A 57671-nucleotide genomic window follows, 5' to 3' on the forward strand; every position below is an offset into this window, starting at 1 on the left:
GTTTTTAATACTGTAAATAATGTAGTCGTAATGTTGACCGGATTTTTTCCAACCGTCTTTTTTTAATCCAGATGTTTCAAAATCTTCCAGAGTCATTCTTAAAAATATGTCATTTTCGTTGGCATCATATGTAAGTTTTACTTCTTTACCCTGATAGGTAAAGCCTAGATCAAAATTTCCTTTTATAATTAAAGGCATATGGGATTCATTCACAGGCTCATCTGTATATTCCAGAGAAGTCAACACTTGGTTTTGGCTAATAGCTTCAAAAAAATGATATAGATTCTTTGCTTCATTGCTCCAATCATTTGAAAGATATGCATTCCATTGCTTTAGATAGTCGTTTAACACATCTTCATATGCATTTTTTTCTTCCAAGCATTTGGTTAGCCATTCTCTTATGTGTTTGGAATAAGAGATAATTTTAATATCGTTGAACTGTAGTTTTCCAAGCCCCTCTTTGGAAGGATTGCTTCCATATGGACTTAAATAATAAAGCTCGAATTTGAAATTTTGCTTTGTAGCCCAGTCGCTATACCTTTCAAGCTGTTTGGGTTGATCGTTGGCATTGATTTTATTTTCAATCAAAAGTGCATTAGTACCATCGGTAAGAAAAATATCAATTCTTCCTTTTGATTCTTTTGTATCAGCTTGTTCTTCAAAAGTGATTGTTACATCTGACTTAAAGCCAATTTCGAAATTAATAATATTTAAAAAATCTGAGAGATTCTTTTTGTTTTTTAATAGCTCAACTATAAATTGGCTATGTCCATTTTCTTCTACCATTTTATGTCTATATAGTTCCATTTTTGCTCCTACCAGTTGATTATATCATAGGAAGTATAAGTTACTTTGTAGACATTATTTGTCTTTGTTTGTGTTTATGATATCAGAACCAATTAATACGGAGATTATATGTTAGACATGAAATTGCATAAACATCTTAAAGATATCAATACAAAATTGACAGCAATCGAAAAGCGAATCGTTCGAGTTGCCACACGACTTGATAATAATCTTCAAAAAGAACTTGCCAAAGGTGTAGATGGAATGGTGGATTATGAGCTTGATTGTGTAATAGGTTTTTTTAGAAAGGATTCAGATGGAGATCCATTTTGCGAACTTTATGAAAAGTTAAAAGGTATATCTGGAGAAGATAAAGAAAGTCATGGCTACTTTTTAGCTGATGAAATAAATCATAATGAATTTACTTCATGGAAAAATCATCCTATGAAAGGCGAATTTCATTGTTGGCTTTTTCATAGTTTGTATGATCACATTCACTCATGGGAAGATATTGCCTCAATCGATACCGTATGGATCGATATTAGACCGCGATATCAGTATGCTATAGATTTTAATTTTTAGAGTTATTCAAACTCATCAAACTTCGGTTCAAGGGCATTGAAACGCTCACGAAGAAGCTTCTGATAGCGCGGAGCGTGATCGAAAAGTTTGCGCAGTGCCCATGTTCCGTGTGTTTCGCTCAGTGAAGAATCGACGACGATGAACGAGAGATAGATGGTATTTTCGTTGATCGAAAACTGCAGTCGTTCCAAATTACTGTTTTCTTTCAATAAAAAATTATAGAGTTCTGCAATATTTTCCTGTGGAATACGGCAGAGTGCCGAATCGGCAATGACGATTCCGTTATCGTAATAGTTGATGTCGATGCGCGTTTTTTCAAGCTCGAAACGCCAGCTTCGCTGACTTCTGCGTGATAGGGTAACATTGATATGAAGCGCTCCTAAGATCTTTTCGATGAGTGCAACGACACCGGAGGGTTTGTACCCCTCGCGTCTGCGTTTCGCAACATCGAGCTTTGTTCCGCATTTGGGGCAATAGTCATTTTGAATGGTTGGTTCAAGGATGAGATTTTTACACGATACGCATCGGATAACGTCCTCGGTATTGAGTGCTTTGAATTGATCGAGTGCTTCTTTGAGCGTGTATGCGGGGAGTGCAAATCCCAAATTGTTCGAGTTTTGGATGATAAAGGTATTAACCCCGATAACTTCTGCTGCATCATTGAGGAGTGGTCCTCCGCTGTTCCCGGGATTGATAGCGGCATCGAATTGGATGTATTCCACTTCCCCTTGCAAACGAGATGCTTTGGAGACGATCCCCTCTGTCGTCGAATAATTGAGCCCATAAGGATGACCGATCGCGATAACACTGTCGCCGTCGATCACCGGAGATTGTGAGAGAATCAGCGGATTTTTGTGCTCGATCGGCAGAGGTGAGCGGATAAATGCCAGATCAAATGCCGGATCATCATAGATTACCGTTCCGATTGATTTTGGAAGTGTTTTCGTACTGATCAAAGCCTCTTTGAGCCCGCTTACGACATGTGAGTTGGTGATGATGAGTCCATCGATCAAAAAACCGCTTCCGCTTCCGTAAGGATTCGTGATTTGGACAATACTTTCGATCGTTTGTTCAACCATTTTTTGAGTGGCGGTGTTCATTTAGAGTTCCGTATAATCGAGATTTTTGAGTTGAAGATAAAAACTTTGGCTGAAATGATCCAAATCGCTGTAGTTGATATGCTCTGAAAAATCGTTCAATCCTTTATATCTGGCAGTATAGGGTTCGATCGATTCTCGGATACGCTGCGCAATCAATGTTTCATTAAATATCTTGGTCGTTCGATCATACAGCGGTGCCTCTCCGACTGCTTGGAAAAAATCGGAAGCGTAGATTTCCACGTGCAGATGCAATAGATTACGCAGCGAAGGGTGCAGACCGTAGTTGTAGAGAATATACAAAGAGATATAGCGGTAGATAACGCTGATAACGTAGTTGGAGCGGTTATTTTTATACCAGCGCACTTTGCTGAGCGATTCATCAATAAATGCGGCAATCTCATCGTGCATCGCTTGCTCAAACGGTGAAAAGGTATAGGCTGAATCGTAAAATTGGGTGGAGAAATAGTCGATATGCATCACGCTGAGTTCACTTAGATATTGTTCCAAATCGGCATTTTTATCTTCAGTTAGTTTCTCGTCATCCATAAAATAGCCGTTGATTTTTTCACTGATATTTTTCGCCATTTTTTTGTGCGGAAGCAAAAGATAATCGATTTGCAACAGCAAGGAGAGGTAACTAAAAGAGGTCATTCCTGTATTATCGTTGGACAAAAGACCGATAAGGCTTTGTTTTGTCTCTTGGATCCATTGATTCATAAAACGGTAACGAAGTGCAATTTGATCCTGAGAGATAGGGAGAAGATGGGAGGTTTCAAGGAGAGAAGATTCATCAAATTCTCCGGCAATAAATTCTTTTTCAAAATCGGCATTCAGTGCAATTTCACGAAGAGGATAAAAAATCTTTTGTGGTGTGATGGTTGCGTTATCCAAACGGATGGAGAGCTGTATAATGCCGTTGGTTTCGCTAAAGCGGCAATAGGTGAGTTGGAAATCTCGCTCTAAAAAATGGCGTTTGATAGCGACGTGAAGTTTGTCGCTTAATGCAATATCGGCATGGGCTTCAAGAGAAGATTTTGTCACTTTTCCTTGAATACGTGCCGAACCTTGTATCAGAGAAAAAGATATTTCTTCAGTTAATCGTTCTATACTTAAATGGGGGGCAGAAAAACTGCTTTCATGATGGATCAGAGAGGATAAAAAATACTCATACCCGTTTAAAATTTCTCCATTGACGAATGCTGCCGATGAGAGATCGAAAAGTTCTTTTTCATCGGGATTTGGAAGGGCATGAATTCCTCGTCCGTATCGCGGTGCGCGATGCATGGATGGGGTGATAAACCATCCTCTGATCGTATCCATAAGAGTCACGTTGTTTTTCCTTGTACCTTAATGGCGCTTAGTGTAGTCAAAGCAACCTTAAAGCGACGATAAAGTATAATACGCGTAATTTACAGGGCACATCAAAGATGCTTTATAGGGAGTTGTATGGGCTATAAGCGCGTTTTGGTAAAATTCTCAGGTGAGGCATTAGCCGGTGAAAACGGTCACGGCATCGATACAAAAATTCTAAAATTTATTGCAGGTGAGATCAAAACTCTCGTTGATGCGGGGATTGAAGTGGGTATCGTTATCGGCGGCGGAAACATCATCCGCGGTGTTACAGCGGCGGCGGACGGCATTATTCGCCGAACCTCAGGCGATTACATGGGAATGCTCGCCACTGTGATCAATGCGATTGCAATGCAAGAAGCATGTGAGCACGAGGGGATGCATGTTCGTGTTCAAAGTGCGATCAAAATGGAACAAATCGCTGAAGCGTTTATCGTTCGACGTGCAACCCGTCATTTAGAGCGCGGGCGTGTTGTGATATTTGCCGCAGGGACGGGGAACCCGTTTTTCACGACCGATACGGCAGCAACGCTTCGTGCTATTGAAATCGGAGCAGAAGTAATCATCAAAGCAACAAAAGTTGACGGTGTTTACACAAAAGATCCTAAAAAATTCTCGGATGCTGTAAAACTCGCAACATTGGGTTATGAAGAGGCGTTGCAAGACAATATCAAAGTGATGGATGATACATCGATTGCATTGGCCAAAGAGAACAAATTACCGATTATCGTATGCGATATGTTTACTCCGGGTAATCTTCTCGAAATCATTCAGGGCAATCTAGACCGTTGCTCTATTGTAAAATAAATCTCAACTGAAGGAAAAACATGAGACTTGAACAACTAACCGCAAAAGCACTTGAAACGGCGAATATCGACCGTTACCAATTGGCAATCGCCGTAGCGAAACGCTCAGAAGAGCTTCTTAATGGAGCAACAACAAAGTTAAATGTGGACGTGAAAAAAGCTAAAACAGCTGATATCGCTTTGATGGAGATCGCTGAGGGACATATCAGCATCAAAGGTTTCGTAGAACGAACCTGATTTAACGACGAAGTAGCATCATTGAACAACACTCTGGATATCGAATCAATCACCCGAATCAATGATGTCGAGGGGGCCATAGGTCACCTCTATAAACACATCTCTTCTTCACCTGCCGTTCAAAATGCTCTCGCACTAGCGCAACATGCCCATGATAACCAATTCCGCAAAAGTGGTGAGCCCTATATTATCCATCCGGTTTTAGTCGCTTCCATTGTTGCAAATATCACCGGCGATGAAGCTATGGTAATTGCCGCACTGCTTCACGACGTGGTAGAAGATACTCACATCGGGATTGATCAGATTGAACAAGATTACGGTAGTGACGTTGCCCACTTGGTAGAGGGATTGACAAAAATCGATACGATTCGAGATGCACAGCTTATCCCATCGAATTCTGATGAAAAGTTGGTTGTTTCGGCCTTATCGTTTCGTAAAATGTTGGTCGCATCGATCGAGGATGTGCGGGTATTGGTAGTCAAATTGTGTGATCGTCTTCATAACATGTTGACGCTGAGTGCCCTGACTCCAGCCAAACAGCATCGTATTGCCGAAGAGACGTTGGTTGTTTATGCACCGATCGCAAGCCGTTTGGGGATCTCTTTCTTGAAAAATCTTTTGGAAGATTTGAGTTTTCAGTATCTTTTCAATGAAGAGAAACAAGCGATTGACATGTACATGGAAGAGAATTTTCGTTCTATCAATGCACGCTTGAGTGACTTTTGTGAAAAATTGACCAAAATGATGTTGGAAAACGGATTCAATGAGGAAGATTTTGAAATCTTAAGCCGTGTCAAACATCACTACTCGATTTATCTCAAAATGCAGCGCAAAGGAATCAGTATCGATGAGATTCTTGATCTTTTAGCGGTCCGTATTTTGGTGAAAAAACCGATTGATTGCTATCGTGTTTTGGGGCTGGTACATCTCAATTTTCAGCCCCTTTCTTCTCGCTTTAAAGATTATATTGCGATTCCAAAAGAGAACGGATATCAGACATTACACACCTCTGTTTTTGATTCCACGGCGATTTTTGAGGTGCAGATTCGTACCTATGAGATGCACAAAACAGCCGAACTCGGTGTCGCGGCGCATTGGAAATACAAAAGCGGCGGAAACAATCCGATCAGTCTTGACTGGTTACACAACCTCCAATACCAAAATGAGTCGGTTGAAGCGTTTTACGAGCTTATTAAAAATGATCTCTTTAGTGATGATATCAGTGTTTTTTCACCTAAAGGAAAATCGTTTACCTTGCCTCGCGGTGCGGTAGCACTTGATTTCGCGTACGCAGTCCATACGGAAATCGGTGACACGGCTGAGGGGTGTTTGATTAACAAAGAAAAAGCCTCTTTGTTGAGCGAGCTGCATAACGGCGATATCGTTAAAATTACAACGGGACCGAAGAAAATCAACCGCTGCAGCTGGATCGATGCGGTGAAAACTTCGCGTGCCAAAACGAGTATGCGAACCAACTGCAACCAAAGAATCCGTACAATCGATACGGAGACGGGAATCAATATTTTAAGTCTCATTTTCAATACTGATCCGGTTCGCGTTGATGAGTTATTTGTACAAACACATCTTGAAGATCAGCGTCATCGTGTCCCGAATGAACTCGATTTGTTAAAAGAGACTGTCAACCGCTTTAGCCAGGAGTTAGGGGAAAATAAACGATTCGGTGCATTTCTCTCCCGAAATCGCTATCGTCTCAAACCATATTTATTTGCATCGTTGGAAGTCTATTCGAACACTAATGTGAGTGATGCGGTTTTTGATTATTGTTGTCACCCAAAAACCGGAGATGAGATCGTTGCGTTTATGCAAGAGGGGAAAGCGCATATTCACCATAAAATGTGCAAACATGCATCGGTGCTGATTGAAAAAAGAACCCCTATGGTGTTTGTCCGATGGAAAGCACAGCACTATTTTCGTTATCATCTCATTATAAGCATGCAAAGTGCGCAAGGTTCACTCGCCGATCTCCTCACCTATATGGCTAAAATGGGAGCCGATATCAACTCTATCGAATTGGGAAAAGAGAAATCCGAACACACCCAATATTGTGAGATGGAGTTTCAAACCCTTGAAGCGGATATTAACCGTCTGCGCTCCAAATTGGAGAAAAAAGGGAAAATCATACAATTTTTTCGTACCGACGACGCGTACCGAAACCAAGGATAAATCATGATTCAAACCGCATTACGAGAAATTCGCAGAGGAACTGCCGAGATAATCGACGAAGCACGTATCGAAACGTTGCTCAAAAACTATTTTGAAAAAGGGGAAAACTATACGGTCAAAGCGGGATTTGATCCAACTGCCCCTGATTTGCATTTGGGACATACCGTATTGCTTCAAAAACTAGCTATTTTTCAAAAGTTCGGGGCACATATCCAATTTTTGATCGGAGATTTTACCGCTCAAATCGGCGATCCGACAGGTAAAAGCGAAACGCGTAAAAAATTGCTTCCCGCACAAGTACTTGAAAATGCCCAAAGCTACAAAGAACAGGTGTTTAAAATCCTTGATCCTGAAAAAACGACGGTTGTTTTTAACTCTGAGTGGATCAACCCGTTGGGTGCAGCAGGGATGTTGGAACTCACCACAACCTATAATGTCGCGCGTATGTTGGAACGTGATGATTTCGACAAACGTTATAAAGCGGGGATTTCGATTTCGATCAGCGAGTTTTTGTATCCGTTGCTCCAAGGTTACGACAGCGTGCATCTCAAAAGCGATATCGAGATCGGCGGTACGGATCAGAAATTCAATCTGTTGATGGGACGCCATTTGCAACGCGTATACGAGATCGGAAAAGAGCAGGCTGTTTTGATGATGCCGATTCTCGAAGGTCTTGACGGTGTTCAGAAGATGTCTAAATCATTAGGGAACTATATCGGTGTTGTCGAAGCGCCGAATGATATGTACGGTAAAGTGCTCAGTATCAGTGATACGTTGATGTGGCGTTATTATGAGCTATTGAGTGCAAAAAGTTTGGATGAAATTGCTGAACTAAAAGCGGGGGTTGAAAACGGAACACTCCATCCGAAAAAGGTAAAAGAAGCTCTTGCTCTCGAGATTACAGCTCGATTTCACTCTGCTGAGGCAGCCGAAGGTGCACATAAAGAGTTTGAGCGTGTCCATGCACAGAGCGAAATTCCGAGCGAAATGGAAGAATTTACTCTCCAAGGACCTATTTGGATAGCAAAAGCACTCGTCGATTGTGCCTTAAGCCCATCTACTTCTCAAGCCCGTCGGGAGATTAAGCAAGGCTCTGTTAAAATCGATCAAAACAAACTAAGCGACGAGCAATTCCAACTTGAAACGGGTGAGTATATTCTTCAAGTCGGAAAACGAAAATTTGCGCGATTAAAGGTGATTTCATGAGCTTCAAACCACTTCAGATCGGTAAATATACGATTAAAACCCCGGTTGTACAAGGGGGAATGGGTGTCGGTATCAGTTGGGATAAATTAGCAGGAACAGTCTCATTGGAAGGTGGTCTTGGGGTAATCAGTGCCGTTGGAACAGGGTATTATGAAGATAAGGTTCACGCTGATAAACTGGTAGCAAACCGTCCTCTCGATGCAGAAAATTTTTACTCCAAAAAGGGATTGACAGCAATCGTTAAAAATGCCCGCAAAATCTGTGGAGATGCACCGCTTGCATGTAATATTTTGTATGCGATCAATGATTACGGGCGTGTGGTTAGCGATGCGTGTGAAGCAGGAATTGATATTATTATTACCGGTGCGGGACTACCGACAAATATGCCGGAATTTACAGCGGATTATCCTGATGTAGCATTGGTACCGATCGTATCATCGCCAAAAGCACTCTCTATCATTTGTAAACGATGGCAAAAGCGCTATAACCGTCTTCCTGACGCGGTTGTTTTGGAAGGGCCTTTGAGCGGCGGTCATCAAGGATTTACTTATGAGCAGTGCGCAATGGACGAATACCAACTGGAAAACCTTGTAGCCCCAGTTGTGGAAGAAGCCGCACTGTGGGGAGATATTCCAGTGATTGCTGCTGGAGGTATCTGGGACAAAAACGATATCGATGCAATGATGGCATTGGGTGCTCGCGGTGTTCAAATGGGAACCCGTTTTATCGGAACCCATGAATGTGATGCACACGATAATTTTAAACAAGTCCTTATCAATTCCAAAGAAGAGGATATCACTTTGATGAAATCGCCTGTCGGCTATCCGGCACGCGGTGTACGTACAAATTTGCGTAATTTGATCGATAGCCGAACAGGTCCGGCTATCAAATGTATTTCCAATTGTGTCGCTCCTTGTAATCGTGGGGTAGAAGCAAAAGAGGTCGGTTTTTGTATTGCTGATCGCCTTAGCGATGCGTATGCGGGTGATTTGGAATTAGGACTTTATTTTTCTGGTAGTAACGGTTATAAAATCGACAAAATTATTTCCGTCAAAGAGTTGATGGAAAAATTGACTCAAGGGGAGTAATGTCCGCGTGCTGATTCGTCTTTTTGTACTTATTTTCTTTAGTATGACGGCTTTGATGGGACTCACACTGGGAGAGCGGATCGAATCAGCAAAAAAAGCGTTGGACAGCAGTGACGAAATTGAACAATTTCGGGGATATAACGAATATAAAACACTTTACCTCAGAGCCATGCTTGATAAAAATGCCACTTTGGCGGCAGATTCTTTGGAAGGGATCGTCCACGCAGGTGAGAAACTTGGGATCGACGTCAAAAAATATCAAGCGGATCTGGCAAAATCAAAAGCCGCTTCTCCGAAAATTGATTCTTCACTTAAAGCGGCATTCGCTGCAGTCAAAACAGAACCATCGCTCCCCTCCGTTATTTACGACAAAACATTTAAACCTGCACTTGTAGCAAATAAGATTACAACACCAGAGGCTGAAAAAATAATCAAACTTGAGCCTGTTGTTGCTCGTAACGATGAAATCACATTGACGATGCGTCATAAGCTTTTGAATATTCAATGGAAAGATAACGGATTAGAACTCACATTCGATTCACCAATTCAGGCAACTGAAGTACGTATGTCGAAAATTATCGAAGCGGATAAACGCCGCTTCCGCTATATCATTGATGTTGATTCGTCTACACTCTCAAAAAGCCAAACCTTGGAGCATCAAAAAATCAATCGCATTCAACTTGCGCAGTACAATGCGAAAACATTGCGTTTGGTTATTGAACACGATCAGGCGATCTCGATTAAACCGATCCCTAGAGCTTCATCGCTTTATATTGATCTTTCATTGGAACCTCCAAAAACGACTCCTCCTCTTGCCTCTACATCGATCGTAAAACAGCCTGAGATTCAACAACCTCCACTAATCGCGGCACTTCCCCCTTTGGTAACCGTAACGCCGCGTGATCGCAGTAAAAAAGTGATCGTTATCGATCCGGGGCATGGTGGAAAAGACAGTGGTGCGATCGGAAACGGTTTTATGGAAAAAGATATCGTTTTACAGATTGGCAGCCAATTGGCTGAAAAACTTCGTGCGCAAGGGTATACCGTCTATATGACACGCAATAACGATACTTTTATCGAGCTCAAAGATCGAACCAAATTTGCCAATGACAAAGAGGCCGATCTTTTTATTTCGGTTCATGCAAACTCTATCCCAAAAACATCCGATCCTCTCGGTGCTCAGGGGTTAGAGACCTACTTTCTCTCTCCGACGCGCAGTGAACGATCGATGCGTGTTGCTGCAGTTGAGAACTCTGAAGACATGGGTGCAATGGGAGAATACGGAAAACTCAGCTTTTTGAGCTTTTTGAACAAAGAAAAAATCATTGCTTCCAATAAACTAGGGATCGATTTGCAAAAGGGAATTTTAGGCAGTTTACGCAAGCAATTTGGCGGAGTACATGATAACGGTGTCAAAGAGGCACCGTTTTGGGTCCTTGTTGGGGCTCAAATGCCAGCTGTCCTCGTTGAAGTAGGCTATATCAGTCATCCGGAAGAAGCTGTCCGTATCGCTGATGAGAAGTATCAGCGATGGATGGTCGAGGGTCTTGTTGATGGGGTAGGGCGATATTTCGCTAACAACTCTTAGCGCTTGCTTTTTTCATAAAAGTAGTTGGTCGCTTCGACAAAGCCATCAACGCTTCCGCAGTCAAATCGTTTCCCTTTGAATTTATAGGCTAGCACCATTCCATTTTGTGCTTGTGACATCAGGGCATCGGTGATCTGAATCTCTCCCCCTTTACCTGCAGGAGTATTTTCGATGACACCGAAAATATCGGGAGTGAGGATATATCGTCCGATAATCGCAAGATTGCTTGGTGCATCTTTCGGATCGGGTTTTTCGACCATATTAGAGATCATATAGACCCCTTCTTCAATTTCTCTTCCTTCAATGATTCCGTATTTATTGGTGTGCGCCGGATCAATCTCTTCGATGGCGACGATAGAACATTTATATTTATTAAACAGTTCTACCATTTGTGTGAGAACCCCTTTCTCACTATGTCCATCACACAGATCATCCGCAAGAATTACGGCAAACGGCTCATTTCCGATCAATGTTTCTCCGGTGAGGATTGCATGACCGAGCCCTTTCATCTCGATTTGACGTGTATAGGAGAAGGTGCAAACATCGATGATATCTCGGATATCGGCAAGCATTTTTTCTTTGTCGCTCCCTTTGATCTGATGTTCAAGTTCATAGCTAACATCAAAATGATCTTCCAAGGCTCTTTTCCCTCGTCCGGTGACAATTGCCATCGTATTCATTCCCGCTTCGATCGCTTCTTCGACACCGTATTGGATAAGAGGCTTGGTGAGTACCGGTAGCATCTCTTTTGGCATCGCTTTGGTTGCAGGGAGAAAACGGGTGCCGTATCCGGCTGCGGGGAAAAGACATTTTTTGATCATCGAAACTCCTTGATTAGTGGTGTTATTTTATCACAATAGAACATTTTTCTGTATACGCTATAGGTGTATTTCAGTGTGTTTCATTGAGACGTAGAGAGAGGCTGTTTTCGCGAATGAATTGACGTGCATCGTCTCTGATGGGACGAGAAGTTGAATATATACGTACGATGGAACGGTTTTTGAATATTGGGTTGTGATCGACTTAGAGGGTACAGGATGCAATGAATATCATAAGATCGGTTGTTTTCACCTCTTTGAGGGTCGTTTCACACCGAATTAGGAGCAACTCTTTTTCTTTTATCCCGATGAGATCGATCCCTTCCGTCTTTGATAGTTCACTGATGGAGTATCCCTGCGATTTGAAATATTCCGCGATCTGATGGATATGATTTTTGTCGATGCTATTATCGATGGTTCCTCTTGTTTCTTTTGCAGAGAATATTTGTGTGTTTAGGATCGTTTGCATCTCTTGGATTAACAGCTCTTTTTGTTGAAGTTCTTTTTCGGCAACTTCGTGCTGTTTTCGGGAAATGATTTTGACGGTTAACAAGAAGATGATGATCAGTAAAAAGAGGGTAAGAAAATTGATCATAGTATTCTCCGGTGAGATTCATATTTTTTATGAGGCAATGCAGCGAACACATGAAGGCAATATACCTCCAGTGTTTTATGAAGAGTTTTTGAAAACTAGCTTATTATAATTGTACGAATGTAGAGCCTTTGACCCCACATACCGGACATTTTTCAGGGGGTGTCCCTAACTCTATATAGCCACATGTTGGACAAAGATAGATATTTACTTCATCCAAATCTTTTCCCTCTTGTACTGCTTCCAGTGCTTTTTTGTAAAGTTCCGCATGTACTTTTTCTGCTTCAAGCGCATAACCAAACATTTTTTTAGCTTTATGCCCCTCTTTTACCGCTTGCTCATACATAGGCGGATACATATCTTCAAATTCATAAGTCTCACCACCGATAGCGGCTTTCAAATTCTCTAAAGTAGACCCAACTTTATCCATTGCTTTTAAATGACCTTCTGCATGGATACGTTCTGCTTCAGCCGTTGTACGAAAGAGTTTGGCAATATTCGTTAAACCATCTTTTTCAGCTTGTTTTGCAAATGCACTGTACTTTTGATATGCTTGACTTTCGCCGCCAAAAGCTGTTTCTAAATTTTCTTGTGTAGTCATCTTAATCCCTCCAGTTTCTATGATACTGAGGCTATTATAAGATATAAATTCTAAAGAAGAACAACTAAAATAACATGATTTGTTTTTGAAGAATGACTAAATTTTAAACAATGGGCACAGTTACAGCACGAACATAAATGAATTTCTGGAAAGTACGTAAATTAGGGAATTTGAATCAGTGTGGCGGACAGAGAGGGATTCGAACCCTCGGTACCGTTGCCAGTACGTCTCCTTAGCAGGGAGGTGGTTTCAGCCAACTCACCCATCTGTCCATTAGTAAGAGGGCGTAATTATACGTACCTCTATATAACAAGCACCTTAAATAGATGCTTGTTTTGATTAAATTGCGGGAGAGTTTTGAGGATTTGAGATTACTTGATCCAAAAGAGCTTGTAATTGCAATGCAAGCGCTTCATTTGTTGCTTTTGCTTCGGCAATTTTTTCTTTGAGTTTTACGACTAATTCGATTTTATCCATAAATTTCATGTAGACTCCTTGCGCATATTTGCAAAAATAAAGCAAGGAATATTCCAATTTATAATAGAGTGAGTATTTTTTCAACCACTTCGGCAGGATTTTCTGCTTTATAGATAGGGCGACCGACAACAATAAAGTCTACTTTCTCACTGTGTGCCGTTTCGATGGTTGCAACCCGCTCCTGATCTCCCGCATCTTCTCCAAAAGGGCGTATACCCGGAGTAAGGGTCACAAATGTATCGGACGTAAGCGATTTGATGGAAGCGCTCTCATATGCACTGCAGACGACCCCATCCAATCCCGCTTCATGGGCATCTTGTGCAAATTGGTCGGCTTTGGTTGCGATGGTTTTTCCATATACATGGCTAAATTCACCTTCTTCAAATGAGGTGAGGGCGGTGACAGCAAGAACGATTGGACGATTTTCATACGGTTCAAGACGTTTCATCACTTCACGCATTGCTTTGCGTCCTGCGGATGCGTGAACGTTGAACATATCAACTCCTAGCCCCATGATCGATTCTGCGGCATCTGCCATCGTGTTGGGAATATCGTAGAGTTTGAGATCTAAGAAGATTTTGAAATCGGGATTGATGGATTTGATAGCATCGATAAAAGGTTTACCGTCACGAATATAGGATCGAAGTCCTACTTTTAACCAGACCGGATACTCTTTGATTTTTTCAATGAGGGCTAAATTTTCTTGTTGCGATGGAAGATCGAGAGCGACGCAAAGTTGCATAGGTAACCTTTGAAATATGATACTAAAAGTATAACGAAGCTTAAATTTATTGCGCATTATTTTTATATTAATAAAAGATTGTTAAAAACACTCTACAATAGAGATAATTTTAACCCAAAGGATTGACGATGAAAAAGAGTTTATTAGCAACAGTTTTTGCCGGTCTATTACTCGGCTCCGGTTATTTGTCAGCCGCGGTCTATAAAGTAGACCCTTCTCATTCGACGGTCGGATTTAAAGTGAAACACATGATGATCAGTACCGTAACGGGGAAATTTAATAATTTTAACGGAACATATGATCTCGAAAAAGGTCAGTTTAAATCGCTTAGCGGTGTTATTAAAGCTGATTCTATCGATACGGGGATCACGAAACGTGATGATCATCTGCGTAGTGCCGATTTTTTTGATGTTACGAAATTCAGTGATATTACATTTACTATGACAAGTGCTGCAAAATCCAAAATGACCGGAAATCTCACCATTCATGGTATAACTAAAAAAGTGGTACTGGATGTAGACATGGGTGGAGTTGTGCAAGATCCTTGGGGTAATCAGCGTTCAGGGTTTGTCCTGAACGGCAAAATTAATCGTAAAGATTTCGGTTTGAATTGGAATAAAGCGATCGAAGCAGGCGGCGTTGTTGTTGGTGATGAAGTCAAATTGGTTGTTGAAATTGAAGGGATCGCGGAATAAACTTCCAGCGTTTAAAAAGTTTTAATAAACCCGTCCCGTTTGGGGCGGAATCCACTGAGATCATTGATCGAGAGTCCCCGCTGTTTTCCCCATACCAAAAGTGTCTGGCATTTATGAATTTTTGCATAATCTTCCAAATAGCTGATCATTTCTTTGCTTTTATGTTCATATCCCTCATAGACTGCAAAATCATCAATGATTAAATGACGACCCAGCTCCAAGTTTTCACGGATACTGACACCGGCATAAATTTGAAGCTCACCGCGTTCATAGGCACCAATGGGACGATAATCACGTGGGTATTGCGAAGTGATAAAAGCATCAAACTGATCAGAAGTGAGTTCAAGTCGGAGTGTTGTGAGGAGGGCAAACCCCTCAACGAGTTCTGATGGCGAGAGTTCTCGGATTTGCAATTAGTTTCCTAGTGCGCCAAGTTGCGCATCGATTTTAGCAATTTTATCTTCGGCATCAGTAAGTCCTTCACGGTTTTGGGTAATGACCGCTTCTGGAGCATTGGCGACAAAACGCTCGTTTGAGAGCATACCACGAAGTTTATCTGCTTCTTTTTGGAGCTTTTCACGTTGTTTTGTGAGACGATCAATGATAGGGGTGAGATCGATCGCATCGGTCGGGAGATACACTTCGACAATCTCTCCAATGTCACTTATTGCATTATCGATTTTTCCCTCTGTAAAACGGAGTGTTTCCACTTTTGCCAATCGGGTAACAAACGGTGCCATCATTTCGTGGTTACCTGAGCATTTGAGATAGGCAAGATCGATTTTTTGGTTTCCGAGATCAACGAGCGTTTTAGCGCGTCTGATGGTGATGATGGCATCCATAATCATCGCAAATTCCGCTTCAATCGCTTCGTCAGTTGCCGTATTATCAGGGTATGCCATAACCATGATGGAATCTCCCTCTTCGAGAGTTGTTCCCGATAACTCATGATAAAGGAACTCGGTGATAAACGGCATAAACGGATGGAGCAGTTTCATCGACTCTTTAAAGATGCTCCCTAGTTCATGAACGCTCTCTTTGGATGCTTTGCCAAGCTCGATACCCCAGTCACAGAACTCATTCCACAAGAAACGGTAAAGTACCGTTGCCGCGTCGTTAAAGCGGTACTCATCCAAAAATGCTCTCGTCTCTGCCGTAGCTCGGTGGAAACGGCTTAACATATAGCGACCCAGTGGAGTGGTGATCTCTTGATCGCCCAAATCTTTGAATGTCGGAACATTCATTTGGAGAAATTTGGACGCATTGAAGAGTTTGTTGGTAAAGTTACGGCTTTGTTCGAGTCGATCACCGCTGAGGCGGATATCGCGTCCCTGTACGGCTAAAACAGCTAATGTGAAACGCAGTGCATCGGCACTGTATTTTTCGACCATATCGAGCGGATCGATGACGTTCCCTTTCGATTTCGACATTTTTTGACCGTGTTCATCTCGTACCAATGCGTGCAGATAGATATGGTTAAACGGCAACTCTCCCGTAAAACTCTCCCCCATCATCATCATACGGGCTACCCAGAAGAAGAGGATATCAAAACCGGTGATGAGAAGGGTATTTGGGTAAAAACGAGCCATATCTTCGCTTTGGAAGAGTTGATCTTGCGCAGTGTCGCCATTCCCCCATCCAAGAGTTGAGAACGGCCAGAGGGCAGAACTGAACCATGTATCGAGTACGTCAGGATCTTGGGTGAATTTTTTGCTCGCACAATGAGGGCACGAAGTTGGATTTTCTTCTAAACTTGCCCATTCATGGTTACAGTCGTCACAATAAAATACCGGAATACGGTGCCCCCACCAGAGTTGACGGGAGATACACCAGTCGCGCAGATCATTCATCCATGCGTTGTAGCTGTTGATCCAGTGTTGCGGAAAAAATTGGGTCAATCCGGCATTCGTTTTATCGATTGAACCGCGCGCTACTTCACTGCGGACGAACCATTGTTTTGAAATGTAGGGTTCTACGATATTTTTACAGCGGTAACAATGTCCGACTTGATGAGTATGTTCTTCGATTTTTTCGATAAATCCGCTCTCTTCAAGACGTTTGACGATCACGGCGCGTGCTTCGAGACGCTCTAATCCTTCAAACTCTCCGGCATAATGATTCAAAATCCCTTTTTCATCGAATACGGTGATGAATTCCAGATCATGACGTTTACCGACTTCGTAGTCGTTCGTATCATGAGCGGGAGTGACTTTAACGACTCCCGTTCCGAATTCACGGTCTACATGGCTATCGGCGATGATTTTGATGTTGCGGTTGATCAATGGAAGAGTCACGCTTTTTCCGATGAGGTGAATATAACGTTCATCATCAGGGTGTACCATAATCGCAGTATCGCCAAAATAGGTTTCCGGACGGGTTGTAGCAACGACAATATGACCGCTTCCGTCACTGAACGGGTAGCGTATGTGGTAAAAGTTCCCTTTGTGCTCTTCGTGTTCTACTTCGATATCGCTGAGTGCACCGTCATGCGTACACCAGTTGACCATGTAGTTTCCGCGAACGATGAGGTTTTTGTTGTAGAGGTGAACAAATGCTTCTTTGACCGAGGATTTTAGCCCTTCATCCATTGTAAAACGTTCACGGCTCCATGCAGGAGAAACACCGAGTTTACGGAGTTGTCCTACCATAATCCCACCGCTTTCTTCTTTCCATGCCCATACACGTTCCAAAAACGCTTCGCGACCGAGTTCCTCTTTGGTTTTCCCCTCCGCCAACAGTTGTTTTTCCACGACGTTTTGGGTTGCAATTCCTGCGTGATCGGTTCCCGGTTGCCAAAGGGTCATGTAGCCGTCCATACGTTTGTAGCGGACGATGATGTCTTGGAGGGTAAACGTGAGGGAATGTCCGATATGAAGCCGTCCGGTAACATTCGGCGGAGGCATCATGATGGCAAAGTGTTTGTTCGGTTTTGCGATTGTTTTGTTACCGTCGATTTCGAAATAGCCCCGATTTTCCCAGATAGGATAGTAACTCTCTTCAATATTCTTTGGATCGTAGTGGGTAGCTGACATAAGAAGGCCTTGGATTAATAAAAATATCGCGAATTATACCAAATTCAATCGATTTTCAGAGGAACGCTAATTGCTTTAGTGTAACCATTAATTATCAAAGGGTAACAATGCAGTACGAAGTAAAATCAACGATATTAGGATTTGATCAAGTAACCAAAGTAGAATTGAGTGAAATCGATGAAATGTTTGCTACGCTGAGAAGTTGTGATGAGAGTAATATCAGTTTTACCTTGGTAAATCCGTATATGCTTCGTGAATACTCTTTTGATCTTCCGACAGCTATCCGCGTTTTACTCGATATTAATGAAGATTCAAAGGTAGTGGTATATAATATCGCCGTTATTCAAGACCCGCTCGATGAATCATGCATCAACTTTTTAGCCCCGCTTATTTTTAATCAAGACAACGCGACTATGGCACAAGCGGTTTTAGATATGAAAAATCATCCAGGATTCGGTTTGGCCGAGCCAATAAAAAAATTTAAAGCATAATTTAGCCTCTTTATACCGGAGGCTTCAAGGAGCCTCTTGCCACTCTCCCGTCTCAACGATCAGCAATACACTGCTGCAACCGCCCCCTATGGACACAATCTAATCATCGCTTCGGCAGGCACAGGGAAAACGTCGACGATTGTAGGACGTATTGCCTATCTCATCTCTCAAAACGTGAAACCCGAAGAGATTTTATTATTGACTTTTACCAACAAAGCGGCGCAAGAGATGGTGGAGAGGGTAGCGGCATTTTTCGGTCGAGAGATAGCCTCAAAAATCGATGCAGGAACGTTTCATGCGATCAGCTATCGATGGCTCAAGCGCAAAGAGGGGAAGGTGGTTCTCAAACAGCCTCGAGAACTCAAAACCCTTTTTCGCAGTGTCTATGAAAAGCGGACGTTCAGTCATATCGACTGTGCGACAGCAGCCTATGGTGCCAATTATCTCTATGATGTTTATTCGTTTTACCAAAATACCGAATTAAGCACCAATTTTGAAGAGTGGATTTTAGAGCGTCAGGATGAACACGCTGTCTATGCCGCGATTTATGCCGATATTATCGATGAATTCGAAGCACTGAAAAAAGAGTATGGATTTGTCAATTTTAATGATTTACTCTTGCATATGCGAGATTTAGCTAAACAAAGTGATCTTGGGTATAAAGAGGTATTGATTGACGAATATCAAGATACTAATGCCCTTCAAGGGACACTCATTAATGCGATGCGTCCCCCCTCACTTTTTTGCGTTGGAGATTATGATCAGAGTATCTATGCGTTTAATGGAGCCGATATCTCGATTATCGGCTCGTTCACGACTAATTTTCCCGATGCCAAAGTTTATACCCTCAACAAAAACTACCGTTCAACCGTCCCTATTCTTTCACTTGCGAATACCGTAATTGCTTATAATGAGCGCATCTACCCCAAAGCACTCGAAGTGACCCGGACGGGAAATGCCCATAGTCCGACTTTGCTGGTGTACGATGAACTTTTTGATCAGTATCACGGGATCGCCCAAAAAATCGGCGACTCTTCCACCAACCGTGAAGAGATTGCCGTTATTTTCCGCAACAATGCCTCGGCTGATGGGATCGAAGCTTCCCTTAGAGAATTAGGGATTGCGTGTCGTCGTCGGGGCGGAACAAGCTTTTTTGATTCTAAGGAGGTGAAAGCACTCCTTGATATCTACACGCTTCTCGTGAATGAATCCGATATGATGGCATTTATCCATCTCTTTGACTATGCAAAAGGGATCGGAAGTGCCGTAGCAAAAGAGCTGTTTGTCGCATTGCAAAAGCTGGGAAAGGGATCATTTTTGCGGGGATTGTATTCTCCAGACTCTGAGATCAGCAATCCGTTTGAAAAACGACGACTCAACCATCAATTAGGTTTATTTGATGATTTTGCGGAGATGGGCAGTGCCGGGCGCTTTGCTAAGCTTGGATTTGATCCCAACTTTATGGGAAATCCGATTTTGAAACACGCAAAACTCTCGAAAGACTCCGCATCTTTTTTGCATGATCTCTTTATTTTGTTCCGTCAATTGAGAGACATTAAAGAGCCCAAAGCCGCCGTGCAAAAAATAGCACTATCGGCTTTGTATGGACATGTGATAGAGATGCTCTCCACTCGTCGGGCGATGAATGAAAACGGTGCAATCGATGAAAGGGCAAAAACAGAATCACAAGAGCGAATACGACGTAAATGTACTCTATTGTTTGAACTCTCCCGCCCTTACAAAGATCATGAACGATTTTTAAATGCAATGGTATTGGGATCTCAGGATTTGACACAAGGAGAGGGGGTACATCTACTGAGTATTCATGCCTCTAAAGGCCTTGAGTACAAAGAGGTCTATGTGATCGATTTGATGGATGGACGGTTTCCAAACCGCAAGCTGATGAGCCGCAGCGGAAGTATCGAAGAGGAGAGACGATTGTTTTATGTGGCGGTAACACGGGCAAAAGACAGACTCTTTTTGAGTTATGCCAAATACGACAAGATCAAAAAAACCAACTTTGTCCCTTCCCAATTTTTATTTGAGGCAGGATTGATCCCCAAAGATGAAATGTATGCGGCTTTGGTAGCCAAAGGTTCAAACGAAGAGGTTTGACTTTTCTTTATTATGTCGGACGGCCATTCACTGCCGCTCCCATATTCCACATTGGCAGGAAAATACCCAATGCCAATAAAACGACCATACAGGCAATAATCAAAAGCATAATTGGTTCGATCGCTTCAGAGAGACCGTCAATAATCGCATCAAAACGCATTTTATAGTATTCCATTACTTTTTGCATCATAGCATCGAGTTGACCGCTCGATTCACCTGCAGAGATCATTTGGATAATCATATTTTCAAACAACCCCGTCTCTTGAAGACCGTTATGGAGTGTTCCCCCCTTTTCAACGGTTTGGCGGACAGTTAAAAGCTTCTCTTGCAAAGGAAGCGAATCGATCATCGCGATAGCGGTTTCTAAAGCCTCTGCGATAGGGATTCCTGCGCGAACGAGCTCTGAGAATACGAGGGTAAAGCGACTCAGTGTTGCATACATAATGATATTTTTAATCAAATAGGTTTTTAATAAAAATTGGTGCCATTTGTAACGAAAATTCTTGTGATGATCGAGCATGTAGCGAAATACAATGACAAAAATAAAAACAGCAGCCAGTACATAAAGTCCATAGGTATTAAAAAGATGCTCTAAAAAAAGCAAAATTTTTGTTGGAATTGGAAGTTCAGCGTGTAGTTGTTCGAAAATTGCTTTAAATTGAGGAACAACGTATGAGATAAGTACGGTAAAAGCGATAGCCATCGCAATCATGACATTGCGCGGGTAAGCCATTGCTTTTTTAAACTTGATAATATTACGACGTATTTCTTCAAGCATATCGGCAAGTTTATACAGTGCCTCGGCCATGTTACCCGTTTTTTCTCCTAACTCAATCATGGCTAAAGAAAGATTACCCAGCTCATAATGAAATTTATGGGCAGAATTAGAAAGGCTGTGTCCGGCGTTGATATCTTCAGCCATGGTTCCCAAAACAGTTTGCAACACTTTATCGGTGGTTGCTTCGGCAATTTCTTTGAGGGAATCGTGTATAGAGATACCGGCATTGGTCATAACCGCAAGTTGTCTAATCGCAGCAATGAGAGAGTCTTGTTTGAGTTTTCGTTTGCGTACATTCGAAAAGAGTGTTTCTTTAAATCGTCGGAGCTGATCTTCAAGAGGAGGGGTAGATTCGGTAATCTTGAGTACCATCCCCGAGTATTTTATTTTTGCTAAATAATGGGCCTCTTTTTTGCTCTCTGCATAAAAGCCTTGGTCGTATTTTTTCCCTTTTGTAAGGATTGTCGCGATAAAGTATTTCATCCTTTTGCCACCCTTAATATTTCATCCAATGTTGTTATCCCCTGAACGGCTTTTGCCATTCCGTTTTCAAACATTCCTACAAACCCTTCAGCCTTTGCCTGTTTTAAAAGATCATCTTTGGATGCACTTCGTGCAATCATACTGGAAAGTTCTTCCGTAATCGGCAAAACTTCACAAATCATTTCACGCCCCATATATCCCGTGCCATTACACTCTTTACACCCTGATCCTTCATAAAAAACTGTATGAGGAGGGATCATGGCACTGTATTCTTGAAGGAGCGATTGCGGAATATCGATCTCTTTTTTACAATGTGTACAAATTTTTCGAATAAGACGCTGCGCTTGTACTGCAACCAAAGCACCGCTGATGAGGTAAGGCTCAATCCCCATATCAGACATACGCGGAATTGCGCTGATCGCATCGTTGGTGTGAAGGGTCGAGATTACAAGGTGCCCGGTCAAGGCCGCTTTGATAGCAATTTCGAGGGTTTCATGGTCACGAATCTCCCCAATCATGATTTTATCGGGGTCTTGACGAAGAATGGATCGAAGAGCGTCGGCAAAAGAGAGCCCAACTTTGGGATTGACCTGTACTTGCTGAATGAGATTCATCCGGTATTCTACAGGGTCCTCTACTGTAATGACTTTATCTTCAACATTACGCAATTCATTCAGTGCACCGTAAAGGGTAGTCGTTTTTCCGCTTCCTGTAGGTCCCGTGACTAAAATGATGCCAAATGGAGATTGTAGACCTTTGATCAATTTTTGGTAACTTTCTGAGTCCATCCCGGAATCTTCGAGTTTTACCAGAGCTTTGGTTTTGTCCAAGATACGCATAACGATCGATTCACCGTAGATGATCGGAAGCGTTGAGAGACGAAAATCAAATTCTGCATCCATTACGATAGCCGAGAAACGACCGTCTTGAGGTTTACGCCGTTCTGCAATATCGAGATTGGCCAACAGTTTAATTCGTGATGCGAGAGGAGGATAAATATCTCGATCAAAAATGAAGATTTCAGCCAGCTTCCCATCAACTCGTCCCCGTACCACACAGTTTCGTTCTGTCGGCTCGATATGAATATCACTGGCACGTCCTTTGATACACGCTTTGAGGATAACATCAATGAGTTGCAAAATAGATGAAGCTTCTTGTTGCTCTTCTAGTGTACCGATATTGCGAAGTTCGTTACGGATGTTTGTTACGAGTTCTTTAACACTGTCTTTGAGTTCCATTTTAAAAAGATACGCTTGTATCTGTTTTTCGGTAGCAACGGCTATTTTGAGTGATTTTCGCGGAAAAAGGCGTTGGATGGACTCTTGTGCTTCAAGATTCAGCGGATCGGCAAATACTACGACAACGTACATGTCGTCTTGCGAAATAGGGAGCGCATTATAGCGTTTGAGTTGAGCTGTTGGGATTTTTTCGATAAGACGGTAATCCATATCGATGGAGTCCAAATCCATAAACGGAACTTCCATCACTTCCGCTAAATGGATTAAAATGGAAGCCTCATCCAAAAAGTGGTAGTTTTTGATAATAGAGAGTTCGTATCTTCCCAGGCGAATTTGTTCTACAACAAATCGTTTGATAAAATTGAGAGAAACCGCTCCTACTTTTGTGAGCATCTCTAAAACGGTATCGTCTTGTACGCCTCTGGACGTTAATCGGTCAATTTGTTGTTGAGTTATATGGCGCTTTTCCAATAAATCATGTGTAATGCGATCCATATAGTTTACCTTTTAATAGACATGATGCGTTGTTAATATTTTATCATAGTATTCATCGATAGCGATGCTTTTTCTTCCAGCAGTTTCTGTCGTATAAAGTTTATAACTAAGTCGGGTATCGGAAAGGTCTGAATACTCTTTTATGGATTGATTGGGCTGAGGATTTTTGAGATAGAGGTCAAAAATCTTAGAGATAAGATGCGTGCTTGTTGGAAATTTAAGGCTATGGATCGGTTTATTGTCAAACAACGCTTCCATGAGCAAACTTTTTTGCATTAAAAGAACTGAAAAATAAGCCGAGTTCGCACGAGATTCTTTGGTTTGATTTAAAAGGGTGATAGGACCGCTCAATCGATCGATTTTATCTGCTTTAAGACAAGAAAACGCATACAACGAAATGTACGCCTCATCATTTTGATGATACGGAAAACCCTGCTGACCCAGATTACACGCTTGCATGTAGTTGCCTTGCTGGTAAAGATCAAATAAGCGGCGACCTGCATCGGCAGATACTGTGTGTAGCAATACGATAGATAAGAAAACTAAAAATTTCATTTAAATGTACCCCGCTCGATGGAATCAAGCAGTGCACGGGCTGAATCAGAATTGGATTCTCCAATATAGAGTTGCAATGTTTTTTTAGCTTGTTCTACTTTTCCGAGTTTCATAAGAGATTTTGAAAAGATGATCCAACTTTCATCGATTTTATTGTTTATTCCATTGGTTTTCAATGCAAAGTTATAAGCATCTGCATAGTTGCCGTGGTCATAGTAATATCGAGCGATAAACAGCCCTAGATTAGGATTGGAAGTCTCTTTAAAACGACGCTCGACACTTTCTATATCAATTTTAGATTCATTGTTATGATTGAGAATGACTTGCTTATCACTCGGAGTAACAATAGTAGATGGAGTAGGGGCTTTTGGTGGAGGTTTTATTGTGGACGAATCGGGAACACTCAAAACTTTTGTTACCGGAACGCTTTGCGGGATCGATTTTGATACTGCTGGTGGGGTACTTGGTATTGCAGGCTCAGGAACAGCTGTTTCAAAGGTTTTCACAAACTCCATTGAGGGTTCAAGAACGGTTGATTCTTCTTTATTGCTATCTGCAAGGGTAGAAGTTTGATTAGCAGTATGGATCGAGAGTGAAGGGGCTTTTTTAATTTCAGAAACTTTTTCTGCATCGAGCCATATTATAGGGAGGCTGATAAGCATTATGATAATTAAGAATACTCCTGCAATATAGGGAAAATACGCTTTTATTTTGTATTTTATCCAGCGCCGTTCTAGACTGCGAACATCAAGCATGAATCAATCCTGTATGGATGGCCGCCATTTCAATCCATTTTGATTTGAGTGCATTGTATTTTATGGCAGCTGGGTTGTTCTCTTCGTACCAGTAATAGAGGGTGAAAAGGGAAAAGAGTAGTTTATTGGTATCTCGATAATTCCCTTTTGTTAAGGAGGTGATTAATTTCATATTTTTATCGTTAAACATATTGGCTACGTCAAAACAGTTTGCTTTGAGAAGTTTTTTTTGAACATAGACTTTTAGCTCTTCGGCTGTTGCGTTTTGCAGTTCGATACTCTCCCAAATCCGGGTTTGAAAATGTTCTTTGGCAATGATATCTTCTTTATCCGTTTTATGAAGTGTAATAACAAATTTAATCGCGCGAGCATCAGAGATGAGACGAATTTTTTCCATTAACGATGCACTGTACAGTTGAGCTTCATCCAATAAGACGATTGGTACTTCAGGATATGCAACCGCTTCGGCTATTTCTAAAAATCGAATCAGCGTCATGATCTCTCTTGGAGAATGTCCGAATATGCGTTGTGCTAATACCCGAAGAAAATCATCCTCATCGACAATCGGGATGTCGAACATCAAAACCTTTTGTTGTTTCGAGAGATCGTGATGAAGTTTATGTAACAGCATACTCTTACCGGTTCCGGGTTTGCCGTAGAGTAGAATCATTTTGAGCGGTTTTTGTACCGAGTTTTTTAACGATTGATACATATGAGAGACACTGTCAATCTGGACGTAATCGCGAGGGTTGACTACATCCAAAAAGAGATCACGGGGTTTAGAGAAAAGAGAATTCTCCATTCGCTATTTGCTATCCTCTTTCATTTCAGCTATTTCTTCTTGCTGTTGTTTCGCAAGTTCTGCTTTTTCAAGAGACTCTTTTTCCATAGCTGTGCCGATATGGGTATAACCCAAATCGGCGATTTTCAAATTAGAACCGTCTCGTTTAACGATATGCGGTTCGATGACAAGCACCATCTCTTCGGTTTTTTTGGTAACACCTTCTCGTTTGAAAAGCATTCCAAGACCGGGGATATCACCTAAAAGAGGGACTTTATTGGAAGAAACATCATTTTTGGTATTGATAAGCCCTCCCATAATAACGGTACTACCGTCTTTCACGGTTATTACAGATGAAATTTGACGACGACTCAAATCCGGCGGCATAGAGCGTGTAGAATTATCGGTTGATAGTTGGCTGGCTACATCGGATATGGATGGATTGATACGTAAAGTAATACTTCCGTCATTGGCAATTTCAGGAGTGATGTCAAGCAATACGCCTGAAAATACAGAACTGACTACTTCAGAAGTGGCTTGCTGTCCTGTTGTTCCGCCTGCGAGAGTGGAAGTGCTTGTCGTTTTATAAAAAAGCTCTGTTCCGGAGGTGATAAGTGCCGGTTGGTTATTAAGAGTTAAAATTTTTGGGTTGGAAATAGAATAGACATCTCCTTGAGTTTTGAGAAATTTTACGACTTCACTGATACTGGCTTTCGCCCCCAATTGAAAAATACTCATATCTTTATTGGCAACTCCTGTAACAGCAGTAATCGGTGAAATGATTTTACTGGTGCTACCGCTTCCACTGCTACTGCTTGTCCCTGTAAACGTATTAACATTATGTGTATTGTACTGGTTATATCCGATATCAATATTTTGTAATGCATAGATTTGTGACCAGTCAATACCAGTAGTACTGCCATCTGAGAAAACGACACTGTACATTTTTACATCGATCAATACTTGCGTTTGCATTTTTTTCTGTAGATCATTGATGTATTTATCAAGCCGTTGGATTTGTTTTCCTGTGGCTGTAACGGTTATAAGTCCTGCTGCTTTATTGATATAAATATTGTGAGGATCTTCACCGTTTTGTCCACTCACATTATTATCGTTTGCAGACAAAGAGGTTTGTTTCTGTCGGTAACTATCTTCTGGACGACTTAAAATATTTTTGATTTCACGATCGAGTTCATTCCAAAACTTGACTTCATCTTTGGATGAAATATTTGTCCCTGATTCGGAAGAAGAGCCTGAACTAGACCCTGATGACATTTGTTGACTACCACTTGCTGAACCTTGCCCAGCGATATTCCCCGTATTTGAACTGAGGCGAATATTGGTACTGCCTGTCCCTTTGCGTTCACCAATAATATAATCAAGCTGATAGGTTTTAGTTGTGAGATATGAGACTTTCAGAACATTGTTTTGTAGCGTATATTGAAGGTTGTTCTCTTTTATAATCAAATCTAACACTTCATTAATGGTTAAATTTTTTAGAAAAGTTTTGTTCATCGGTTTTTTCAATATTTCTTCTGCCTGCTCATCCGTGACAATGACACTCATCCCGCATTCATCACTGATTTGGTCAACAAACTCTCCTACGCTTGTCCCTTTAACTGAAGAGATATTGAAAAGCTCATACGTACAATCTGCTTGTAAAGAAGGAGTTAAGAGGGCAGCCGTGGCAATGGATAACATAAACGCTCGTGCATGGTGTTTAACTACAGATGTCATGATACTTTCCTATTGAGTGATGATTTTAATATTGTTATTTTGTTTTGTTAAAAACAAAATTAGTTTTTGATCTTTTTTCCCGATTAGTAGAACAGAATTGGGCTTGATCTCTGCAAGTGAATACATTCGAACGGTGTCTCCGGTTTTATACCACTTTCCATTAATGAGTACCGATTTATTCATAATGGCAAGAAGACGTAAAGGTTCTTCCACAATTTTTGGTACAGATGGTAGCTTGTTTCCTAACTTTGGAGGCGGAAGGAGTCCTAATGGACTTTTTTGTAGCGGCGCGGGCACTTTCATTTTCATTGGATCTTTCAATGAATTAATGAACCCGTCTGCTACGCCAACGCGAGTCGGGAGAATTGCTAAGATTTGTTCATCAACCCAGGCTAATTCTTTATCATTTTTTGGTCCATTTGTAACGACGGTTACTGTTGGAGAAGCAATGACAGGGGCATCCCCGTAGAGAATAACGGTTGAAATCAAGGTTAACAGGAGGTGTTTTTTCATTGTCGTACAATCCCCCATACTGAGATATTTAGATCGCCTTTGAGTTTTTCATTTGCAGTGATATTAAAATCGTGCAAATCAACAACTAACTGACTTTGTTCGAGTGCATTGATGAATTTTAATGTGTTTTTATACGGTGCTTCAGAACTGATAGCAATATCGAGAACATGACCAAATGAACTGTTGTCTGTTTGTAATGTATTTCTGAATTTGGCCAATTTGACTTTATTATCACGGGCATAACGCGATATTGAGTCTAAGTAAGCGCCCCATACTTTTTCGTCATAATACAACGATGAAATTTGTTCGAGTTGCTCTTTAATATAAGTGTTGTACTGGATATAAAGAGCATGCTGATGTTCTAAGTCAACGGTTTGCTGCTCTAATTGAGTAATTTTTTCTGGTGGATTCGCAGCTAAGTATTGCTTGTCTATATTTAAATCTGTCTCAACCCGAACAGCTTTTTCATGGGACACTTTGAAACTTGCTTCCGCACTTTCCCAAAGCATTAAATACGAAAATGCAAATAAAGATGCAAACATGATAATGAAAAGCATCATTTTGTCGCGATCACTTTTATGTGATAGCGATTGATCTAGAGTGTAAAGGTAGTCTTCAATTTGTACTTTCATTTGATTACCGCCTTAAGTTCACTAAGGTAAGATTTTTGCTCTTCATCATAGGAAATGAGTTCGAGATTAAAGGTATATTGATTGCGTTTGGCATCTGTCAAGTGTTTGAGTAATGCCGTAATATCTTGTGTGCTTGAGGATGTTAGACCAAAAGTAAATACTTTAGTATTATTCAGATCTTCGGTATAACCAATGGTTTTGAGTTGTACACGATACTGATTGAAACTCCGTGTGAAATCAGCCAAAATCTTGGCTTTCATCGGATAATCTACTTTTTTCTCATGAACTTTCACCAGAGTGTCTTGTTTTTGTTTATATGCCGATTTTTGTTCGTCCAAACGTGTCTGTGCTGCATTTTTATTGGCGAGTTTTAGATTAACTGTTTGTTCGCGGGTTGTTTTTTCAATGTGCGTTTGCTCATACTCTTTGGTTAAAACGGCATGATGGAATTCTTCAACATAAGAAAGTCCCCAATATACACCCGGATAGAGCAAAGCTGCAGCCAATGATGCTGCTGTGACAAGAATCAGCTTCCCGCTGTCACGTTTTGCGAATGGAGGCGGGCGATGGAAAATAGTAAAATTGCATTCGTAGCGTTCATTCGCTTCGAGTCTTCCGTAAAGGTGCATCAGCTGATGTATCTGATCTACTCTTTGCCCATTGGTATTAAAACCAAAATCAAAATCAAAGGAAGCCGTTTTGATTCCCAGATAGGTTTGTGCATATTCATCGAGCCCAAGAACTTTTCCGGCTCCTGTTCCTATGAAGATTTCATCAAATTTTTTGATATCGTACGCTCTTTTTGCATACGTCATAACATCGCTGATATGAAGGAAAATTTCACCAAATAGTTTAATGAGATTTTTTTGATATTCAGGATTCGAAGTGTTCAATCCTTCATCCGCGATCATTGTTTCAAACGAATTAAGATCGATTTGTTCGCCTAAAAGTTCACAAAAGCGTTCATGCATTTGTTTGAGAGAAAATTTAAGCGATTTGGCGTAGATAAACTCTTGTTCGTTATAGATACAGAAAAAAGCGTCATTTTCTTGAAAATAGATGTAACAATGAACATCGGTTGATTCGACAAGACCTTTGACATAGAGGGATTTAAGTAGTAAAGGAACAGGGACGATTTGATCAATATATTTGAGTTTTTCGACCGAAGGGGAAAAATCTTGTTCCAAGTTGAGCGGATCAACTACGAAAACATGAAAAAATCGATCCCCTTCGCTACTTCTGTTAATGGCTTCAATATATTTGATATGGTACTCGATAGCCATATCCAATGCGAGTTCTTCATACACTTTGTTTTCAAGTGCATCGTAAACATCGTCTTCGGGGATATTTTTACTAATACCGATGAGTGTCGATATGAACCCTTTGGTATTTAAAAAAGATACGGCATATTGTTCTTTTGAAAATGCAGGAGAAGATGTCTTGGAAATAGTATTGAACGTTCCAACATAATAATCACCTTTATAAGGGTTTGCTGATACGATCGTTGAATAAGTTTGCTGTTTGGCTTTATTCATCCTCTATCCTATTTAAAATGTACCAAAATCATTCCGCAAAAGCGATTTTGTTGGTAAAACTCGATCCTATAACTCTTATTAGAGGTATCAACCGCGTATTTTGAGTCTAGATCTTTCAATTCTATTTGGACGTTACTTTCATCTTTTAGTCCATTTTGGGTAAAACCGATAATGTTTACTCTTGTCTCTTTCTCTGCATTGAGTACTTTAAAATCGGCACTTACCCAAAAATCTGTAGCCAATTGGATTTTTTCCAATTTTCCATCTACCGATACAGTAACCGTTTCCGAACAAAATTCTTTTACATGATAACTCGGGATAAAAGTACTTATCTTTTTGTTACCGATATAAATATCATATTGCCCGTTATTCTTTTGAATATTCCCCAAGGGATGGGCAAATTTGAACTCGTTCTTATCCGATTGTAGCGGAATGAAACTTAAACTGTTTTTTAAATTTTGTAGATTTAAATAAAAATCGTTGTTAATAGTTAAGGTTCCATAATCGTTGAGTAATTTTTGGATGGTTTCTATATTTAATTCAAATGGACGTTCATATTTAATGCCCATTAAGTTCATGTAGCATTCAATGGCACGCAATTGATAGAAAACTTTTTCATGCAAGGTTGGAAGATGTTTGCTTGTTTCTATGGCAAATGCCGGTTTGTTATGTGAAATCGCAAAAAAGGTTAATGAGTGCTGCATAGCCTCATCGTCTGAACGTGTATTCGTATTACGTACATCAAAGAAATGGTGGTCTTCGATTAATGCGTGATTGAGCTCATAGTTGACTTTCGAAGCAATTTCTTTTAAATTTCCGTAAGGATGCTCAGAATCAAGTGAGCCTTGATCGATAACACAGGTTTGTCCCCAAGCATTTGGATTAAAGATGGTATTAAGGTGTTCCTTTCGATAAAAACCATGACCGTCATGAAGGTTTAAGATTAATCCTACTTGTTTTTGCGTAATAATTTTCTGTATCTCACGCACACTCTCAAGATCGGGATCATTTGGATCAATATTGGCAAATTTGCGATTCATATCACCGTTTATACCGCGATTATTTTGTTGAATGCTGGGCCGATTCAAATCAGGTATAATCCAAAGATTCCCTTCATTAATAGTGTAATAACGGGCTAAAATAGCCGCAGAAAAGTACCCTCCCGGTTCATTTCCATGTATTCCACCAATGACAAGCAATGTTGGTGATTTGAGTGGATCGGTCTCTTTTTTAATAAAATTAAAAGGGAGAGCATAAAGAGAAGTCATGAATAATAACGAAAGAAGTACGGAAAAATACATGAATTATTCTTCCGTTAGGATCGAGATCGATTGATTCGGATTGAGCCGAACTAAAAGCGATTTTTCTCCTTCAAACTTATGGCTATCACTAATATAGAGTTGATTGAATGTTACCCAAAAAAGGTTTCGTTTTTCACCCGGATAAGGGATGATATTGAGGTGATCCAAAAGAATGGATTTATCCTCGTTTTTGCTAAAAATCCGTTCTTTATAGGCTTTGAACTGCGCCAAATTCATCCCGTCAGCTCGTTTGAACGAAGGGTCATAGGAAGCTAGATAGGTATCAAGATCATTATAGGTCCACGCATATTTCCATTGATGTAAACCGGCGATAATTGCGGAATATGAGGATGGACTTACCCCTTGTTTCAATGAAGAATCAATGATTAAAAGGGTGTTGGCTGGATTAATGGTTTGATCAAGCTGTATCAAATCGTTGTTGTTGATGGCGATACACCCTTTTGTGAAAGGGTCGCGTGTTCCGCTCAAAGGGACACCATGAACCCATATTCCAGTACCGTTTTTTCCGCGGATACGGTCATAAAGATTCGGATACGACGTTACGAATGCCATCGGTCCGTAAAACGGGTCAACTTGCCGTTTTCTTTCAACGAGAGTATAAATGCCGATAGGGGTTTTAAGATCACCTGCAGCAAGTTTATCTCCTGCATTTTTTCCGGTAAAAGCGTTGAACCGTTTTTTGAGTGAAAAATGTTTTTGGGCATCAGGCATATAGAGCTCCAAAATTCCCTTGTCTTTGCTGCATGCCAATAATGAGCATGTGCGTTCAAAATAACCGAAGCGAAGGTCTTTATTAAAAAGTGTCCCCGCCCAATACGATGGGATATTCATTTGAGAATCAAATAGTTTTTTTCCGCCGCTTTTGTAAAACATAAGACTCTCAGCAGAGAAAAGAGATGTTGCCAATAAAGAAATTAAGAGAGGTTTTACCATTCGTACCCTAAGTCTGTTAGAAATTTTTTATCACTTGTCCACCCTTTTTTAACAGAAACAAAGAGTTCAAGGTAGACGGGTTTTGAAGCTAAGCGTTCGATTTTTTCGCGAGCATTTTGTCCGATTCGTTTGATAGCAGCTCCCCCTTTTCCGATAATGATCCCTTTTTGAGAATCTTTTTCGACGATGATGGTCGCGCGAATATGCTCAATAGGCTCATCTTCATCAATTTTATCAATAATTACGTCCGATTCATAAGGGATTTCATCGCTGATATTATCAAAGATTGCTTCGCGGATGAACTCTTTGTATATCGTTCGGATCATCTCGGTCGTGATATCTTCCGGATCATAAAGATAAGGTGATTCCTCTAGGTGTTTTACGATGGTATCCAGTAGATCTTTTTTCCCGACATTTTTGTTTACCGACATAGGTATGAGAGCTAAAAAATGGTCGCTGAAACGGTTGTATTCTCCAATTTTTTTTAGGAGATCAGCTTGTGAAATTTGATCAATTTTACTTAAAACAATGATATGTTTGCGTTTATCGGAATTGAGTTCCAAAAATTTTTCATAGTGGATCGTTTTGTCGGATGCCGGCGCGAGATAAACGACGAGATCACAATCACCGATAGCTTTGAGTGCTTCTTCTAACATATATTGGTTAAGCAGTTTTTCTGCTTGGTGAAGTCCCGGAGTATCGACAAAAATGATTTGATCGTCATTATGCATGACGATCGCATTGGAGCGCTTACGTGTAGCGTTCGCTTTTTGGCTTACAAGGGCGATTTTTTCACCCAAAATCCAGTTCATTAAGGTACTTTTACCTGCATTTGGACGTCCGACAAGAGCGACGAAGCCAGCTTTATTCATTTTTATCCCTTTAAAGAATATATCGTGCGAGGTCTTCATCCTCTACGAGCGGTTCTAAGATTGTATTGACCATGGTTTCTGTAATGTTGATAGTGCAGTTATGATACGAATGCGCATTAAAACTGATATCTTCCAATACTTTTTCTACTACCGTATGCAGTCTGCGTGCACCGATATTTTCTGTTTTTTCATTCGCTCTTTGTGCAAATCGAGCCATAGCCAAAATAGCAGCATTATCAAAGGTCAAAGAGACATCCTCAGTTGCAAGAAGTGCTTTGTATTGTTCCAATAATGAGTTTTTCGGTTTTGTAAGAATGAGACATAGGGCCTCTTCATTAAGCGGTTCAAGTTCAACCCGTAGAGGAAATCGACCTTGCAGTTCAGGAATGAGGTCGCTTGGTTTGCTTACATGAAATGCACCTGCCGCAATGAAAAGGATATGGTCTGTTTTGATAGAGCCGAATTTAGTCGATACGATACTTCCCTCTACAATCGGGAGCAAATCACGTTGTACACCCTCTTTGCTCGGGTCATTTCGTCCGTCACTACGAGAACTTACAGCAATTTTATCAATTTCATCGAGGAAAATAATCCCTCCGTCTTCGGCTCGTCTAAGGGCTTCTTGCTTGATTTGATCATAATTGAGAAGTTTCTCGGCGGCTTCTTGGCGTAAAATTGTTTTTGCTTCAGCGATGCGAAGCTCTTTTTTGCTTTCTTCTTTTCCAATAACAGAAAACATTTTGGAGAAAGATTCTTGGACACGGGCGATTTCAGGAGGCATATTTGTATCGTTAAACTCGATACCTCGTGAAGAAATTTCTATTTCAACCAGGTGCTCATCCATTGTACCGTTAAGAATTTTCTCTTTTAGTTCACTTTTCGCAGACTCATACTCAATTTTTTCATTATCGGTTGCGAAACGGGACGGTTCGCGAAGGAATTTTTGACTTAATGTTTCTGTCATGTAATGTTCAATTGCTTCTTTGTTGTGTTCATGATGTTCCGCTTTCACCATCGATAATGATGTCATGACCAAATCACGAACCATCGATTCGACATCGCGTCCGACAAAACCAACTTCAGTGTATTTACTGGCTTCAACTTTGATAAAAGGGAGCTGCATCATTTTGGCAAGTCTGCGGGCAATTTCTGTTTTACCGACTCCGGTTGAACCTATCATTAGAATGTTTTTCGGCATGATCTCATCTTGTAACGCTGGATCAAGCTGTAATCTGCGGTATCGGGTTCGAAGGGCTAGAGCGATTGTTTTTTTTGCGGCATTTTGACCGATAATGTGTTGATCCAAGTAGTTGACGATGTCATGAGGGGTCATATTCATCCGCTTATCCGAGCGTGAGCGTTTTGATATTATGGTTGGTATAGATGCATAAATCGGCTGCGATGGAGAGACTCTCTTTGATCAATAACTCTTCATCCAACGTCGAGTGTTTTCTGAGTGCTCGAGCCGCTGAAAGTGCATAACTTCCTCCGCTTCCAATCGCCGCTATTTCACCATCTTCAGGTTCTACGACATCTCCGTTTCCGGTAAGGATAAAAATATGCTCTTGGTTCAGTACAATCATCATTGCTTCTAAACGACGAAGAACTTTATCTTTTCTCCATGCTTTGGAAAAATCGATAACCGCTTTGATAAGTTCGCCTTTGCGATGGGCTAAATGCTCTTCGAACATATCAAAAAGGTTAAATGCGTCTGCCGTAGAACCGGCAAATCCGGCCAGAACTTCACCGTTGTGAAGTGTACGGATTTTGGTTGCGTTATTTTTCAGGACGGTTTGACCGAATGTGACTTGACCATCTCCGCCGATAACGGCTTTGTTCTTCCCTTTATAGGCTAGGATGGTCGTTGCATCAAACATTCAGTTACTCCCCTTTAATTTCAAGGTGGAGTGTCGCGTGGATACCGTGGCCAAGTTTTAGATCAAGATCATGTAACCCTGTCGTTTTAATCCCATGTTTGGCATCAAGTTCTTTTTTATCGATCTCAATGTTGTGCTGAGCTTTTAATGCATCGGCAATCTCATCTTTTGTGACTGCACCAAAAAGGTGACCGGTATTGCCGAGTTTTTTCGTAATGGTCACTTTGATATCAGCGAGTTGGGCTTTGATAGCATTGAGACGCTCAATTTCTGCCGCTTCGTGGGCTGCTTTTTTCTTTTGTTCCGATTCGTATTTTTTTAATACTTCATTGGTTGCCGCAAGTGCCAACCCTTTACCGATCAAAAAGTTTTTGCCATACCCGTCAGCAACATCTTTGATCTCTCCGGCTTTTCCGACACCTTTGACATCTTTGGTCAATAATACTTTCATTTTAATCCTTAGTTAACCGCGAACGATTTGTCCGCCATAAGCAATAATCCCGTGCGCAAGATTGGAAACTTTTGCATATCCCATATCAGAAAGAATTCGTTGGCAGTGAGCACTACGGCTTCCTACATGGCAATAAACAATGATATGCTCATTTTTGTCCAATTTTGATTCGTTCAGTGTTTGGAAAAAGCTGCTGGTAGGAACTAATACATCAGCCCCTGCGATGCGGCCCATTTTCCATTCCATCCACTCGCGTACGTCAACAATTTTGAATGTGACCATACCGAGTTCGCGAGCTTCTAAGAGCGCCGTTAATTCATCACTGTCAAGATCACTTTTATGCAAAAGCATCTCGCACTCTTCTTTGGTCAATCCGCGTGAGTGTTGATGGGTAACCTCTTCGATTCCCATTTCCATACGTACCGACGCTGCATATTCCGGTGTACAGAAAATTTGGCAATGACATACTCCCTCTTCAGGGATCTCTTTTTCGATTGCTGTCGTACATGGACACATTCGGTTATCGGTACTTTGATATTTCCCGTCTACCTCTTCAACCATGTAACATGGACAGAAACGTTTACCGTACATCATTTTATTACGAGTAAGACCGAGCTGTACTCCCTCGTTTATCTCGTTTTGCGGGTTATAAACCCAGTTAAACTGGTTAACAACTTTATCGGTAAATTTGACTGTTTTTTCGAGTTCCGCTTGGAACTCATCGGAATTCATATCTATTTTGATGATGCTCATGGCACTATCCTTATTTGTTTTTTCGTGCTTTACCTGCGATAATAAAGCGTAGAGCGTTGAGTTTAATAAACCCGCCGGCATCTTTTTGGTCATAGACTGAATCTTCTTCGAATGTACAATATTCCGGGTTGAACAATGATAAATCAGAACTGCGTCCGACAACCATCACATTACCTTTGTAGAGTTTCAAACGTACTGTTCCGTGGACATTTTGTTGCGTTTTATCGATAGCGGCTTGAAGCATTTCACGCTCAGGAGCAAACCAGAATCCGTTGTAAATGAGCTTCGCATAGCGTGGCATTAACTCATCTTTAAGGTGTGCTTCTTCACGATCTAATGTCAAAGATTCGATGGCACGGTGTGCTTTGATCATAATTGTTCCACCCGGAGTTTCATAACATCCGCGGCTTTTCATACCGACAAAACGGTTTTCGACAATATCGGCACGACCGATTCCATGACGTCCTGCGATAATGTTGAGTTGCTCAAGCATTACAGCCGGAGACAATGCTTTACCGTTCAAACTGACAGGATCTCCTTTTTCATAGCCGATTTCGATGTATTCAGGCTCATCCGGTGCATTTTGCGGAGATACTGTCCATCTCCACATACTCTCTTCCGGTTCTGCCGCCGGATCTTCAAGAATACCGCCTTCATACGAGATATGAAGCAAGTTTGCATCCATGGAATATGGAGATTTTTTGCCGCTCATTTCGATTTTTATTCCGTGTTCTGCTGCATACGCAAGAAGTTTTTCTCTCGAATTCAAATCCCACTCACGCCATGGAGCGATGATCGTGAGCGAGCTGTTTTGTCCTAAATATCCCATTTCAAAACGAACTTGGTCATTTCCTTTCCCCGTTGCTCCGTGGCTTACTGCATCGGCACCTGTAATACGGGCGATTTCAGCTTGACGTTTCGCAATCAAAGGACGTGCAATCGACGTTCCTAAAAGATATTCTCCCTCATAAATTGCATTTGCGCGAAACATTGGGAAGACATAATCGCGTACAAACTCTTCACGAAGATCTTCGATATAGATGTTTTCAGGTTTGATTCCTAGGCTGAGGGCTTTTGCGCGTGCAGGTTCTACCTCTTCGCCTTGTCCGATGTCGGCTGTAAATGTGACGACTTCACATTTGTATTCATCTTGAAGCCATTTTAAAATAACACTGGTGTCCAACCCGCCTGAATAGGCAAGAACAACTTTTTTTACCTCTTTTTTCATATTATGCATCCTTATCGTTGATACCCATACTCCACATTGGTGTGGAGTGAATACCGCGATTTTATCAAAAAAAGGGTGAGAAAATTGTTAAAATTTGAGATTTAGGGAAGAGGGGGCTTCCGGTTGGGTAGATTTTAGAAAATTGAGGTTGTTTTTGATTTGTTGAAGGATCTGTGCAGTCTGAATTTTATCTTTTTCAATTAATGCTTTGACTTGCATCAAAAGATACGAAGCTTCTTCCATCTGGGCAATGTTTTCAAATTGAGGCGTTTCATCCAAAAGGATAGAAATACTCTCAATGTCTTCAAGTATCAAAGCTTTTTTAAGCTTGGCTAGCCACATTCGTACTCTCTTTCCATGCTTCTAAAAGCCCTTTAAACACCTGGTTGATTTCATCGAGTTTTGTTGAATCATTGTGAAGATTGGCTTCAACGAGAAGACGGAGTTGATACGTGTAAAGACCGGCCAAATAGTGGGATACGTCACCTTGGTTATAATCTAAAACATTAATCAGTTCACTGATAACGGCACTTGAACGATTAATCCAATAGGTGCGTCGTTCAATATCATTTTCATTCATTGAACGCTTCGCTTGCATATTAAAACGTAAAATCCCCTCGTACATCATTTGAATCAGTTTCTCCGGCGATTCTACGCCGATATTATTTTGGGCATATGTATTGTATGCGAGATTGGAAGTCATCAAAAATCCTTTAATTTTTTAAAAAATAAATTATTAATCTAAATAGTATGAACAGAGAATCAACTGGAGGGCTAGTTATCCTTTTTGGTCAAATAGCATCCCGTTAACTTCTTGCATTTTTGGTAAAAGTGCTTCAGCCTGTTCAACCGGAAAACGTCTGAGCATACGATTGCTCTTCGTATCAATTACAGAAACATAAAAATCATCCGACGAATTATCAAAACCGAATTTCAACGTAGTGTTAAACGGATTTAATGATTGATTGAGTTGCTCAATCAATTTATCCATTTGTTCTTGTGAATCGACTTTTGATGTCTTTTGCTCACTGCTGATTTGTGCTGCTTGATCTTGTTGGATCTGTGCTTTTTGTATTTGCTGCACACTTTGTGTCGTCGAAACATCACCGCTGCTTTTCGGTGTTGAACTTTGAGTTTGCTGCATTTTTGCAGTCGTTTGAAAGATTTCCATGGTAATTCTCCTTATAAATATAAGACGATTCTTACCCCTAGATCGTCTAAAAAAACAAAAACTTTAATATCTTCCGTGATAATCTTGCAATTATGAAACGCTATTTAACACTTTTACGCAATGAACCGCTTCTGCGCCGTCTCTCAATCATTCAACTTCTTGCTTATTTTGGAGCATGGTTTAGCAATGTCGCTATTTATACGTTACTGATCCAAATGGGGGCCGATGCGACTACCATTGCGCTGGTGGCAGCTCTGCATTTTTTGCCTGGAGTGTTTCAAGCACCTTTGAGCGGTGTCATTTTAGATCGTATACATCCCAAAAAATTGATGATTATTTTAACGGCTATTGAGATAGTTTGTACATTGACACTGATTCGAGTTGATAGTATCGATATGTTATGGCTCCTTTATCTATTGGTTTTCATCCGTATGGGGGCATCGAGTTTTCATTTTACGGTAGAAATGTCATTGTTACCGCGTATTTTAGAAGGGAAAGCTCTTCAAGCAGCCAATGAAATCCACTCTATAATCTGGTCATTATCGTATACTATGGGTATGACATTAAGCGGATTGGTTGTGTATTGGGTAGGTGTAACGACAGCTTTTTTATTGGATGCCGGTTTATTTATGATCGTGCTGTTTTTAATCTTCTCACTAAAAATTGAGGTTGATTTTAGTCAAAATCTTTCAAAAATAAGTGCGATGATGAAAGAGGCGTTTATTTACATTCGTCAAAATCCTATTGTGTATCATTTGATGTTTTTACATGCAATTTTGGGATTTACCGCATTTGATGCATTGGTGGCATTAGCGGCAAAGCACTATTATGCCCAGATTATTGCCGTATCTTTAGGGATAGGCCTTCTCAATGCAGCCCGCGCGGTTGGTTTGGTGATTGGGCCTATGGTATTAGGGCATTGGATTAATAATCGACGTTTGGGATGGCTTTTTTTCGGAGGGGGGAGTGCTATTGCATTGTGGGCATTTTTGATTGACAATTTTTACGGCTCACTTTTAGCTTCTGTAGCAGTAGGATTTGTTACAACGACATTATGGTCGTATACCTACACGCTATTGCAGCATCATACACACAGCGACTTTTATGGAAGAGTGATCGCATATAACGATATGATCTTTTTAAGTGTTGGTGCGGCCGTTTCTTTGCTTATCGGATATTTGGCGTCGTATGGGTTGTCTTTGAGCCTTATCGCATTGTTGATTGCGAGTGTATTTGTAATGGCATCATTGTATTATTTATGGGTGTCTAAAACATATCAACTGAAGGAACTGGAATGATAAATCACATGATTTTTGAATCAAACGGCCAAGAAATTGATTTAAAAAAAATAACACGTCTTTATCCGGCTGTTTTGATTCAAGCAGGAGGCGAAAGGGCTTCAGTTTCTTTGGAATGGGCGGAAATGAAAGCCGACCAAATAACGGTAGAAGCGTATCTTTTGGTTTGTGATGTTGATCCGGTAGGAGAAGTACCGCTCAATCGTATTGAATTGCGATATGAAACGAAAGAGGCACTTTTTCGTGCCATGGAAGAGGTAGCAGAGCGTTTTAAGGGATTGTAAGATTATTGTTTTTCTTGAGCTAGTAGTTCTCGGTATTGTTCTTCAACAATTTTAAGGCGATTACGGTCAGGCATTTTACGCGATGCTATATAACCGATGATTTCACCCGCTTCATTGAGTTTCGGGACGATATGAACGACAACCCAGTAAAATTTCCCGTCTTTGCGAAGATTTTTAACATAACCTTCCCAGATTTTACCGCTTTCAATCACTTTCCACATCCCCTCAAAACCGGCTTTTGGCATATCGGGATGACGCAATAAACTGTGTGGCTGTCCAACGGCTTCAGTGGCAGTATAGCCGGTCATTTCGGTGAACTTTCGGTTAACGTAAGTAATGATTCCTTTTGTATCGGTTTCGGAAATCAAACTTCTTCCATCAAATAACACTTCTTCGTTCACCGGGGTAGGGCGTTTCATTGAGGTAAATCCTAAGCTTAAAATTAAATATAATAATGTGATTATAACGTGATTATTGCTAAAAAAAAAGTTAAATGGCAGTTATGTTTTGTATAATTTTCGTTATGACACAACATCTGATAAAACGGTGGTACCATGCAAAACTCACAGGCATCTTTATTTATAGATCGTAATAAAAACGGGTATTCGATCGGATTGAGTATGTTTGAACCCTATGGACTCCGAGGATGGTTTTGTGAACTCGAAGCCGATTCGGCACACCCTTATGGAGCGATTGATAGGGCATTGCATCTTTTGTTTGTAACCGATATTACCTCTTTGATCATCGGAGCGACTTCACGTGCATTGTTTGAGGAGATAGCGGATAATTTATCGATGTTTGACGCTGCTTTTGATCCGCACTATTTTGACCTACAAGAACAAAATGAACTCTTTAAAAAAGTTTTTTCCATACACTCTTTATTGAGTCCGATTGAACATTTGAGCCTTGAAAATAAACCTTTGTCCGCGCAGGCACTTGCCTTGATCTCAAATCATTTTCTGCACAATGAAAATACGATGTACGCAACACCAAGAGTATTGGAAACATCCACACTAATGGATTTAGGAAATAATGCGCTTGAACAGCTTGAACTGATGACACTCGATCCACGTCAGCCGAGTATTGCAAAACTCATGCTTGATATGAGCACCCCGATGGGGAAACGGTTGGGACGATTTAGACTTTTTTTACCGATCAAAGACTCCGCTGAACTGAATCGTCGATACGCTTGGATCGAAACGCTTAACCCGCATGCGCCTTGGATGAACGATCGATTAGCTCAAATAGAAGATATGGATCTTCTATGGTGGGATATTCAGCATCGAAAAACAGAGAAAATTGAGAGTTTTCTGCACTCGTTTGCAATGTTTCGAGAAATCCAAAATTATTGTGCAAAACACAAGCTTACTCAGATAACTTTGAAAGATGGGGTAGACGAGGGGTGGGAGATTGAGCTTCGTAATCATTGCAATGAACGTGAATGGATAGCTGCACAAGCACAAGCCATCCGTCGCACAATAGATTGGATTGCGCAGATAGATGTTGCTGTAACATCAGCCCTTTGTGCTCAAAAATATAAGCTCATCCGTCCTACCGTTGTGGATACGACAAAAGAAAATTTTTTACAAATGAGCGGACTGCGTCATCTTTTGGTTGAAGTGCAGGGGATCGAGTATATCCCTAATGACATCGTCATGGGTGATCGAGATTATGTGGATCTCCCATACCCGGATACGGTGATGCTTGATTCCAAAGTGCATGATGGTGCCAATATCCGAGGTGTACTCCTTTATGGAATCAACTCCAGCGGAAAATCATCATTGATGAAAAGTATAGGAATAGCAAGTGTATTGGCACAAAGCGGGTTTTATGTCCCTGCTAAAGCGATGAAATTTTCATTGTTTGATGGATTGTATACCCGTATCCAGTCTCGAGATAATGTCGCAAAGTCTCTTTCGACATTCGGTGTGGAGATGTTGGAACTCAATGCTATTTTTAGCCGTGCAACCTCGCGTACCTTGGTTTTGGGAGATGAAATCAGCCATGGAACGGAAACGCTCTCTGCGGTCTCCATCGTTGCCAGTACTATTATGGAATTGAGTGCCAAAGGGTGTTTGTTTTTGATGACAACCCATCTGCATCAACTCTCAATGATCAGTGAACTCAGCCGTTTGCGGGAAGTGGTTCATTTGCATTTGAGTGTACGCTATGATGAGGATCGAGATCGTCTTATCTATGATCGGATCCTTAAACCGGGTCGGGGGAGCAGTGTATACGGTTTGGAATTTGCCGAATCGCTGCACATGAATTCCCGCTTTTTAGAGAATGCCAAACGGTTGCGTGAAAAGCTGGCAAAAGAGTATGATGTTTTGGAGTTGGGTAACCAAAAAGAGTACATCAAACGCTATCGTGAAGTCGTTGCATGCGAATGTGTCATATGCGGTGCATTGATCCGTAACTCACAAAAAAATTTTCATCTCAAAGAACATCACCATCTTATACCTTTATGTGAAACTCACACTCATGACGTTTCACAAGGCAAAATCAAACTGCAAGGCTTTATAATGACGCCACAAGGTTTGCGTCTTGAATATGAGACACAGTTGAAAGAGGAATAGTTTTGGACATTATCGCGTTATTTAAAAAACTTTTGGAATCACCGAGTATCACTCCGGAGGATGGCGGTATTTTTGATTTTTTGGATACCTATTTGGAAGGATTTACAATTATCCGTATCGATTGTGAAGGGGTGAAAAACTTTTTTGCATATCGTCATTTCGGAGCGGGAAAACATCTTTGTTTCGCAGGACATGTGGATGTTGTCCCGATCGGAGATGGATGGAATAGTGATCCGTTCGTAGCAACCGAAAAAGAAGGATTTATCTATGCGCGAGGGGCGCAGGATATGAAAAGTGGTGTTGCGGCATTTGTCCAAGCTCTAAAAGAAGCAAACACGTTTGAGGGGACACTGTCAATCTTGCTGACATCAGATGAGGAAGGTCCGGCGAAGTTCGGAACACTTGAAGTTTTGAAATATCTCAAAGAACACAATCTGCTTCCCGATGCGGTTGTGGTTGCCGAACCGACCTGCGAAGAGCGATTTGGAGATGCGATCAAAGTAGGACGCCGAGGTTCGATCAACGGAGTTATCGAAATCATCGGAAAACAAGGACACGCGGCATATCCCGAAAAAGCGATTAACCCGGTACATCAAATTGCCCCTGTCCTTTCTCATATTGCGGGTGCTTTTTTGGATGAGGGGGATGAGTATTTCGCCCCAAGTCAAATCGTTATCACCGATATACGTGCAGGGATCGAGACGACGAATGTCTCTCCGGGCAAGCTAAAGATGATGTTTAATGTCCGTAACTCCACTCGAACTGATCAAGAAAAAATTAGAGCATTTATCGATTCACAGCTTTGTGGAATGGACTATACTCTCAGTTTGGATCAATCGGCATACCCGTTTGTGACGGATGCTTCAACTCCTATTGTACGAGCATTGCAAAATGCCATCGTCGAGGTGTGCGGTATCAATCCTAAAAATTCGACGGCAGGCGGGACATCCGATGCTCGGTTTGTTGCAACATACGGGATCGATGTGATCGAATTTGGTGTCATCAATGATACGATTCATGCTCCGAACGAACGTACTTCGATAGAAGAGGTGAAAAATCTTTATACAGTTTTTACAAAGTTGATCAATAATTTTCGGTAAAATTCGATTTTTCGGAAAAAGGTAAAAAAATGAAAAAATTAGCACTATTATCTTTATTGATAGTGAATCTTTTGGGGAGCGATATTGCTTGGACCGATACGTATGAGCAAGCGCAAGCCAAAGCGAAAAAAGAGTCTAAGCCTTTATTGGTTCTCATCACAACTGAACAGTGCCGATGGTGCCGTAAACTTGAAGCTACAACATTGCAAGACGATGATGTGATTTCGAAATTAAATACAAAATTTGTAACCGTTCATGTGACACGTGATAAAAGCAGTTATCCTAAAAACCTAACGGCTAAAATGGTTCCAATGAGTTATTTTTTAGACGGTAACGGAAAAGTGATCTATTCGATGCCGGGATATTGGCCGGTGGATGATTACCAATCGATTCTGGATGATGCAATAGTTAAATATAAAAAATAAAAGGACTAAAGATGATTCAAAACGTACAAACTTCAAATGCTCCGGCTGCAATCGGGCCATATTCTCAAGCGATGATTGCCAATGGTATGGTATTTACATCAGGTCAAATTGCACTGACTCCTGCAGGTGAAATGATCAATGGCGATGTCAGCGCTCAATGTGTTCAAGTTGTCTCAAACCTCAAAGCGGTTTTGGAAGCAGCAGGAAGTTCATTTGATAAAGTGATCAAAACGACGATCTTTTTGGCGGATATGGATGACTTTGCAGCGGTTAATGCTATCTATGGCGAAGCATTCGGTGATCACAAACCTGCACGTTCTACCGTAGCCGTGAAAACGTTACCGAAAAATGCACTTGTTGAGATTGATGCTATCGCTTTAATTTAAGCTTAAATAAACGTTGGCTATAATTCGCCACTTTTTGTAGACTTGTAAGTAAGGAACGCTAATGTACGCAATTATCAAAAACGGCGGAAAACAGTATAAAGTTCAAGAGGGTGATATCCTTTTGTTCGATAAAATGGGTCTTGAGCCTAAATCAACCGTCGAAATCAAAGAAGTTCTTGCCGTAAATAACGGTGAACTTAAAACCGGTACCCCATTTGTTAGTGGTGCTGTTGTTACTGCTGAGGTTATCAATGAAGGTCGTGACCGTAAAGTCGTGATCTACAAAAAACGTCGTCGTAAAGACAGCAAATTGAAACGTGGTTTCAGAAGAGATCACACACGCGTTCGCATCGTTAAGATCGCTGCGTAATTATTTTAAAGTAGGAGGACAGCATGGCTCATAAGAAAGGTCAGGGTAGTACACAGAATAACCGCGACTCAGCGGGACGTAGACTCGGTGTCAAAAAATACGGTGGTGAATTCGTAAGAGCGGGTAATATCGTTATTCGTCAACGCGGAACAAAAGTTCATCCTGGTAAAAATATCGGTATGGGTAAAGACCATACATTGTATGCGTTGGTTGACGGTGTCGTTGCGTTCGAACGTAAAGACAAAACTCGCAAACAAGTTTCAATCATTCCTGCCGCTTAATTTTTCCCAAAACTCTCATCGGGCTTTCGCCCGATTTTTGATACAATTTCCAAAATTATCTTTTTAATCGTGTACTTTAGAAGCAAAGTATAGAGTTAAGTAAATAATAGTCGTCTCACGATGAGATAGAGATTTAAATTTGCGTGAAGGACATCCATGTTTAATGATAGTGTAGAGATTACCGTTTCCTCAGGAAAAGGGGGAGCAGGGTGTGTTGCTTTTAGACGGGAGAAATATGTCCTTCAAGGGGGGCCAAACGGCGGTGACGGCGGTAAAGGGGGGAATGTCTATTTTAAAGTAGACAACAATACTCATACGCTCGCTCATTTTCAGGGGAATAAAAATCTCAAAGCGCAAAGCGGTCGCCAAGGTATGGGATCGAACATGGCCGGAAAATCGGGTGAACATATTGTCGTTGTTGTCCCTCCAGGGACACAAGTTGTTGATGTGGAGACGGGTGAAGTTGTACTTGATTTGCTCGAAGACGGAAAGGAAGTACTTTTTCTCCAAGGAGGAAAAGGTGGACTTGGGAATGTCCATTTTAAATCTTCTACCAACCAAAAACCGATGTATGCACAACCGGGTGAGCCTGGGATTACAAAAGTGGTACGTCTTGATCTAAAGCTGATTGCTGATGTTGGTTTAGTTGGATTCCCGAATGTGGGTAAATCGACGTTGATCTCTACCGTCTCTAACGCACGTCCTGAAGTCGCCAATTATGAGTTTACGACATTGACCCCAAAACTTGGGCAAATCAATATCGGTGATTACGACTCCTTTATTATGGCAGATATTCCTGGGATTATCGGCGGAGCATCCGAGGGAAAAGGGCTTGGTTTGAAGTTCTTGCGCCATATTGAACGTACGAAAACACTTTTGTTTATGATCGACTTGGCATCGTATCTAGAGATGCAGTATCAGTACGAAACTCTGAAAAAAGAGTTAGAAGCATTTTCACCGCTTTTGGCAGAACGTAATTTTGCGATTGCTTTGACACGTGCCGATGCAATGAGTTCGGAAGAAGCGATTGAGAAAACTAACGAGTTTTTGAAGCTTCTAAACCTTTCACCTGTCTCAAAAAGCCGATTTGCTTTTAGTGAAGAGTATCCGGTGTATGAGCAAGAAGATTTTGACAAAGCATTTTATGATGCTTCAAAACCGGCATTCGTTGCACCTATCTCTTCAGCTATCCATTTGAACATTAAACCGCTGACGTATGCACTTTATCAAATGGTCGTAACGGAGCGTTCATGAAACGGATCGTTGTCAAAGTCGGGAGCGCTGTATTAAGCGAACAAAACCGTATTGCAAAAGATCGAATGCAAAATTTGGTTGATTTTATTGCGGAACTTAAAAAAACGTATGAAGTCATTTTAGTCTCTTCGGGTGCCGTTGCAGCGGGATATACCGAGTTGAAGCTCGATAAAAAAATTCTTGCTAATAAACAAGCACTGGCATCAATCGGTCAGCCGATTTTAATGAACAAATACCGTAAAATGTTTGAACATTACAATATCCTCCCCTCACAAGTATTGGTAACGGCTGCCAATTTTAACACGGATGAAGAGTCCCAAAAAGCAAAGGACACCATCGAAACGCTCCTCAAACATAATGTTATTCCGATTATTAACGAAAATGACGCAACGGCAACGGAAGAGCTGATTTTGGGGGATAATGATCAGCTCTCTGCATATGCGGCATATCATTTTGATGCGGATTTGTTGGTTATTCTCTCCGATATTGATGCTTATTACGATAAAGATCCTCGAACGTACAGTGATGCCAAAGTTCGCTCACAAATCGAGTCTATTACCCCTGAAGAGCTATCTTTGCAAGTGTCTCCGAATCATAATTTTGCAACGGGGGGAATTGTGACGAAGCTCAAAGCAGCAAATTTCCTTCTTCAGCGTGGCGGTGCTATGTTTTTAGCAAGCGGTTTTGATTTGAGCGATATCAAAAGCTTTTTGATACACGGTGAACATCGTGGAGGCAGTTTGTTTAAAGCTGCTGAGGAATTGTAATATGACTCGCGTTATTTTTATGGGGACACCCGATTATGCGGCATCGATTTTAGAAGCGCTGATCGTGGCAGATGATATTGAAGTCGTCAGTGTTTATACCCAACCCGATAAACCGGTAGGGCGAAAAGCTATTTTGACTCCCCCCATAGTAAAAGTAGTGGCAGAGAAAGCAAATATTCCGGTTGTCCAACCTAGCAAGCTTCGAGATGAGGCTATTGTAGCTGAAGTATTAGCGACTCCGTGTGATATGATCATTGTTGCGGCATACGGACAGATTTTGCCGAAAGCAATTTTGGAGTATGTCCCCTGCGTAAATCTTCATGCTTCAATCTTGCCGCATTATCGTGGAGCTAGTCCGATCCAGCAAAGTTTACTCAATAATGATACGCAAAGCGGAGTTACCGCAATGTGGATGGATGAAGGATTGGATACGGGGTCGATTATCAAAGTAGAGTCGCTCGCTATCGCTGATGATGAGATGGTAGAATCACTGTATGAAAGATTGACCCATACAGCGGTTGATCTGACATTGGATGTGATCCGAAATTGGGATCGAGTAAGTGCTGAAAAACAAAACGATTCGGAAGCATCGCAGTGCAAAAAAATCCTCAAATCGGATGGTTTGATCGATTTTTCAAACGCACGCGAAATTTACAACCGTTATCGTGCGTATACACCATGGCCGGGACTCTATCTTGAATCGGGATTAAAAATCAAATTGATGAAGCTCGAAGAAGAGAATAGCGCAGCAGAAGCAGGCAAAATTATTGCGATGGATAAAGAGAGCATTGTGGTTCAATGTACTCTAGGGTCATTGCGTATTTTTAGAGTGCAAGCTCCTTCGAAACAAGAGACATCGGTAATCGATTATCTCAACGGAAAACGGATCGGGTGTGGACATCCACTGGTTTGAATCGCTTGATTCGACACAGCGGTATCTTCTCGATACATTGAAAGAAGGTACGCTGTTCGCGCCTGTGTGTGTGGGAACTGACATGCAAACCAAAGGACGAGGTTCCCGCGGCAATCAGTGGATCGGTGAAAAGGGGAATTTATTTATCTCTGTAGCGATCGATCGATCGATGCTTCCAAAAGATTTGAGGCTTGAATCTTCTTCTATTTATTTCGCCTTTTTGATGAAAGAGCTAATCTCTTCGCTAGACTCCAAGGTATGGCTGAAATGGCCCAATGATTTTTATCTGGAAGAAAAAAAGATAGGCGGTGTAATCACCAATTTGACGGGTAATATATTGGTTTGCGGAATAGGGATCAATTTGAATTCTGCCCCCGATAATTTTGGAAAAATTGATGTAGCGGCATCCCCATACGAATTAACAAAAGCGTATGGAGATCTGTTTGAAAAATTACCGACGTGGAAGCAAATTTTTAGTAAATACAAGATAGAATTTGAAAATAGTAGAGATTTTTTTACCCACAACAATAATGAAAAAGTTGCATTAAAAAATGCCGTTTTACTTGAAGACGGATCGTTAGAGTGCGACGGCCAAAGGATATTTAGTTTACGATGAGTGAAGTTATTGTTATCGCCAATCAAAAAGGTGGAGTGGGTAAAACAACCACCGCCGTCAATTTAGCCGCTTCATTGGCAGTTGCCGAGAAGAAAGTATTGCTGATCGACGCAGATCCACAAGCTAATGCAACGACATCATTGGGGTATCACCGCAACAATTATGAATTCAATATTTATCATGTATTGATCGGTGCGAAAAAATTACGAGAGATTATTCTAAAAACGTCATTGCCGAAACTTTTTTTAGCCCCTTCAAATATCGGTCTTGTTGGTGTTGAAAAAGAGTATTATGATGCTGAAAATGCAAGCGGTCGCGAATTGATTTTGAAGCGGGCGATTGCACAGGTCAAAGAAGATTATGATTATGTTATCATTGATTCTCCGCCGGCGCTTGGACCAATGACGATTAATGCCCTTTCGGCATCGAATTCTGTTATCATCCCAATACAATGTGAGTTTTTTGCACTAGAAGGATTGGCTCAGCTTCTTAACACCGTTAAATTGGTTCGTAAAACGATCAATCCAAAATTAACGATCAAAGGTTTCTTACCGACGATGTACAGCGCGCAAAACAACCTTTCCCGTCAGGTTTTTGCCGACTTGCGTCAACATTTTCAAGGGAAACTATTTAAATCACACAGTGCTGAAGATGATTATATCGTCATTCCGCGTAACGTTAAACTGGCAGAGTCTCCGAGTTTCGGAAAACCGGCTATTTTGTATGATGTAAAATCGAGTGGCTCTATGGCGTACCAAGATTTGGCACACGCAATTATCGCCTAAAGGAACAATATGGCGAAAGCATCCGCATTGGGAAGAGGACTTGGTGCCCTTTTAAGTGAAATCGAAGAGGCATACGATAATGAATTGCCGAAAAAGGGTGGAGTAGAAGAGATAGCGGTAGCTAAAATTCGTCCGAATCCATATCAACCACGAAAACATTTTGATGCTGAAAGTTTGGCAGAACTCGCCGAGTCGATTAAAACACATGGATTGCTTCAACCCATCGTAGTTAAAGAAGATCTTGATGGATATATCCTCATTGCCGGTGAACGTCGTTTGCGTGCGAGCAAATTGGCTAAAAATAAAACAATCAAAGCAATCGTTGTATCTGTGAGCGATGAGCAAATGCGGCAACAAGCGTTGATAGAGAATATTCAACGCGATGAGCTTAATGTGATTGATTTGGCTCAAGCGTATCAAGAGCTCATTGATATTCATGAATTGACGCATGAACAACTTTCCCAAACGGTACATAAAAGTCGTGCACAGATTACCAACACGCTTCGCCTTCTACAATTGAGTGAAAAAGGGCGTAAAGCACTTATTGATGGAAAAATCAGTGCCGGTCACGCTAAAGTTATCTTGGGTCTTGATCCTAAAGAGCAATCTATGATGATCGATTCGGTAATCGGTCAAAAGTTAAGTGTCCGTGACGTTGAAAGCATGGTAAAAAAAATCAAGCTCCCTTCAACATCGCTTACTTCAGCTGTTGAAGACGAAGGCCTCAATTTTGATACGCTTAAAAAGCGGTTGAATACATTTGGTTATAAATGTGGCACAAAAGGTTACAAATTGACCATTGAATTTGAAGATAATGCTCAAATTGAATCATTTTTAGACCTACTTTCTTAATATATCCCCACGTTTAACTGTCCCTTCAATTTATAAGTTGTATAATCACGCAACTTTTAGGAGGTGGTATGTTAGATATAAGTCCGATGCTGCTTGGCAGCACACTGATTGTCTTCCTTGTCCTTATTGCCTTGCTAAACAGTTTACTTTACAAACCTCTTTTCAGTTATATGGAAAAGCGGGATGCAGATATTAAAAAAGATTTGGAACATGTTGGTAACAACGATTCTGAAATCGCTGCATTTCAAGCCAAAGCTGATAAGATTATGAGTGATGCTAAACTCGAAGCAGCTGCATTAAGAGAAAAAGTTATTGCTGAGGCCAAAGCGCTGGCAAATAGCAAAATAGAGACAAAACGTGCTGAACTAGCACAAGAGTATGCAACGTTCGAAAGCGAATTATCGCAAGAGAGAACACGTCTGATTGCAGCACTTCACAATGAAGTTCCTGCTTTCCAAACTGCTGTATCAGCAAAACTAAGTAAGATATGAGGAGCCGCAATGGGTAAAATTATTGTTACAGTATTACTGCTCAGCGCATATCTGTTTGGTTCAGATGCACATGCAGAGGGTTCGACGGATATTATTCAACGAACGGTTAACTTCCTGATTTTTGCCGGGATTTTGTTTTACATCTTAGCTGAGCCTTTGAAAAATTATTTCGGTGGGCGCAGTGCTGGGATTGCTAATGAGCTTGAAAAAGTTCAAGAGCGTCTTCGTGAGTCAAAACGTCTCAAAGAAGCAGCTGAACAAAAAGTGGAAGATGCTGAGCGTTTTGCAGCTGAACTTGCTGAGTCAAGCAAAAAAGAGAACAAGATTTTGTCAGACAAAATTTTGGCTCAATGCGAGCAAGAACTTGAAGTTATTGGAAAACAAAACAATGCTTTGATGGAGCTTGAAAAACGAAAAATGGTTCGTGAAGTTGTATCTGAAGTAATGAACGATGTGATGAACAGTAGTGACAATGCTTTAGGTAAAGAAGCTATGACCGAAATCTTGAAAAAGAAGGTGGCATAAATGCGAAACGAACTTATTGCAAAGCGTTACATCAAACCTTTAATGGAAAGCTGTGATCAAGCATCATTGGAAAATCTTTCCACACTTTTTAGTGCGGTAGCAAAAGCATATGAGAATGAAAAATTCAATCTTATTATGAATTCAAATGATGTTAGCAGCAGTGCAAAATGCCAATTAATCTTGGATATGGTTGCTTCTGCAAACAGCACCGTTGTTAATAATCTAATCAAACTATTGGCTGAAAACGGACGTCTTTCATTGATTCCTGCAATGTCAGAACAATTAAATCGTGAAATCGGCCGTGCGAAACGTACGTTCACAGGTCGTATATATAGTAACAACACAGTTGATCAAGCTTCGGTTGATACTATTGCACGCGATTTGGGGACAAAAATGGGAGCAACTATTTCATTGAGTTATGTTGCTTCGGATTTTGACGGTATCCGTGTTGAAGTAGATGATTTGAATGTTGAGATTAACTTTTCAAAAAGCCGCCTAAACGCTCAACTCGTTGAGCATATTTTAAAAGCAATTTAACCCTCGGGAAAGGAGAAATAGTGGTAGCAAAAGTACAAGCAGACGAAATCAGTTCAATCATTAAAGAGCGAATTGAAAATTTCGAACTTAATGTAGATATTAATGAAACCGGAAAAATTGTCTCATACGGAGACGGAATCGCTCAAGTTTATGGCTTGAACAACGTAATGGCCGGTGAGATGGTTGAATTTGAAGACGGTACTCGCGGTCTTACAATGAACCTTGAAGAAAGTAGTGTTGGGGTTGTTGTACTTGGTAAAGGTAAAGAACTTCGTGAGGGAATGAGCGTAAAACGTCTTGGGCGTCTTCTACGTGTTCCTGTGGGTGATGCACTTCTTGGTCGTGTTGTAAATGCTCTTGGTGAGCCAATCGACGGAAAAGGGCCAATCGAAACAAATGAAGTTCGTTTCGTTGAAGAAAAAGCACCTGGTATTATGGCTCGTAAATCGGTACATGAACCAATGGCAACCGGTATTAAAGCGATTGATGCTCTTGTTCCGATCGGACGTGGTCAACGTGAGCTTATCATCGGTGACCGTCAAACTGGTAAAACTACCGTTGCTCTTGACACTATTATCAACCAAAAAGGTAACGGTGTAGTTTGTATTTATGTTGCTGTTGGTCAAAAAGAATCAACGGTTGCACAAGTAATCCGCCGTCTTGAAGAACACGGTGCATTAGAATACACAATCATCGTTTCTGCAACAGCTTCTGAAGCGGCAGCTCTTCAATTCCTTGCTCCATATACTGGTGTAACGATGGGTGAATATTTCCGTGACAATGCACGTCATGGTTTGATTATTTATGATGATCTTTCTAAGCATGCAGTAGCTTACCGTGAAATGTCATTGATTCTTCGCCGCCCTCCAGGTCGTGAAGCGTATCCAGGGGACGTTTTCTATCTACACTCTCGTTTGTTAGAGCGTGCAGCGAAATTGAACGATGAAATGGGTGCAGGTTCATTGACTGCTCTTCCAATCATCGAAACTCAAGCGGGTGACGTTGCGGCATATATTCCGACAAACGTTATTTCGATCACTGACGGTCAAATTTTCTTGGAAACTGACTTGTTCAACTCAGGTATCCGTCCTGCGATCAATGTAGGTCTTTCTGTATCACGTGTTGGTGGTGCTGCGCAAATCAAAGCTACTAAACAAGTTGCTGGAACATTGCGTCTTGACTTGGCACAATACCGTGAACTTCAAGCGTTTGCTCAGTTTGCTTCTGATTTGGACGAAGTAAGCCGTAAACAACTTGAGCGTGGACAACGTATGGTTGAAGTATTGAAACAGCCTCCATTCTCTCCACTCGGTGCTGATAAACAAGCATTGGTAATTTTTGCTGGTAACGAAGGGTATCTTGACGATATTTCTGCAAATTCAGTTGTTAAATTTGAAGCAGATCTTTATCCGTTTATTGAAGCGTCATATCCGCAAATTCTTGAGAATATCAGAAGCACTTCCCAAATCAATGATGAGACTAAGGGAATGATGAAAAAAGCACTCGAAGAGTTTAAATCTACTTTCGTTGCTGAATAAGGATCTTTATGGCTAACTTGAAAGAGATTCAAAGACAGATTAAGAGTGTTTCGAACACGCAGAAAACTACGCGTGCTATGAAGCTTGTTTCAACGGCGAAACTTCGCCGTGCGGAAGAGCTTGCGAAACGTTCACGTCTGTTCGCACAAAAAACGAATCAAGTGATAGCTGAAATCGCAGGACGTATCCAATGCAATAAAGTTGGCGGTATTGATAATCGCTGCTTTCTTGAAAACAGTGCGCCTCAAGTGGTTGATATTATTTTTGTAACTGCAGACAAAGGGCTATGCGGTGGTTTCAATATGCAAACCATCAAAGCGGTTCGTCGTTTGATCAAAGATTATGAAAATAAAAACGTCAAAATTCGCCTTCGCGGTATCGGGAAAAAAGGGATTGAATTTTTCAACTATAATCAAGTCGAAATGATTGATGAAGTGAAAAATTTGAGTTCAGCACCTGATATGCAGCGTTCAAGTGAGTTTATGACACGTTCGATCAACGATTTCAAAGAAGGTATTGTTGATGCGGTTTATATCGTTTACAACGGTTATAAAAACGTTATTACTCAAGAATTGCATGTTACACGCGTATTGCCTGTAAATGTAGAGGGTTACGATTGTGAAGAGGTAAAAAATTCTACTCTTGAACTTGAAGCTCAAGATGAAGAAAAAATGCTTGATTCATTGGTAACAAAATACGCTGAATACAATATGTACTATGCGTTGATCGATTCAGTTGCAGCAGAGCATAGTGCACGTATGCAAGCGATGGATGCGGCGACGAACAATGCAAAAGAGATGGTTAACTCGCTTAAAGTCAAGTTTAACAAAGCGCGACAAGAAGCGATCACCACTGAGCTTATCGAGATTATCAGCGGCGTAGAGTCGATGAAATAATTATGGAGGAAAGAATGATTGGTAAAATTGCACAAGTAATTGGTCCGGTTGTTGACGTTGATTTTGAAGGGTACTTACCTACGATCAACGAAGCGATCGAAGTAAACGTAAGTGTAGAAGGGAATACGACTCGTCTTGTTCTTGAAGTAGCATCTCACCTTGGAAACGGTCGTGTTCGTACGATCGCTATGGATATGTCTGAAGGGCTTGTCCGCGGTATGGAAGCAAAAGCTTCTGGCGCTCCGATTAAAGTTCCGGTTGGAGAAAAAGTTCTTGGTCGTATCTTTAACGTAATCGGTGAAACAATCGATGGTGGAGATCAAGTTACGGATTCTGAAACATGGTCTATTCACCGTGATCCTCCGGCACTTGTTGATCAAAGCACAAAAACTGAAATGTTCGAAACGGGTATCAAAGTTGTTGACCTTCTTGCACCATACGGAAAAGGCGGTAAAGTCGGTCTATTCGGTGGTGCCGGTGTTGGTAAAACCGTTATCATTATGGAATTGATCAACAACGTTGCTCAAGGACATAGCGGTCTTTCTGTTTTCGCGGGAGTCGGTGAACGTACTCGTGAAGGTAACGACCTTTACCATGAGATGAAAGAATCTAACGTTCTTGACAAAGTTGCTCTGTGCTACGGTCAAATGTCAGAACCACCGGGAGCACGTAACCGTATCGCTCTTACTGGTCTTACAATGGCAGAGTATTTCCGTGATGAAAAAGGGCTTGATGTATTGATGTTCATCGATAACATCTTCCGTTTCGCACAATCTGGTTCAGAGATGTCAGCACTTCTTGGCCGTATCCCTTCAGCTGTTGGTTATCAACCGACATTGGCTCGTGAGATGGGTGCGCTTCAAGACCGTATTACATCAACTAAAAAAGGTTCAATTACCTCAGTTCAAGCGGTTTATGTACCTGCGGATGACTTGACTGACCCGGCTCCTGCGTCAGTTTTTGCTCACTTGGATGCTACTACCGTTCTTAACCGTAAAATTGCGGAAAAAGGTATTTATCCTGCGGTTGATCCACTCGATTCGACTTCACGTCTTCTTGACCCACAAGTTATCGGTGAAGAGCATTACAATGTTGCTCGTGGTGTTCAAAAAACACTTCAAAAATACAAAGACTTGCAAGACATCATTGCGATTCTTGGTATGGATGAGCTTTCAGAAGACGATAAATCTACTGTTGAACGTGCACGTAAAATCGAGAAATTCCTTTCTCAACCGTTCCACGTTGCAGAAGTATTCACTGGTGCTCCAGGTAAATACGTTAAACTTGAAGACACTATCAAAGGGTTCAAAGGAATTCTTGAAGGTGAGTTCGACCATATGCCAGAAGGTGCATTCTATATGGTCGGTGATATGAACGAGGCGATTGAGAAAGCTGAAAAAATGAAAAGCAAGTAATTGCTTCTCGCCTTAAAGGAAACACTATGGAAACACTCCAATTAGAAGTGCTAACGCCGAGCGGTCCGATTTATAACGGGCCTGCTAAAAGTGTCACCCTTCCGGGTGAAGAGGGAGAATTCGGAGTTCTTCCTCAGCACGTCTCTTTGACAACATTGCTCCAAGCTGGAGTTGTTGATGTGCATAAAGAGGACGGCAAAACCGAGTCGATCGTTGTAAACTGGGGAGTCGTTCAAATCGCACGAAACAAAGTTGTTGTTTTAGTTGACGGAGCAGTTGCAATTCGCGGTGCAAGCGAAGGAGATATTGCCAAAGCACTTGACGAAGCGAAAGCTTTGATTAACAGTGTCGGTGATTCTAACGCTATGATCGCATCCGTTTCTGCACGTATCGAAACTATGGCACACCATTAAGTCATAGCCGATGTTTCACACATTTGCCGAGTTTTATGACAAAAGCCATCCAGTGACACTTTTTGTGTTACTGGTTCTCTCTCTCTATTTTTTAGCCGTTAACTGGGTTTTTTTCTACCGCTTGTTTTCTCTGAATCAATGGATTGCTGCTGAAAATCAATCCTTAGAATCTGTATTGCTCGGGGCATATAAAATTCCTGATTTTGCGTATTTAAGTCATTTCACAAAATCGTCGCCAAAACTTTCTACTTCACTTTTTGATATGGCCACATATTCGGCAACGAAAGAGGCAACAAAAGGGTTGGTGATCTTGTCTGTTATCGCATCTACAACTCCATTTATCGGTCTTTTTGGTACGGTTGTCTCTATTTTGAGTACATTTGATCATATTGGACAAGCGAGCGGAACGATGAATGTGATTGCATCAGGAGTATCCGATGCTCTCGTTGCTACAGCATCGGGTATTTTTGTTGCCATTTTTGCATATACGTATCATCAAATATTAAAGCGAAAAGCATTTGAATTGACAGGTTTGATCCGTATGCAAGGTGATGCTTTGTTGTCGAAAGATCTATAACTCATGTTCGATTGGGATGAAAAACCAGAACTAAACATTACACCCCTTGTGGATGTAATGCTCGTGTTATTAGCGATTTTAATGGTGATATCACCAAACATCGTATATGAAGAATTGATCCGTTTGCCAAAAGGCTCAGCGCAGAAAGAGCTCACAAAAAAAGAGCAGATTCAAATTACGATTTCAAATGAGAAAAAGATCAAGGTTGGCAATAACCTTTTTGCGTATGAAACATTTGCAGATAATTTTATTCAATCTGCTTCAACGTATCCGGCAGATTCTACCGTCCAAATTAGTGCTGATGGACGATTAAACTATAGCGATGTGATGTCGGTTTTAGCGGTTGTTAAAAAAGCCGGCTTTCAAAATGTCTCACTTGTTACAGCGCAATAGTGGATTTATCTTTAAAGTTTTTGTTCAAGGGCTTTGCAGATGAATTTTAATCAAGAGCGGAATTTTTTTTTAAGCGGACTTATCTCTCTCTCATTTTTTGTCGGTATCCTTTTTGTAGCCGGCTTTAGCCTCGTTCTTGCTCCCAAAACGGAACAATTTGCTATGATACAAAGTGATGTCATCAATGTCTCATTGGCCCTTTCTGAGGTTCCGGCTGTTGAGCAGAGCACTCCAAGCGAGCCGGAAGTACAAACACAATCTCAAAAGAGTGACGAGACAGAATCACCTTCAAAGCAGGAACCTGAGCCGGTTCCAGAAATATCGGATTTGTTTGCACAGGTAAAACCGGATAAAGCTCAAAAAAAAGAACGGGAAGA

At 41.1% G+C, this 57671-nt stretch carries 65 protein-coding genes and 1 tRNA gene (1 of these 66 running past the window's edge); 34 read left to right on the forward strand and 32 right to left on the reverse strand.

The features are described from left to right. Positions 1-807 (reverse strand): PD-(D/E)XK nuclease family protein (locus tag CJD30_RS04250; RefSeq protein WP_294916619.1); only part of this gene is annotated, 807 nt, incomplete at its 3' end. Positions 808-915: 108 nt separating this feature from the next. On the opposite strand from CJD30_RS04250, the gene CJD30_RS04255 reads away from it, so the two are divergent. Next, the gene (locus tag CJD30_RS04255; protein WP_294916621.1) at positions 916-1368 is read left to right on the forward strand and encodes a hypothetical protein; all 453 of its coding nucleotides are present in this window, start codon (positions 916-918) and stop codon (positions 1366-1368) included. A 2-nt stretch (positions 1369-1370) separates the two neighbouring features. Here CJD30_RS04255 and CJD30_RS04260 read toward each other — a convergent pair whose 3' ends face one another. Next, a complete protein-coding gene (locus CJD30_RS04260) occupies positions 1371-2468 on the reverse strand; it encodes a trypsin-like peptidase domain-containing protein (protein ID WP_294916623.1) in 1098 nt (365 codons plus the stop codon). After that, positions 2469-3788, reverse strand: coding sequence for a hypothetical protein (locus CJD30_RS04265; RefSeq protein WP_294916625.1), 1320 nt, complete (start codon positions 3786-3788; stop codon positions 2469-2471). Between the two features lie 126 nt (positions 3789-3914). On the opposite strand from CJD30_RS04265, the gene pyrH reads away from it, so the two are divergent. From pyrH to CJD30_RS04295, 6 genes are read left to right on the forward strand one after another with little or no spacing between them, the layout of a single operon-like run. Beyond that, entirely contained in the window at positions 3915-4625 is a 711-nt protein-coding gene (pyrH, locus tag CJD30_RS04270) for a UMP kinase (protein ID WP_294916627.1), read from the forward strand. A gap of 20 nt (positions 4626-4645) precedes the next feature. Continuing rightward, positions 4646-4861: a DNA-directed RNA polymerase subunit omega gene (locus CJD30_RS04275; protein WP_294916630.1), complete on the forward strand. Its 216-nt coding sequence runs from the start codon at positions 4646-4648 to the stop codon at positions 4859-4861. Positions 4862-4882: 21 nt separating this feature from the next. Beyond that, positions 4883-7045 carry a RelA/SpoT family protein gene (locus tag CJD30_RS04280; RefSeq protein WP_294916632.1) on the forward strand — a complete coding sequence of 721 codons (2163 nt, stop codon included), beginning with the start codon at positions 4883-4885 and terminating at the stop codon, positions 7043-7045. A gap of 3 nt (positions 7046-7048) precedes the next feature. After that, entirely contained in the window at positions 7049-8251 is a 1203-nt protein-coding gene (gene tyrS / locus CJD30_RS04285; RefSeq protein WP_294916634.1) for a tyrosine--tRNA ligase, read from the forward strand. Further along, the gene (locus tag CJD30_RS04290) at positions 8248-9339 is read left to right on the forward strand and encodes a nitronate monooxygenase (protein ID WP_294916637.1); all 1092 of its coding nucleotides are present in this window, start codon (positions 8248-8250) and stop codon (positions 9337-9339) included. The genes tyrS and CJD30_RS04290 overlap by 4 nt, the downstream gene beginning before the upstream one ends. A gap of 7 nt (positions 9340-9346) precedes the next feature. After that, positions 9347-10927 carry an N-acetylmuramoyl-L-alanine amidase gene (locus CJD30_RS04295; RefSeq protein ID WP_294916639.1) on the forward strand — a complete coding sequence of 527 codons (1581 nt, stop codon included), beginning with the start codon at positions 9347-9349 and terminating at the stop codon, positions 10925-10927. Here CJD30_RS04295 and galU read toward each other — a convergent pair. The 6 genes from galU to pyrF form a co-directional block, all read right to left on the reverse strand. Continuing rightward, positions 10924-11748, reverse strand: a complete 825-nt coding sequence (galU, locus tag CJD30_RS04300; RefSeq protein WP_294916641.1) for a UTP--glucose-1-phosphate uridylyltransferase GalU — start codon at positions 11746-11748, stop codon at positions 10924-10926. The two genes, CJD30_RS04295 and galU, sit on opposite strands and share 4 nt — an antisense overlap. A 202-nt stretch (positions 11749-11950) precedes the next feature. Then, entirely contained in the window at positions 11951-12340 is a 390-nt protein-coding gene (locus CJD30_RS04305) for a hypothetical protein (protein ID WP_294916644.1), read from the reverse strand. A gap of 103 nt (positions 12341-12443) precedes the next feature. After that, positions 12444-12938 carry a rubrerythrin family protein gene (locus CJD30_RS04310; protein WP_294916646.1) on the reverse strand — a complete coding sequence of 165 codons (495 nt, stop codon included), beginning with the start codon at positions 12936-12938 and terminating at the stop codon, positions 12444-12446. Between the two features lie 181 nt (positions 12939-13119). Further along, a tRNA-Ser gene (locus CJD30_RS04315) sits at positions 13120-13210 on the reverse strand. A gap of 67 nt (positions 13211-13277) precedes the next feature. Next, on the reverse strand, positions 13278-13424 hold the full coding sequence (locus tag CJD30_RS04320) for a hypothetical protein (protein WP_294916649.1): 147 nt from the start codon (positions 13422-13424) through the stop codon (positions 13278-13280). Between the two features lie 49 nt (positions 13425-13473). After that, on the reverse strand, positions 13474-14157 hold the full coding sequence (gene pyrF / locus CJD30_RS04325; RefSeq protein ID WP_294916652.1) for an orotidine-5'-phosphate decarboxylase: 684 nt from the start codon (positions 14155-14157) through the stop codon (positions 13474-13476). A 128-nt stretch (positions 14158-14285) separates the two neighbouring features. Here pyrF and CJD30_RS04330 point away from each other — a divergent pair, with 128 nt between their 5' ends. After that, positions 14286-14852 (forward strand): YceI family protein, encoded by a 567-nt coding sequence (locus CJD30_RS04330; protein WP_294916655.1) that lies wholly within the window; start codon positions 14286-14288, stop codon positions 14850-14852. Positions 14853-14863: 11 nt separating this feature from the next. On the opposite strand, the gene CJD30_RS04335 is transcribed toward CJD30_RS04330, so the two are convergent. Both CJD30_RS04335 and CJD30_RS04340 read right to left on the reverse strand, forming a co-directional pair. Then, positions 14864-15265, reverse strand: a complete 402-nt coding sequence (locus CJD30_RS04335) for a hypothetical protein (protein ID WP_294916658.1) — start codon at positions 15263-15265, stop codon at positions 14864-14866. Beyond that, entirely contained in the window at positions 15266-17884 is a 2619-nt protein-coding gene (locus CJD30_RS04340) for a valine--tRNA ligase (protein ID WP_294916661.1), read from the reverse strand. It abuts the gene before it with no gap. Positions 17885-17991: 107 nt separating this feature from the next. On the opposite strand from CJD30_RS04340, the gene fliW reads away from it, so the two are divergent. Together fliW and CJD30_RS04350 are read left to right on the forward strand one after the other, a co-directional pair. Further along, positions 17992-18375: a flagellar assembly protein FliW gene (gene fliW / locus CJD30_RS04345; protein WP_294916663.1), complete on the forward strand. Its 384-nt coding sequence runs from the start codon at positions 17992-17994 to the stop codon at positions 18373-18375. Positions 18376-18411: 36 nt separating this feature from the next. Continuing rightward, positions 18412-20490: an ATP-dependent helicase gene (locus CJD30_RS04350; protein WP_294916665.1), complete on the forward strand. Its 2079-nt coding sequence runs from the start codon at positions 18412-18414 to the stop codon at positions 20488-20490. A 10-nt stretch (positions 20491-20500) separates the two neighbouring features. Here the strand turns inward: CJD30_RS04350 and CJD30_RS04355 are convergent, their stop codons facing one another. From CJD30_RS04355 to CJD30_RS04450, 20 genes are all read right to left on the reverse strand, one after another. Beyond that, on the reverse strand, positions 20501-21751 hold the full coding sequence (locus CJD30_RS04355; protein ID WP_294916666.1) for a type II secretion system F family protein: 1251 nt from the start codon (positions 21749-21751) through the stop codon (positions 20501-20503). Beyond that, the gene (locus tag CJD30_RS04360; protein ID WP_294916667.1) at positions 21748-23484 is read right to left on the reverse strand and encodes a GspE/PulE family protein; all 1737 of its coding nucleotides are present in this window, start codon (positions 23482-23484) and stop codon (positions 21748-21750) included. The genes CJD30_RS04355 and CJD30_RS04360 overlap by 4 nt, the downstream gene beginning before the upstream one ends. 12 nt (positions 23485-23496) lie before the next feature. Continuing rightward, entirely contained in the window at positions 23497-24039 is a 543-nt protein-coding gene (locus CJD30_RS04365) for a hypothetical protein (RefSeq protein ID WP_294916669.1), read from the reverse strand. Continuing rightward, positions 24036-24794, reverse strand: a complete 759-nt coding sequence (locus CJD30_RS04370; protein ID WP_294916672.1) for a CDC27 family protein — start codon at positions 24792-24794, stop codon at positions 24036-24038. The genes CJD30_RS04365 and CJD30_RS04370 overlap by 4 nt, the downstream gene beginning before the upstream one ends. After that, positions 24787-25596, reverse strand: a complete 810-nt coding sequence (locus CJD30_RS04375; RefSeq protein WP_294916674.1) for an ATP-binding protein — start codon at positions 25594-25596, stop codon at positions 24787-24789. The genes CJD30_RS04370 and CJD30_RS04375 overlap by 8 nt, the downstream gene beginning before the upstream one ends. A gap of 3 nt (positions 25597-25599) precedes the next feature. After that, the gene (gene mshL / locus CJD30_RS04380) at positions 25600-27312 is read right to left on the reverse strand and encodes a pilus (MSHA type) biogenesis protein MshL (protein WP_294916676.1); all 1713 of its coding nucleotides are present in this window, start codon (positions 27310-27312) and stop codon (positions 25600-25602) included. A gap of 9 nt (positions 27313-27321) precedes the next feature. After that, on the reverse strand, positions 27322-27825 hold the full coding sequence (locus tag CJD30_RS04385) for a hypothetical protein (protein ID WP_294916679.1): 504 nt from the start codon (positions 27823-27825) through the stop codon (positions 27322-27324). Continuing rightward, entirely contained in the window at positions 27822-28457 is a 636-nt protein-coding gene (locus CJD30_RS04390; RefSeq protein ID WP_294916681.1) for a hypothetical protein, read from the reverse strand. The genes CJD30_RS04385 and CJD30_RS04390 overlap by 4 nt, the downstream gene beginning before the upstream one ends. Further along, positions 28454-29992: a hypothetical protein gene (locus CJD30_RS04395; protein ID WP_294916684.1), complete on the reverse strand. Its 1539-nt coding sequence runs from the start codon at positions 29990-29992 to the stop codon at positions 28454-28456. The genes CJD30_RS04390 and CJD30_RS04395 overlap by 4 nt, the downstream gene beginning before the upstream one ends. A gap of 8 nt (positions 29993-30000) precedes the next feature. Further along, complete coding sequence (locus CJD30_RS04400) at positions 30001-31293, reverse strand: M99 family carboxypeptidase catalytic domain-containing protein (protein WP_294916686.1); 1293 nt, start codon at positions 31291-31293, stop codon at positions 30001-30003. A gap of 3 nt (positions 31294-31296) precedes the next feature. Then, positions 31297-32247 (reverse strand): L,D-transpeptidase family protein, encoded by a 951-nt coding sequence (locus CJD30_RS04405; protein ID WP_294916688.1) that lies wholly within the window; start codon positions 32245-32247, stop codon positions 31297-31299. Then, positions 32241-33119, reverse strand: a complete 879-nt coding sequence (gene era, locus CJD30_RS04410) for a GTPase Era (protein ID WP_294916691.1) — start codon at positions 33117-33119, stop codon at positions 32241-32243. The genes CJD30_RS04405 and era overlap by 7 nt, the downstream gene beginning before the upstream one ends. A gap of 10 nt (positions 33120-33129) precedes the next feature. Then, positions 33130-34458 carry an HslU--HslV peptidase ATPase subunit gene (hslU, locus tag CJD30_RS04415; protein WP_294916693.1) on the reverse strand — a complete coding sequence of 443 codons (1329 nt, stop codon included), beginning with the start codon at positions 34456-34458 and terminating at the stop codon, positions 33130-33132. A 4-nt stretch (positions 34459-34462) separates the two neighbouring features. Next, positions 34463-34996, reverse strand: coding sequence for an ATP-dependent protease subunit HslV (gene hslV / locus CJD30_RS04420; RefSeq protein WP_294916695.1), 534 nt, complete (start codon positions 34994-34996; stop codon positions 34463-34465). A 4-nt stretch (positions 34997-35000) separates the two neighbouring features. Further along, the gene (gene rplI / locus CJD30_RS04425; protein WP_294916697.1) at positions 35001-35447 is read right to left on the reverse strand and encodes a 50S ribosomal protein L9; all 447 of its coding nucleotides are present in this window, start codon (positions 35445-35447) and stop codon (positions 35001-35003) included. Positions 35448-35459: 12 nt separating this feature from the next. Next, the gene (locus CJD30_RS04430) at positions 35460-36200 is read right to left on the reverse strand and encodes a ferredoxin-thioredoxin reductase catalytic domain-containing protein (protein ID WP_294916699.1); all 741 of its coding nucleotides are present in this window, start codon (positions 36198-36200) and stop codon (positions 35460-35462) included. Positions 36201-36210: 10 nt separating this feature from the next. Then, a complete protein-coding gene (locus CJD30_RS04435; protein ID WP_294916701.1) occupies positions 36211-37428 on the reverse strand; it encodes an argininosuccinate synthase in 1218 nt (405 codons plus the stop codon). An 87-nt stretch (positions 37429-37515) separates the two neighbouring features. Further along, positions 37516-37770, reverse strand: coding sequence for a hypothetical protein (locus CJD30_RS04440; RefSeq protein ID WP_294916703.1), 255 nt, complete (start codon positions 37768-37770; stop codon positions 37516-37518). Next, positions 37751-38131, reverse strand: a complete 381-nt coding sequence (gene fliS, locus CJD30_RS04445; RefSeq protein ID WP_294916704.1) for a flagellar export chaperone FliS — start codon at positions 38129-38131, stop codon at positions 37751-37753. The genes CJD30_RS04440 and fliS overlap by 20 nt, the downstream gene beginning before the upstream one ends. A gap of 75 nt (positions 38132-38206) precedes the next feature. Next, entirely contained in the window at positions 38207-38599 is a 393-nt protein-coding gene (locus tag CJD30_RS04450; RefSeq protein WP_294916706.1) for a flagellar protein FlaG, read from the reverse strand. A 92-nt stretch (positions 38600-38691) separates the two neighbouring features. Here CJD30_RS04450 and CJD30_RS04455 point away from each other — a divergent pair, with 92 nt between their 5' ends. Both CJD30_RS04455 and CJD30_RS04460 read left to right on the forward strand, forming a co-directional pair. After that, entirely contained in the window at positions 38692-39897 is a 1206-nt protein-coding gene (locus CJD30_RS04455) for an MFS transporter (protein ID WP_294916708.1), read from the forward strand. After that, positions 39894-40181 carry a hypothetical protein gene (locus CJD30_RS04460; protein WP_294916710.1) on the forward strand — a complete coding sequence of 96 codons (288 nt, stop codon included), beginning with the start codon at positions 39894-39896 and terminating at the stop codon, positions 40179-40181. The genes CJD30_RS04455 and CJD30_RS04460 overlap by 4 nt, the downstream gene beginning before the upstream one ends. Positions 40182-40183: 2 nt before the next feature. Here the strand turns inward: CJD30_RS04460 and CJD30_RS04465 are convergent, their stop codons facing one another. Beyond that, positions 40184-40600, reverse strand: coding sequence for a PAS domain-containing protein (locus CJD30_RS04465; protein ID WP_294916712.1), 417 nt, complete (start codon positions 40598-40600; stop codon positions 40184-40186). Between the two features lie 135 nt (positions 40601-40735). On the opposite strand from CJD30_RS04465, the gene CJD30_RS04470 reads away from it, so the two are divergent. The 22 genes from CJD30_RS04470 to CJD30_RS04575 form a co-directional block, all read left to right on the forward strand. Further along, positions 40736-42760: a hypothetical protein gene (locus tag CJD30_RS04470; protein WP_294916713.1), complete on the forward strand. Its 2025-nt coding sequence runs from the start codon at positions 40736-40738 to the stop codon at positions 42758-42760. A 2-nt stretch (positions 42761-42762) separates the two neighbouring features. After that, complete coding sequence (gene dapE, locus CJD30_RS04475; RefSeq protein ID WP_294916715.1) at positions 42763-43860, forward strand: succinyl-diaminopimelate desuccinylase; 1098 nt, start codon at positions 42763-42765, stop codon at positions 43858-43860. 29 nt (positions 43861-43889) lie between these two features. Beyond that, positions 43890-44285: a DUF255 domain-containing protein gene (locus CJD30_RS04480; protein WP_294916718.1), complete on the forward strand. Its 396-nt coding sequence runs from the start codon at positions 43890-43892 to the stop codon at positions 44283-44285. Between the two features lie 14 nt (positions 44286-44299). Then, a complete protein-coding gene (locus CJD30_RS04485) occupies positions 44300-44671 on the forward strand; it encodes a RidA family protein (RefSeq protein WP_294916840.1) in 372 nt (123 codons plus the stop codon). A gap of 61 nt (positions 44672-44732) precedes the next feature. Beyond that, positions 44733-45041, forward strand: coding sequence for a 50S ribosomal protein L21 (gene rplU, locus CJD30_RS04490; protein ID WP_294916720.1), 309 nt, complete (start codon positions 44733-44735; stop codon positions 45039-45041). Positions 45042-45064: 23 nt separating this feature from the next. Then, positions 45065-45322: a 50S ribosomal protein L27 gene (rpmA, locus tag CJD30_RS04495; protein ID WP_294916722.1), complete on the forward strand. Its 258-nt coding sequence runs from the start codon at positions 45065-45067 to the stop codon at positions 45320-45322. Between the two features lie 156 nt (positions 45323-45478). Then, the gene (gene obgE / locus CJD30_RS04500) at positions 45479-46576 is read left to right on the forward strand and encodes a GTPase ObgE (protein ID WP_294916724.1); all 1098 of its coding nucleotides are present in this window, start codon (positions 45479-45481) and stop codon (positions 46574-46576) included. Continuing rightward, complete coding sequence (gene proB / locus CJD30_RS04505) at positions 46573-47343, forward strand: glutamate 5-kinase (protein WP_294916726.1); 771 nt, start codon at positions 46573-46575, stop codon at positions 47341-47343. The genes obgE and proB overlap by 4 nt, the downstream gene beginning before the upstream one ends. A 1-nt stretch (position 47344) precedes the next feature. Beyond that, positions 47345-48256: a methionyl-tRNA formyltransferase gene (fmt, locus tag CJD30_RS04510; protein ID WP_294916728.1), complete on the forward strand. Its 912-nt coding sequence runs from the start codon at positions 47345-47347 to the stop codon at positions 48254-48256. Then, positions 48237-48872 carry a biotin--[acetyl-CoA-carboxylase] ligase gene (locus CJD30_RS04515; RefSeq protein WP_294916730.1) on the forward strand — a complete coding sequence of 212 codons (636 nt, stop codon included), beginning with the start codon at positions 48237-48239 and terminating at the stop codon, positions 48870-48872. The genes fmt and CJD30_RS04515 overlap by 20 nt, the downstream gene beginning before the upstream one ends. After that, entirely contained in the window at positions 48869-49657 is a 789-nt protein-coding gene (locus tag CJD30_RS04520; protein ID WP_294916732.1) for an AAA family ATPase, read from the forward strand. The genes CJD30_RS04515 and CJD30_RS04520 overlap by 4 nt, the downstream gene beginning before the upstream one ends. 9 nt (positions 49658-49666) lie before the next feature. Further along, on the forward strand, positions 49667-50509 hold the full coding sequence (locus CJD30_RS04525; protein WP_294916734.1) for a ParB/RepB/Spo0J family partition protein: 843 nt from the start codon (positions 49667-49669) through the stop codon (positions 50507-50509). Positions 50510-50577: 68 nt separating this feature from the next. After that, entirely contained in the window at positions 50578-51000 is a 423-nt protein-coding gene (locus CJD30_RS04530; RefSeq protein ID WP_294916736.1) for a F0F1 ATP synthase subunit B', read from the forward strand. Positions 51001-51009: 9 nt separating this feature from the next. Then, positions 51010-51525, forward strand: coding sequence for a F0F1 ATP synthase subunit B (locus tag CJD30_RS04535; protein WP_294916738.1), 516 nt, complete (start codon positions 51010-51012; stop codon positions 51523-51525). Continuing rightward, on the forward strand, positions 51526-52062 hold the full coding sequence (locus CJD30_RS04540; RefSeq protein WP_294916740.1) for a F0F1 ATP synthase subunit delta: 537 nt from the start codon (positions 51526-51528) through the stop codon (positions 52060-52062). It begins immediately after the preceding gene. 20 nt (positions 52063-52082) lie between these two features. Beyond that, positions 52083-53600, forward strand: a complete 1518-nt coding sequence (gene atpA / locus CJD30_RS04545; protein WP_294916742.1) for a F0F1 ATP synthase subunit alpha — start codon at positions 52083-52085, stop codon at positions 53598-53600. Positions 53601-53608: 8 nt separating this feature from the next. Then, on the forward strand, positions 53609-54496 hold the full coding sequence (gene atpG, locus CJD30_RS04550) for an ATP synthase F1 subunit gamma (protein ID WP_294916745.1): 888 nt from the start codon (positions 53609-53611) through the stop codon (positions 54494-54496). Positions 54497-54510: 14 nt separating this feature from the next. Continuing rightward, positions 54511-55911, forward strand: coding sequence for a F0F1 ATP synthase subunit beta (gene atpD, locus CJD30_RS04555; RefSeq protein WP_294916748.1), 1401 nt, complete (start codon positions 54511-54513; stop codon positions 55909-55911). Between the two features lie 26 nt (positions 55912-55937). After that, positions 55938-56324, forward strand: a complete 387-nt coding sequence (atpC, locus tag CJD30_RS04560) for an ATP synthase F1 subunit epsilon (protein ID WP_294916752.1) — start codon at positions 55938-55940, stop codon at positions 56322-56324. Between the two features lie 10 nt (positions 56325-56334). After that, entirely contained in the window at positions 56335-56901 is a 567-nt protein-coding gene (locus CJD30_RS04565; protein WP_294916755.1) for a MotA/TolQ/ExbB proton channel family protein, read from the forward strand. Positions 56902-56904: 3 nt separating this feature from the next. After that, a complete protein-coding gene (locus CJD30_RS04570) occupies positions 56905-57294 on the forward strand; it encodes a biopolymer transporter ExbD (RefSeq protein ID WP_294916757.1) in 390 nt (129 codons plus the stop codon). 39 nt (positions 57295-57333) lie between these two features. Beyond that, positions 57334-57671, forward strand: the 5' end (the start) of a protein-coding gene (locus CJD30_RS04575; protein ID WP_294916760.1) for a TonB C-terminal domain-containing protein. Its footprint extends 415 nt past the window's final position; 338 of the gene's 753 nt are visible here — the first part of the coding sequence; it begins with the start codon at positions 57334-57336; its stop codon lies beyond the right edge, outside the window.

The sequence above is a fragment of the Sulfuricurvum sp. PD_MW2 genome (assembly GCF_002633015.1).
In the GTDB taxonomy this organism is placed as follows: Bacteria; Campylobacterota; Campylobacteria; order Campylobacterales; family Sulfurimonadaceae; genus Sulfuricurvum.

Bases quoted from the DNA above. Each gene is read 5' to 3' on its own strand.
- CJD30_RS04255 (WP_294916621.1), top strand. From the start codon at position 916: ATGTTAGACATGAAATTGCATAAACATCTTAAAGATATCAATACAAAA.
- CJD30_RS04260 (WP_294916623.1), bottom strand. From the start codon at position 2,468: ATGAACACCGCCACTCAAAAAATGGTTGAACAAACGATCGAAAGTATT.
- CJD30_RS04265 (WP_294916625.1), bottom strand. From the start codon at position 3,788: ATGGATACGATCAGAGGATGGTTTATCACCCCATCCATGCATCGCGCA.
- pyrH (WP_294916627.1), top strand. From the start codon at position 3,915: ATGGGCTATAAGCGCGTTTTGGTAAAATTCTCAGGTGAGGCATTAGCC.
- CJD30_RS04275 (WP_294916630.1), top strand. From the start codon at position 4,646: ATGAGACTTGAACAACTAACCGCAAAAGCACTTGAAACGGCGAATATC.
- tyrS (WP_294916634.1), top strand. From the start codon at position 7,049: ATGATTCAAACCGCATTACGAGAAATTCGCAGAGGAACTGCCGAGATA.
- CJD30_RS04290 (WP_294916637.1), top strand. From the start codon at position 8,248: ATGAGCTTCAAACCACTTCAGATCGGTAAATATACGATTAAAACCCCG.
- galU (WP_294916641.1), bottom strand. From the start codon at position 11,748: ATGATCAAAAAATGTCTTTTCCCCGCAGCCGGATACGGCACCCGTTTT.
- CJD30_RS04305 (WP_294916644.1), bottom strand. From the start codon at position 12,340: ATGATCAATTTTCTTACCCTCTTTTTACTGATCATCATCTTCTTGTTA.
- CJD30_RS04310 (WP_294916646.1), bottom strand. From the start codon at position 12,938: ATGACTACACAAGAAAATTTAGAAACAGCTTTTGGCGGCGAAAGTCAA.
- CJD30_RS04320 (WP_294916649.1), bottom strand. From the start codon at position 13,424: ATGAAATTTATGGATAAAATCGAATTAGTCGTAAAACTCAAAGAAAAA.
- pyrF (WP_294916652.1), bottom strand. From the start codon at position 14,157: ATGCAACTTTGCGTCGCTCTCGATCTTCCATCGCAACAAGAAAATTTA.
- CJD30_RS04330 (WP_294916655.1), top strand. From the start codon at position 14,286: ATGAAAAAGAGTTTATTAGCAACAGTTTTTGCCGGTCTATTACTCGGC.
- CJD30_RS04340 (WP_294916661.1), bottom strand. From the start codon at position 17,884: ATGTCAGCTACCCACTACGATCCAAAGAATATTGAAGAGAGTTACTAT.
- fliW (WP_294916663.1), top strand. From the start codon at position 17,992: ATGCAGTACGAAGTAAAATCAACGATATTAGGATTTGATCAAGTAACC.
- CJD30_RS04355 (WP_294916666.1), bottom strand. From the start codon at position 21,751: ATGAAATACTTTATCGCGACAATCCTTACAAAAGGGAAAAAATACGAC.
- CJD30_RS04360 (WP_294916667.1), bottom strand. From the start codon at position 23,484: ATGGATCGCATTACACATGATTTATTGGAAAAGCGCCATATAACTCAA.
- CJD30_RS04365 (WP_294916669.1), bottom strand. From the start codon at position 24,039: ATGAAATTTTTAGTTTTCTTATCTATCGTATTGCTACACACAGTATCT.
- CJD30_RS04370 (WP_294916672.1), bottom strand. From the start codon at position 24,794: ATGCTTGATGTTCGCAGTCTAGAACGGCGCTGGATAAAATACAAAATA.
- CJD30_RS04375 (WP_294916674.1), bottom strand. From the start codon at position 25,596: ATGGAGAATTCTCTTTTCTCTAAACCCCGTGATCTCTTTTTGGATGTA.
- mshL (WP_294916676.1), bottom strand. From the start codon at position 27,312: ATGACATCTGTAGTTAAACACCATGCACGAGCGTTTATGTTATCCATT.
- CJD30_RS04385 (WP_294916679.1), bottom strand. From the start codon at position 27,825: ATGAAAAAACACCTCCTGTTAACCTTGATTTCAACCGTTATTCTCTAC.
- CJD30_RS04390 (WP_294916681.1), bottom strand. From the start codon at position 28,457: ATGAAAGTACAAATTGAAGACTACCTTTACACTCTAGATCAATCGCTA.
- CJD30_RS04395 (WP_294916684.1), bottom strand. From the start codon at position 29,992: ATGAATAAAGCCAAACAGCAAACTTATTCAACGATCGTATCAGCAAAC.
- CJD30_RS04400 (WP_294916686.1), bottom strand. From the start codon at position 31,293: ATGTATTTTTCCGTACTTCTTTCGTTATTATTCATGACTTCTCTTTAT.
- CJD30_RS04405 (WP_294916688.1), bottom strand. From the start codon at position 32,247: ATGGTAAAACCTCTCTTAATTTCTTTATTGGCAACATCTCTTTTCTCT.
- era (WP_294916691.1), bottom strand. From the start codon at position 33,119: ATGAATAAAGCTGGCTTCGTCGCTCTTGTCGGACGTCCAAATGCAGGT.
- hslU (WP_294916693.1), bottom strand. From the start codon at position 34,458: ATGAATATGACCCCTCATGACATCGTCAACTACTTGGATCAACACATT.
- hslV (WP_294916695.1), bottom strand. From the start codon at position 34,996: ATGTTTGATGCAACGACCATCCTAGCCTATAAAGGGAAGAACAAAGCC.
- rplI (WP_294916697.1), bottom strand. From the start codon at position 35,447: ATGAAAGTATTATTGACCAAAGATGTCAAAGGTGTCGGAAAAGCCGGA.
- CJD30_RS04430 (WP_294916699.1), bottom strand. From the start codon at position 36,200: ATGAGCATCATCAAAATAGATATGAATTCCGATGAGTTCCAAGCGGAA.
- CJD30_RS04435 (WP_294916701.1), bottom strand. From the start codon at position 37,428: ATGAAAAAAGAGGTAAAAAAAGTTGTTCTTGCCTATTCAGGCGGGTTG.
- CJD30_RS04440 (WP_294916703.1), bottom strand. From the start codon at position 37,770: ATGTGGCTAGCCAAGCTTAAAAAAGCTTTGATACTTGAAGACATTGAG.
- fliS (WP_294916704.1), bottom strand. From the start codon at position 38,131: ATGACTTCCAATCTCGCATACAATACATATGCCCAAAATAATATCGGC.
- CJD30_RS04450 (WP_294916706.1), bottom strand. From the start codon at position 38,599: ATGGAAATCTTTCAAACGACTGCAAAAATGCAGCAAACTCAAAGTTCA.
- CJD30_RS04455 (WP_294916708.1), top strand. From the start codon at position 38,692: ATGAAACGCTATTTAACACTTTTACGCAATGAACCGCTTCTGCGCCGT.
- CJD30_RS04460 (WP_294916710.1), top strand. From the start codon at position 39,894: ATGATAAATCACATGATTTTTGAATCAAACGGCCAAGAAATTGATTTA.
- CJD30_RS04465 (WP_294916712.1), bottom strand. From the start codon at position 40,600: ATGAAACGCCCTACCCCGGTGAACGAAGAAGTGTTATTTGATGGAAGA.
- CJD30_RS04470 (WP_294916713.1), top strand. From the start codon at position 40,736: ATGCAAAACTCACAGGCATCTTTATTTATAGATCGTAATAAAAACGGG.
- CJD30_RS04480 (WP_294916718.1), top strand. From the start codon at position 43,890: ATGAAAAAATTAGCACTATTATCTTTATTGATAGTGAATCTTTTGGGG.
- rplU (WP_294916720.1), top strand. From the start codon at position 44,733: ATGTACGCAATTATCAAAAACGGCGGAAAACAGTATAAAGTTCAAGAG.
- rpmA (WP_294916722.1), top strand. From the start codon at position 45,065: ATGGCTCATAAGAAAGGTCAGGGTAGTACACAGAATAACCGCGACTCA.
- obgE (WP_294916724.1), top strand. From the start codon at position 45,479: ATGTTTAATGATAGTGTAGAGATTACCGTTTCCTCAGGAAAAGGGGGA.
- proB (WP_294916726.1), top strand. From the start codon at position 46,573: ATGAAACGGATCGTTGTCAAAGTCGGGAGCGCTGTATTAAGCGAACAA.
- fmt (WP_294916728.1), top strand. From the start codon at position 47,345: ATGACTCGCGTTATTTTTATGGGGACACCCGATTATGCGGCATCGATT.
- CJD30_RS04520 (WP_294916732.1), top strand. From the start codon at position 48,869: ATGAGTGAAGTTATTGTTATCGCCAATCAAAAAGGTGGAGTGGGTAAA.
- CJD30_RS04525 (WP_294916734.1), top strand. From the start codon at position 49,667: ATGGCGAAAGCATCCGCATTGGGAAGAGGACTTGGTGCCCTTTTAAGT.
- CJD30_RS04530 (WP_294916736.1), top strand. From the start codon at position 50,578: ATGTTAGATATAAGTCCGATGCTGCTTGGCAGCACACTGATTGTCTTC.
- CJD30_RS04535 (WP_294916738.1), top strand. From the start codon at position 51,010: ATGGGTAAAATTATTGTTACAGTATTACTGCTCAGCGCATATCTGTTT.
- CJD30_RS04540 (WP_294916740.1), top strand. From the start codon at position 51,526: ATGCGAAACGAACTTATTGCAAAGCGTTACATCAAACCTTTAATGGAA.
- atpG (WP_294916745.1), top strand. From the start codon at position 53,609: ATGGCTAACTTGAAAGAGATTCAAAGACAGATTAAGAGTGTTTCGAAC.
- atpD (WP_294916748.1), top strand. From the start codon at position 54,511: ATGATTGGTAAAATTGCACAAGTAATTGGTCCGGTTGTTGACGTTGAT.
- atpC (WP_294916752.1), top strand. From the start codon at position 55,938: ATGGAAACACTCCAATTAGAAGTGCTAACGCCGAGCGGTCCGATTTAT.
- CJD30_RS04565 (WP_294916755.1), top strand. From the start codon at position 56,335: ATGTTTCACACATTTGCCGAGTTTTATGACAAAAGCCATCCAGTGACA.
- CJD30_RS04570 (WP_294916757.1), top strand. From the start codon at position 56,905: ATGTTCGATTGGGATGAAAAACCAGAACTAAACATTACACCCCTTGTG.